Here is a 57139-nt window from a genome sequence, read left to right on the forward strand (position 1 = left end):
CGTGTTCAACAGCCACGCCGTCGTGTCCTTACACAGCGATCGTGTCGCGTTTCTCAATCAGCGGTCGAGCCGTTGCGGGATGCGAGGTGGCCAATCTCCTTCGACCATGCATCAAGCGGGTAACACCATGACAGCCATGCCCCGCATCCCCGGAGTGGTCGGAAACTTACCACTGCTCCCAATCCACATATAAGAAAGGTAAGGACACCATGTTCCGCCAGTTCGGCAGCCGACTCATCCTGCTCATGCTCGCGCTCATCCCTGCCCCACCTCCTCGCCGTGAGGGCCCCACCATCACCGAGGCGGCCGACCGGGACATCGACCCCGACCTCATAGCCGATGTCGACCCGCCCGATCGTGGGGATGTGCCCGGGTGGGTGCTCATCACCTTGATGACTGCTGGACTCGTGGTCGCCCTGTGGGCACTGGCCGGTGAGGCGTTCACCTCGATGTTCCAGGATGCGATGAACAAGGTCCGCGGGGCCGGGTGACCACGCGGTGGCCGAAGACGCTCTGACCGATGACGTCACCGATTCGGGTTCGGCAGTCGCCGAGTTCGCGCTGGTCGCCTCGCTGCTGGCGCTCATTCTTGCCGGTGCCCTGCAGATCGGGCTCGTCATCCATGTCCGCAACACGGTCATCGACTCCGCGATCGCCGGGGCCCGGCAGGCGAGCCTGGCCGATCAGAGCCCCCGCGACGGGAAACGGCTGACGAGCGATCTCATCCGTGTGTCCGTCGGCGAGCGCTATGCGCAGAAGGTCACCGTCTCGACCTCACGACGAGGTGCGGTCGAGATCGTCGAGGTCCGGGTGCGGACACCGCTGCCCGTCCTCGGCCTGTGGGGACCGGCCGAAGTCTGGGATCTGCGTGGACGCTCCATCGTCGAGGACATCGACCGTGACTGAGCGCGAGCTGGAGGCACCCGAGGAGGTCGACGCGGTCGGTGGAGCTGAGGCTGTTGGCGGGGCTGACACGGGCACCGCCGTCATCGAGTTCATCTTCGCTTCGGTCGTTCTGCTCATTCCCGTCATCTACCTCATGCTCACCCTCTCTCAGCTGCAGGCCGCCAGCTATGCGACCACCTCGACGGCGATGTCCGCCTCCCGCATCGCCGCCCGCGACGCGAACCCGTCCGAAGCTCGGGCCCAGGAGGTGGCGAAGATGCACTTCGCGGACTTCGGGCTGCGCGATGCACCGACCTCCATCACCTACTCGTGCACCGGTCCCTGTGGACAGGCGGGTTCTCTCGTCACCGCACGTGTGGAGACGAAGGTGATCCTGCCCGGCTTCCCGCTGCTCTTCGGCTCCGCACATGCCCCACACATCACTCTGCGTGCCAACCACACTGACGTCGTCGCCGTCGGAGACCAGTGAGATGGCTGCGGACGGCTCCCATGAATCGGATTCCGGGTCGATCACGCCCTTGGCCATCGGCTTCGTCGTCATCGCGCTGCTGCTCGCTTTCCTCATCGCCGCCCTGACCGACCTGCACATGGCCAGGCGGGAGCTGCAGGGCCTGGCCGATTCTGCGGCATTGGCGGCGTCGGACTCGTTCGAACCCGCTCCCGGCGACGAGCCCGGGCTCGTGTTCTCACCTCGCGCGGCCGAACGGGCGGCCGGGCGCTACCTCAGCGCCGCCCCGACGCCGAAGGACATGCACGATCTGCGGTTGAGCGCCGACGCGGATGGGACGCATTCGGTGCGGATCCGGATCGAGGCCCGGTACTCCCCGGCTCTGCTCTCACCGTTCGTACCCGGACTCATCGACCTCCATGCCACGGCCTACGCGCGGGGTGCTCTCCGCCTGGATTGACGAGTCAGCCGTACGCCTCGTCACGGATGTCGAGTGGGCCCAGGGAGCCGGCTGCCAGGTCGGAGAGCGGGCTGTCGGACCCGGAGTACCCGACCGACTCCGACACCGATTCCTGTGGGCGGCGAACTCACTGGCACACCGCCGGCCTGCGGACGGCCGGGGCATATGCACAGGTCCTCTTCGACCTCTTGCCTCACCCGTTCGCCCCGAACAAGCTGTGGCCATGAGAACCCTGGGCCTCGTCCACCGCATCGAAACGAACGGAGCAGTCACAAGCGTGAGCGTCGAGGCCGACGCGGACAGTTCGGCTCTCGAGGTCTTCCGCTCCACCTTCGGCCCGGAGCTGCTGCCTGAGGGCCTTGAGACGGGCAACCGGTGCCCCGGTGGGAGTCTTGAGCGCATCAGTTGGGGGCGGTGGCTGAACCTCAATCCGATCACCGTCATCGGCGCGAATGCCCTGCGCACGGTCGACCGCAGCGTTGATCATCGTGCCGGGTCGCAGCCGGCCGTGGTGTCGGTCCTCGCCGGACCGGACTCGGGGTACGCGCTCGCCGTCGATCCGAGACGTCTCAGCCTGTCCCGGCTGCCGCATGAGCAGTCGCTGACTGTCATCGACCCGTGCATTTCGCGCGAGCCGCAGCTGCTGACGCTCGATGCCGCCGATGGTCAGGGAATCAGCCTTCTGGGAGCGACTGTCCTCGCTCCGAGTCCGGAGACGGACTCACGCCGCGGAATGGATCCGAATTCCGACTCCCCTTCCGCGTCATCGACGGCCGCACATGCTCCGCAGATCCGGTCCCCGCCGCAGGCACTGGCCGACGACGTCCACATCGCCCCGAAGACGGTCGACGATCCGCGCCCAGCCAGACCCCCGCAGTGGTGGACTTTCCTCATCCCGATCGGCATCGGGGTGGTGCTGGCCGCAGCCACCGGCATGTGGTGGTTCCTGCTGTTCAGCATCTCCGCCCCGATCTCCGGATACGTCGCCTACCTTGTGGAGAAGAAGCGTTTCACCCGCGATTGTCGACAATGCCGCCGGGACCGTGCCGCGGCGACCGCTGACGCGCGCAATCGGCTGGATGAACTCGTGGCGGCACACCGTCGCAGTGCTTTCACCGCACCGGGTCTGTGCTTGGGTTTCGGTCCGATCCTCAGCAGCCTCACCGTCGATGAACAGCTGCAGGCAGGAATCGACCACGTCGACGGACGCATCGTCCTCGACGCGATGCCGATCCGCATCGATCCACTGACCACGACCGTCACGGCCAGCGGAGATCCCGTCGTGATGCGCACCATGGCGTTCGCCTGGCTGTCCGATCGCCGCTATGCCTGGCGTCCCGGCCCCGAACTCGCTGAGCTGCCGGAACTGGCCGGCACAACTGTCTCCGCCGACTCCGCACAGACATCCAAGCTCCTCCTCGGCCGCGCCGGCCCCGATATCGACGACACCATCACCGTCCGCCTCGACGAGGGCACCGGCCGCGGCGTCCTGACGCTGTCGGGCCCACGCCCCGCTTCGGCGATCTCGCTGTCGGTGGGCACTCTCGCTCAAGCCCACACCACCTCCTCGACGGCACCCCACGGTCCGGTTCCCGGCAGGCCGCTGACCGCCACGCTCATGCCGGCTGCCCGGTTCGTCACCCTGGACCGCCGCCGCGATACGGGCCAGGGCTGTCAGCCCTGGCCCAGCCACGGTCTCGGCGAACTGTGCGACGACGCACCGGAGGCCATCACCGCGCGGTGGCGAGCCGGCCGGCCGGGACCGGTCATCATCGGCCGCGGTGCCGACGGGGAGGTCGGCATCGACCTGTTCGCCGACGGCCCCCACGCCCTTGTCGCGGGCACCACGGGCAGCGGAAAGTCGCTGCTCCTCCAGACCTGGCTGCTGTCGATGGCTTTGGCGCTGCCGCCTCGGCGATTGCGTTTCGTGCTCGTCGATTTCAAAGGCGGTGCCACCTTCGCCCCGCTGCAGGATCTGCCGCACACCGACAGCGTGCTCGACGATTTCGATTCGGGCCTCGCCTTCCGCGCGCTCGTGTCGATCCGTGCCGAGATCACCCGCAGGGAACGAATGCTGGCCGATCACGGATGCGCCGATATCGAGGAGCTCACCGACCCGCCGCCGCGCCTCGTCGTCGTCATCGATGAGTTCCACGCGCTGATGGCCACGCACCCGCGCGCCGCTGACCTGCTCGAACACCTCACCGCGCTCGGACGATCCCTCGGCGTCCATCTCATCCTCGCCACCCAGCGGCCCTTGGGCGTCGTGACCGGGCAGATGAAGGCGAACATCAACATCCGTGTGTGCCTGCGGGTCCGCGATGAGACCGATTCCTTCGACGTCATCGGCACCGAGGCCGCCGCCCTGCTGCCCGCGGACAAGCCCGGTGCCGCCTGCATCGACGATGGGATGAGCGTCTCTTCGTTCCGCGTTGCCGTTCCCTTCGGAACCGATTCCCGCACCGAGGCGGCTCTCCGTCCCCGGGTCAGGCCCTGGGTGCGGGGACCGATGCCGTCCGCAGCCGGTGGGGTTCGAGGCGTCAGTGTCGCGGACATCATCGCCGCGGCCGGTGACAGCAGGTTTCGTGCGGAGATGCGCCAGGTGGTGGTCCCACCGCTGCCCGATCCGGAAGAGATGGCCGGCGGGACGGAGCTCGGGGTCGCCTCGTCCGGTGTGCAGGGCGCGGCTGCTGCCACGGGGATCATCGATATTCCGGCCGAGCAGCGCCAGCAGCTGTGGACCTTCGACCCGGATGTGGACGGGTCGACGATCCTCACCGGAGGAGACCCTGCGGTCGTGGATTCTGTGCTCATGTCGATGGCCCGGGCTGCCGGACCGAAACGGCGCATCATCGCTTTGGGCCGGATCGCCGGTGCACTCGAAGGGGCCGAGATCACCTGCGGAATGAACGCAGGGTGGAGAATCCAGGCGGTGCTCGACCATCTCGCCACGGGGGCAGAGACACCACCGGACTCGGATGCACGAACTGGTCCGCACGCGCGAGTCGGCCGACAACCTCCGAGTCTGCTGGTCTGCGGCAACTGGGCCGAACTCGTCGACTCGCTCGACCACTATTGGGCCGAGCGCATCGAACGATTGGTCGGTCACGGCGCCGCTTTCGGTCTTGATCTTCTGCTTGCCGGCTGCCGGACTATGACGGGCAGGAACTCACGGTTCGCCACTCAGATCATCTTCCCGCCGGAGGCCGGTCAGGACGGGACGAACTTCGGCCTCAGCCGGCAGCGGTTCGCAGGCACCTGGCCGGGTTTCCGAGCCGTCATCCGAGGACCCCGGGTGCAGGCTTGCGGAGGGGAGGGAGCCGATGTGCAGCTCGTTCCCGCTGACATAGCGAGGAGCCATCGGTCCCCTGCACTCGGCGAACCGACCGACAGCGGCGGTTTCGCACCGCGTTGGCGAGGTCTGGCAGACCCGGCGGGAACCGCACTGGCGCCGACACCGCACGGCCTCGTCGGTGCGGGGACGAATGATGCAGGTCCCGGCGCAGGGATGACCGGTGCTTTCACTGGGCCGGACCGCATTCCCATCGGCGTCGATGCCTTCGGTGAGCTCGTCACGTGGGACCCGCTGCGAGACGGGTCCGTGCTCACGGTTCGCGGCTCACCGCAGAGCGGCAAGACCGAGCTCGCGGCCCATTTGAGCCGTCTGGCCGCGGTGGCCGTCCACGATGATGCCCACCGGGAGTCCGAACCGGTCGAATGGGATCCGCTCGACGGACGATTCCATGTGCTTACCGTGCCGACACGGTTCACTCCCGCCTATGGTTCCCCTCTGGCCAAGGCACAGAATCTCGGACCTCTGCTCGTGCTCGGGGTGCATACGCGACAGGATCTCACCGGCCTCGGACTGCTGCGCCGGGCCCCGCTCGATGGGCTGCCGGGAACGGGCTGGTTCGTCACCGAGGTTCAGGCCCGTGCCATCCGTCTGTTCACTGTCGACGAAGGGCGGAGGATGTTTCGGCTCAAGGCGGGCCGGTGCACAGTCGGCGCCGATCAGCTCCCGTCGGCAGGAGACCCCGAAAGCGTCTCATAACGGTAGAGCTCGGTGGCCGTACCCGATGCGAGCAGACTGTCGGCGAGCGCCGAGATCACGGGCATTCCGCTCGTGACTTCGATGACGACATCGGCGTCGACGGACAGTCGGGCCAACAGCAGTTCGGCATCGGCGACGGCTGCGGCGAAGTCCTCACCGGCTGCGTCGGCCGCATCCTCGCGGGTTTCGAACATCGACCCGAGGATGAGCTCGGTCGGAGCCTCCTCCACGGACTGGTCGACGACGGCCGACTCGGCTCGGTCGGCACCCGAATGTCCCGCACCGGTTTCGCCCGCGGCCGGCAGAGTTCCGGCGGTCTCATCGGCCTCCCGCGCATAGGACACGGCGAAGGCGCTGAGCCCGTCCGCCTCGGCGGTCCCGGCTGCACCGTTCAGCAGGGCCGCACCGTGGGCACCGGCGGCTTCGGAGAGGAACGCATTGTTGACCTGTCCGATGGTCAGCGGACCGACGGCATCGTCACGGTTGACCGCGGTGTACCAGGCGAGGAACGCCTTCGTCAGCTTCACCGAACCGGTCGCGACGATCTCGAGATCCTCGGCACGCCCGCCCCCGGCCGGCGGCAGAGCACCGGCGGGAACCTTGATGACACGGGTCGTCGTCAGCGGGGTGAACCCGAGTGCCTGAGCGAAACGCTCCCCCGCGCTGCCGGCCTGCACACGAGCTCGCAGGTCGAGTCCCTCGATCGCGGTTCCCCGCGTTTCGGCGCACACGGCGTCGAAGAGTTCACGACCCTGCCCATGGCCCCGCTCCTCGGCAGCCACCTCGACGTGCACCCACGCGCGGTGGGGGTGAAGCGGGGACTCCGCGATCGCGGCGGCACCGACGGGGACGTCGGGGACCACCTCGGCGATGACGGAGCGGATCAGCGGAGAATCCGAGGACGGACGGAACAGTGACCGGGCCATATGACCGGCCGGAGTGGTCGCATCCGCGAACACCTCGTTCAGGCGCAGATCGTCGCCGTCGCTCAGCTCTCGAATCGGCATGTGCTCGCTCCTTGGGCGGTGGGGAACTTGATAATCTTGGCGTCATGACTGACTTAAGCGATCCTACCGCCGCCGCCCATGCCGCGGCCACGACCATCAACGCGAACGCGGGCATCGAATCCCACGACATCGCGCTCGTCCTCGGCTCCGGTTGGGGCGGGGCGGCCGACCTCCTCGGCGAAACCGTCGCCGAGATCTCGGCCGCCGAGGTCCCAGGATTCCACGCTCCTGCAGTCGAAGGGCACGGCGCGACCCTGCGCACCGTGCGCATCGAAGCCAGCGGCAAGCATGCGCTCGTGCTCGGCTCCCGCACGCACTACTACGAAGGCAAGGGTGTGCGCGCCGTCGCCCACGGTGTGCGCACCGCTGCCGCGGCCGGCTGCTCCAGCCTGGTGCTGACCAACGGCTGCGGCGGGCTCAACCGCAATTGGGCCGCCGGCACCCCGGTGCTCATCTCCGACCACATCAACCTCACCGGCACCTCCCCCATCGAGGGCGCGAACTTCGTCGACCTCACCGACCTCTACTCGCCGCGCATGCGCGGCATCGCCAAAGAGATCGACCCGACCCTCGATGAGGGCGTGTACGCGCAGTTCCGCGGACCTCACTATGAGACTCCCGCCGAGGTGCGCATGGCCGGGGTCCTCGGCGCCGACCTCGTGGGCATGTCGACGACGCTTGAGGCCATCGCCGCCCGGCAGGCCGGTCTCGAACTCATAGGCATCTCACTGGTGACGAACCTCGCCGCGGGCATCCAGGAGACCCCGCTGTCCCACGCCGAGGTCATCGAAGCCGGCGTCGCCGCTGCCCCGCGCATCTCGCAGCTGCTTGCCGACATCGTCGCGAAGCTCTGAGCCTGCGCTTTCGACGACGCAGCCTTCCCCACCCCCTCACCGCGAACTCGCAAAGGACCGAACATGACCCGCGTAGCCGATCGCTTCACGAATGGATTCGACGCCGAGGTGGTCCGCGCCTGGATCGCCGATGACCCCGATCCGCAGACAGCCACGACGTTGGAGCACATCCTCGCCGAGGCCGAAGCCGGGGACGTCGCCGCGACCGCCGACCTCGAGGACCGGTTCGCCGGCCCCCTCGCCTTCGGCACGGCCGGACTGCGCGGCGAGATCGCCGCGGGACCGAATCGGATGAATCGGGCGGTGGTCATCCGTGCCGCCGCCGGACTCGCTTCGTTCCTCTCAGACACCGTCGGGGAGGGTTTCCGCGTCGTCATCGGCTGCGATGCCCGGTACAAGTCTGCGGACTTCGCCGCCGATACCGCCGCTGTCATCACTGCTGCGGGCGGCACAGCCATCCAGCTTCCCGAACAGCTGCCGACTCCGCTGCTCGCCTTCGCTCTGTCCCACCTCGACGCCGATGCCGGTGTCATGGTCACCGCCAGTCACAATCCGCCGGCGGACAACGGCTATAAGGTCTATCTGGGCAGACGCCCGCTGCTCGCCATCGAACCCGATCAGGCTGCGGCCGAGGCAGGAGCCGGAGCACAGATCGTCAGTCCGGCCGATGCCCTCATCGCCGAGCAGATCGCGGCGGTCGATTCCGTCGCCTCGGTGCCGCGTGCCGAATCCGGCTGGGAACACCTCGGCGAGGAGATCGTCGAGACCTACCTGAGCCGCATCGATGCTTTGGGTGTGCGGGCGGAGTCCGACTTGTCGATCGTCCTCACCTCTCTGCACGGTGTCGGAGCCGGCGTCGCCGAGGCGGCACTGATGCGCACCGGCTTCACGAACCTCCATCCGGTGGCCTCCCAACAGGCACCGGATCCTGACTTCCCGACCGTGGCCTTCCCGAACCCCGAAGAGGCCGGTGCCCTCGACGAGTCCTACGAACTTGCTCGGGAGGTCGGTGCGGAACTCGTCATCGCCAACGATCCCGATGCCGACCGGTTCTCCGCGGCGATCCCGGATCCCTCTGCGGCGACCGGGTACCGGCAGCTGTCCGGCGACGAGGTGGGGCTCCTCCTCGGCGAGGATGCCGCCACCCGACTGGCAGCCGGGACGCACCATGCAGGGCAGGGAGCGGACTCGGCTGCGCCGGTGTTCGCGAATTCGATCGTGTCCTCTCGCGCGCTGGCCGCAGCGGCCGCCGGTCACGGTTTCGCGGCGGTGAACACGCTCACCGGCTTCAAGTGGATCTCTCGCGTCGCCGGTCTCGTCTTCGGTTATGAGGAAGCGCTGGGCTACTGCGTCGACCCGGCGGCGGTGCGCGACAAGGACGGAATCTCCGCGGCAGTGACCTTCGCGGCCCTGGCTTCGCGCCTCAAGGCGGACGGGTCGAGCATCGAGGCCGAGCTCGATCGGATCCGGGGGCGCGACGGCTTCTTCGCCACCGCCCCGCTGAGCTTCCGCCTCGACGACGTCTCCCTCATCGCCACGGCCATGGCCAAGCTGCGGGAGAACCCACCGACCACTCTGGCCGGCTCCCCCGTCGCCGAGGTCCATGATCTCTCGACCGGATACCAGGGACTGCCCCCGACCGACGGGATCCTGCTGCTCTCCGATTCGGGTTCCAGGGTCATCGTCCGCCCCTCCGGCACGGAACCGAAGCTCAAGTGCTACCTCGAGGTCGTGGCCGAGCCCACCGAACTCCAGGCAGCCACCGATGCCGATGCGCGTGCGGCCGCCAGCGCGGGAGTGCGACTGCCGGCCACCTCGGCGAGTGCCTCGCTCAAACCCGCACTGCGGGAACGTCTCACCTCGATCAGCACCGAACTCAAAACCTACTTCGGACTATGACCCAATTGCTACGTGACGGCGGCCCAGCAACCTCGATCCTTCTATGTCTTGTCAAGCGGATTGAGGAACGGTATCTAGCGCGTTGAGGATCCTGAAGATCCGGCGCGCTAGATACCGTTTGAGCTTGCGCCTGATTTCCTTCTTCGACTTCTTCGTCGGCTCCTCACCGTAGTGCTGGGCAACGTATTCTCGGGTTCGCTCGTCATGGACCATCCGGTTCATGATCACTGTGTGCAGGGCCCGGTTCAATTGCCGGTCCCCACCCCGGTTCAACCGGTGTCGGTGCGTGTTGCCCGACGACGCAGGAATCGGATTCACCCCGGCCAGGGCTGCGAATGCAGCCTCGTTACGGACCCGCCCCGAGTGGGACCATGCCGTGAAGCACACGGCGGCACTGAACGGGCCGATCCCGGGCTCGGCCAGCAAGGCAGCCGCCGGGCTGGCCTCGATGAGTTCGGTGAGTTTGTCGAGGTTGCTTGCCAACTCCTCATCGAGGTCAAGGACGCGTTTGGCCAATCGGATCGCCTCAGCTCGGACAGTGGACAGGCCGATGTCTTCTTTCCTGTCCCGCCATTTCGAGATCTCAACGAACTGATCGGCCGTTAACGGCTTGCGTGCATCGAGCCCCAGGTCGTTGGTGCGCACCAGCGCGGTCAAGGCGTTGATCGAACGGGTGCGTTCGGTGCTCATCGCGTCCCGGGCCGCCAACAGGACACGTAATGCCTGACGTATCCCTTCGCCCTGGCGCGGCCACCGCAACTGGTCGGCATCCAACGGCAATACGGATGCCGCGATTCGGCGGGAATCGAGCTCGTCGCTCTTACCCACCCCGTGGCGGGCTTTGGCATCCATACGAGCGGCCTCGACGACGGGATACCCGGTCGCGGCGATGTGCCCGGTCAGCACCGCCCCGTACGAAGCAGCACCTTCAACGACCCAGAGCGTGTCGAGGTCACCGTCGGTGCGCCGGCCAACCCAGTTCATTGCTCGTTTAATGCCCGCCGAAGTGGTTGGGAAGGTGCCGGTGTCGATGAGGGCACCGGTGCTGGTGATGATCGTGTAGACGTGGTTTCTGGCGTGTGTATCGACGCCGATGAAGAAACTGTACAAGTGCGCGACAATGGACATAGCGGTTCGAAGCTCCCTGTTTGACCGATAGGTTGTACGGCCGCTTGCGGCCGGTACCGGTCCGGGTAGGAATCACTTCGGAACAACACTGTGATGAGTCACGCCCCCGGTCTTTTGGGGGTGGACAGCCTTCTGATCAAGTTACCGATGTGGGCCGAGCTGGTGCCGGCCGCACCATCCATGTGATCGGACAAATCGAGGTCACGACACCACTGTGTGGGTCAGCGCGAGGTGGAGTCACGATCACAGGATGGAGAGGCCAACACCTACTCTGCCAGCCAGTCCCAGACCAGCCACTGTCAATACTCACAGCGCGAGGTTGCTGGGCCGCCGTCGGGTAGCAATTAGAGGGAGTTGAGGATTGCGGCGGAGCCGGAGAGGCCGAGGCGGGAGGCGCCGGCGGCGATCATCTCTTCGGCGGCTTCGACGGTGCGGATCCCGCCGGAGGCCTTGACGCCGAGGCGGTCACCGACGGTTTCGCGCATGAGCGCCACAGCGTGAGCGCTGGCACCACCTGCTGGGTGGAAGCCGGTGGAGGTCTTGACGAAGCCGGCCCCGGCGGCCTCGGCACGGCGGCAGACCTCGACGATCTGCTCATCGGTCAGCGCCGCCGATTCGATGATGACTTTGACCAGGGAGTCTCCGCTGGCCTCGACGACTCCGCGGATATCGGCCTCGACGGCATCGAAGTCACCGGCGATGGCCTGACCGATGTTGATGACCATGTCGACCTCGGCGGCACCGTCGGCAACGGCACGGGCGGCCTCGGCGACCTTGATCTCGGCCTTGACCTGCCCAGACGGGAACCCGACGACGGTCGCGACGACGAGCTCACCGGGGTCGGTGACCGGCAGCATCGACGGGGACACGCAGATGGCCAGCACGCCGAGCTCCTTCGCCTCGGCGACAAGCGCCTCGACATCGGCGGGGGTGGCTTCAGGCTTGAGCAGGGTGTGGTCGATGATCGCGGCAACGTCCGAACGGCTGGTCATGGGTTCCTCCAAGATGATTGGTGCAGGGTCTTCAGTGGCTTCGAATGCGCTGGTTCCAGAGTAGCGAGGCCGGGGCCCGCACAGAACCGACGCTGAAGTGGTCTTCGACTCAGGTGATCTTCTCGAACACGATCGATTCCGGCACCGAGGCGGCGTCCCCACCGATCTCGACCGCTTCGTCCAGCGATTCGATCGCCCGAGAGAAACGTTCCGGAGTCGCCGTGTGCAGGGTCATGAGCGGCTGACCGGCGGTGACACTGTCACCGGGTTTGGCGTGGAGTTCGATACCCGCGACGTCCTGAACCGGATCCTCCTTGCGGGCGCGCCCAGCACCGAGCCTCCACGAGGCGACTCCCACCGACAGTGCGTCGAGCTTCGTGAGCACCCCGGACTCAGTCGCGGGAACGACCTCGGTGTGCTCGGCGACCGGAAGCGGTGCCTCGGGGTCGCCGTGCTGTGCCCGGATCATCCGCTTCCAGACGTCCATCGCCCGCCCGTCAGACAGTGCCGCGCGCACGTCGACATCGGTCTTGCCGGCCAGGCGCAGCATCTCCTCGGCCAGTGCAACGGTGAGGTCGACGACGTCGGCCGGCCCACCGCCGGCGAGCACCTCGACGGATTCGCGCACCTCGAGAGCATTGCCGACGGTCAGACCCAGAGGTGTCGACATGTCGGTGAGCAGCGCCGAGGTGTTCACCCCTGCGGCCCTGCCGAGGTCGACCATCGTCTGCGCGAGTGTCCGAGCCTTGGTCAGATCCTTCATGAACGCCCCGGAGCCGACCTTGACGTCGAGGACGAGGCCGGAGGTGCCCTCGGCGATCTTCTTCGACATGATCGACGAGGCGATGAGCGGGATGCAGTCGACCGTCGAGGTGGTGTCGCGCAGGGCGTAGAGCTTCTTGTCCGCCGGTGCCAGGCCGGTGCCGGCGGCGCAGATGACCGCGCCGATGTCCTCGAGCTGGTCGACGATCGCCGCGTTGCTCAGCCCCGCCTGCCAGCCCGGAATGGACTCGAGCTTGTCCAAGGTCCCGCCGGTGTGGCCGAGTCCGCGTCCGGACAGCTGCGGGACGGCGACGTCGAAGACCGCCACCAGCGGAGCCAGGGGCAACGTGATCTTGTCACCGACTCCCCCGGTCGAATGCTTGTCCGAGGTGGGCCGCGTCAGGGACGAGAAGTCCATCCGCTCACCGGAGGCGATCATCGCCTGCGTCCAGTTCGCGATCTCGACCGGTTCCATATCGTTGATGAAGATCGCCATGGCCAGCGCGGCCATCTGCTCCTCGGCGACGACGCCGCGGGTGTAGGCGTCGATCACCCAGTCGATCTGCTCCTTGCTCAGAGCCTGGCCATCGCGCTTGGCGGCGATGACGTCGACGGTGTCGAATGCCTCTACAGTCACGGTCTCAGTCCTTCGTTGTCATCGCACCGGCAGGTGATTCCCGCATCGGCGGGCCACCTCGGTGAGGGTGTCAGTGTTTCGCGTTGTGGTCGGTCCGGCCCGCGCTCAAGTGGTCGGGCCCGAACGCTTCGGGCAGGACCACGGACAGCGGGGACCGTCCGCTGGGCATGTTGAGGATGAGTTCATTGCCGCCGTGTTCGAACAGCAGCTGCCGGCAGCGTCCGCAGGGGACGAGGGTGTTGCCGTCTCCGTCGACGCAGTCGAAGGCGACGAGGCGGCCCCCGCCGGACATGAGCAGGTCGGAGATGAGCGAGCATTCGGCGCAGAGGGTGACGCCGAAGGAGGCGTTCTCGATATTGCAGCCGCCGACGATGCGCCCGTCGTCGACGAGTCCGGCCGCGCCCACGGGGAAGGACGAGTACGGCACATAGGCCTTCGTCATCGCCCGGTTCGCTTCGGCTCGCAGCAGCTCCCAGGTGCCTTCGCTGAGGTCATCGGGGCAGACCGGGGTGGGTTCCTCGCTCCAGGCCTGTTCGGGAGCATCGGATTCGGGGACAGCCATGGGGATACTTCTTCCTGCAGAGTGCGACTGTTGGGTTCTCGAGGGGTGGTGCGATCGCGTCGCCGAGGATGGACTCACTTCACGTAGGGCACACCCTCCGCCGCGGGCGGGCGGACCCGACCGACGAAGCCGGCGACCGCGAAGACGGTGACGATGTAGGGCAGCATGAGCAGCAGTTCGTTGGCCACCGGGGTGCCGATCGACTGCAGCGTATTGCCGAGGCTTTTGGAGAAGCCGAACAGCAGCGCGGCGAACAGGGCACCCTTCGGGTTCCATTTGCCGAGGATCATCGCCGCCAGAGCGATATAGCCCTGCCCGGCCGACATCTCTTTGCCGAAGGCCAGTCCGGAGCCGACGGTGAAGAAGGCGCCGCCGAGTCCGGCGATGGCACCGGCGAGCAGCGTGTTGCGCACGCGGGTGAAGTTGACCTTGATGCCCACGGTGTCCGCGGCCTTCGGGTGCTCGCCGACGGCCCGCATCCGCAGACCCCACTTCGAGCGGAAGACGAAGATCTGCAGAGCGATGACGACGACGTACATGATGTAGACGAGGATGTTCTGATCGAACAGCACCCGTCCGAGCACCGGAATATCCGACAGCAGCGGGATCGGCAGGTTCGGCAGCTTCTGGCGGGCGTTCCACAGCTCGGGGTCCTGAGTGAGGACGGTCGAGTAGAGGAAGCTCGTGACACCGACGACGAGCACGTTGAGGACCACGCCGATGATGATCTGGTTGACCCAGTACTTCACCGCGAAGAAAGTGAGGATCACGGCGACGAGGGCACCGGCGATCGGGGCCGCGAGCAGACCCGCGTACGGGTTCTTCACCACCGAGGCGACGACCGCGGCGAGGAAGGCACCGGCCAGCAGCTGTCCTTCGATGGCGATGTTGATGATGCCCGAACGCTCGCCGACGAGACCGCACATGGCGCCGAAGATCAGCGGCACCGACAGGGCCAGGGCACCGGCGAGCAGCGTCGTCAGCGGGATCACTCCGCCGGATCCGCCGCCTGCCCAGGCGAGGAAGGACACGACGAAGAGGATGCCGAAGAGCATCGGGAACCAGGATCCGATGTCGAGACGCTTGACGCTCAAGTAGATCGACACGGCGGCCATGATGACGAGCAGGATGCCCAGTGCCAGTCCCGCCACGGTCGAGGACACGACGAAGTCAGGGATCGCGAAGAAGTCTCCGCCGCTGGCGAAGCGGAAGGTCGTCTCCCCGTCACGGCCGATGAGGCCGAAGAAGACGAACGAGACCAGAGCCAGGATCGAGTAGACGATCGGGAACTTCCAGGCGATCGGCGCGAGCGCCTTGACCTGGGATGAAGGTGTGGTTTCCACGGTCTGAGCAGTCATCTCAGTCCTCCTTCCGCTTGAGCACCGGTGTGGGCAGCCGGAAGATCGACCTCACCAGGGGCGGGGCCGCGATGAGCAGCACGATGACGGACTGGACGACGAGGACGATGTCGATCGGCGTTCCCGTCTGCGACTGCATGAGGTAACCGCCGGCCTTGAACGCACCGAAGAGCAGACCAGCGAGGAACGTGCCCAAGGGCTTCGAGCGTCCCAGCAGAGCCACGGTGATCGCGTCGAAGCCGATCGAACCGCTGATGCCGCCGGTGAGTTTGTATTCGGTGCCGAGCACCTGTGCCGCGCCGCCGAGTCCGGCGAGGGCACCGGCGACGATCATGACGATGATCGTCACCTTCGACACGGAGATGCCGGCGGTGCGGGCCGCATGCGGGTTCGCACCGACGGCTTTGAATTCGAAACCGATGGTCGACCGGTCGAGCAGCCACCACACGAAGATCGTGGCGAGGATCGCGATGATGAAGCCGAAGTGGAGGCGGAACGGTGCCGGCAGGAGCAGGAACATCTGCGAGGAGTCGTCGATGACGCGTGACTGCGGGTTCGCCGATGTCGTGTGCGTGAACCAGTTCTGCTTGAGCAGGTAGCCCAGCGCATAACCGGCGATCGAGTTGAGCATGATCGTCACGATCACTTCGTTGGCTCCGGTCCGTGCCTTGAGCACACCGGCGATGCCGGCCCAGATCGCGCCGCCGATGATGCCGCCGAGGACGGCGACGAGCATGTGCACGACCGGAGGCAGCGGAAGCGCGTAGCCGAGGAACCCGGCGATGGTCGCGCCGAGGATGACCTGGCCCTGACCGCCGATGTTGAACAGCCCGCAGCGGAAGGCCAGAGCGATGCCGAGACCGGTGAGGATGAGCGGGGTGCCCGAGACCATCGACTCGGTCAGCGGACGGATAGCCCGTTCGGCCGTCCGGGCGTCCCAGTCGAAGACCGCGCCGCGGAACAGGGCCGAATACGCGTTGCCGATGGTCGAGAAGAGAGTGGAGAAGAACTCGCCGGGGGCGGCGAAGAAGTTCTCGGCCGCCGCGACGACCTCCGCGTTGGACACGGCGATGAGGACACCGCCGAGCAGGAGGGCGAGCACGATCGCCAGCAGCGAGACCAGCCAGGACCCCGACAGGATCTCCTGGAGGAGAGTCTGCTGCTTGCCGTCCTCGGCCTCGCTCTCCGGCGGCGGTGCCGCAGAGGGGGCCGCCGGTGAGATATCAGTCGTCATTTGGTCTCCTCCGCCGAGGTGGTGGCTGAGTCGTCGTCCGCGGTTCCCGCTGCGGTGGCAGCGGTCCCCGCCTCATCGGTGGCGGCCTGCGCATGGTCAGAGCCATCGCTCGTCCCGGTGGTCGCGGCCAGCGCTTCGTCGGCAGGGACACCGGCCATCATCAGGCCCAGGGCCTCGCGGGAGGTGTCTGCGCCGACGACGCCGACAATGCGCCCGGAGTACATCACGGCGATGCGGTCGGCCAGCCCGTAGACCTCGTCGAGCTCGGTCGAGACGATGATGCAGGGGGTGCCGGAGTCGCGTTCGGCGATGACGCGCTTGTGCACGAACTCGATCGAACCGACATCGAGGCCGCGGGTGGGTTGGCTGGCGATGAAGAGCCGCAGTTCGCGGCCGAGCTCACGGGAGAGCACGACCTTCTGCTGGTTGCCTCCCGAGAGGGTCGAGATCGGGTCGACGACGCTGCCGAGGCGGATGTCGAATTCCTCGACCTTCTTCTTCGCCTCCGCGGTGATGGTCTTCGATCTGAGGTTGAGCCCCTTCGCATAGGGTTCACGGTCGTAGACGTCGAGGATCATGTTGTCGCGGATCGCGAATTCCGCGATGATGCCGTCGGTCGACCGATCCTCGGGCACGAATCCGATGCCGGCGCCGAGGCGGTCCTTGACGGATGCTCCGCCGAGGCTCTTCCCGTCGAGGGTGATCGTGCCCAGGCGCGGTTCGGTCAGACCGATGATCGTCTCAGCCAGTTCCGTCTGGCCGTTGCCCTGCACGCCCGCGACGGCGAGGATCTCGCCGCGGCGGACGTCGAATGACACATCGTCGACGACGACGTTCTCGGCCTTGTCGACGACGGTCAGGTTCCTGACCTGGAAGGTCGCATCACCGGGGTCGGCATCGTCCTTCTCGGTCGTCAGGGAGACGGCACGGCCGACCATCTGGCTGGCCAGCTCGGTCTCGGTCGAGTCCGGGGAGGCCTCGCCGACGATCTTGCCGCGACGGATGACCGTGATCGAGTCCGCGATCGCACGGACTTCGCGCAGCTTGTGGGTGATGAACACGATCGAGGTGCCCTGCTCCTTGAGCTGGCGCATGATCGAGATGAGCTCATCGGTCTCCTGCGGCGTGAGCACGGCTGTGGGCTCGTCGAGGATGAGGATCTCCGCGTCGCGGGACAGGGCCTTGATGATCTCGACCCGCTGCTGGGCGCCGACGGGCAGATCCTCGATGAGCGCATCGGGGTCGATGTTGAAATTGAAGCGGGAGGAGATCTCGGTGACCTTCTTCCTCGCCTCGGCGATGTCGAGGAGTCCCAGACTCTTCGTCGGCTCGTAGCCCAGCGCCACGGATTCGGCGACCGTGAAGACCGGCACGAGCATGAAGTGCTGGTGGACCATGCCGATGCCGGCGGCCACGGCGTCGCCGGGACCGGAGAACTTCACCGGTTCGTCGTCGATGAGGATGTCTCCCCCATCGGCGTCGTAGAGTCCGTAGAGGACGTTCATCATGGTGGATTTGCCGGCGCCGTTCTCACCCAGCAGGGCGTGGATCTCGCCCGGCTCGATGGTGAGATCGATGTGGTCATTGGCTACGAACGATCCGAACACCTTGGTCATCCCGCGAAGCTCGAGTTTCACTGCTCCCGGTTCTCCTCACAAATTTGAAAACTGCAGGGCCGAAGATCTCCGGCCCTGCAGTTTAACCGATGAGCTTACTTCGGCGTGCTCTCAGACTCGACCGTCAGGGAGCCGTCGATGATCTGCTTCTTGAGATCTTCGACCTTCTTCTTCACATCTTCAGGAACCTCGTCCTCGAAGTCGTGGAAGGGAGCGAGACCGACGCCTTCGTTCTCGAGGGTGCCGATGTAGGGCTCATTGGTGAAGTTATCCTCGGTGCCTTCCTTGATGGTGTCCTCGACCGCATTCGCGATCTCCTTGACCACCGAGGTGAGGATGATGTCGCCGTATTCGGTCGACTCGTAGCCGTCTGAGTCGACCCACACGAGCTTGACGTCGCCGGCATCCTTCGCGGCGGCGGCCGCTCCGAGGCCGACGGGGCCGGCGACGGGCATGATGACGTCGGCGCCCTGGGAGATGAGCTGCTTCGTCAGTTCCTGACCCTGGCCCTGGTTCTCGAAGTCACCGGAGAACGATCCGTCCTGCTTCTCCTTGTTCCAGCCGAGGAGCTTGACGTCCTTCTTGTTGTCTTCGTTGAACTTCTTCACACCATCGGCGAAGCCGTCCATGAAGATCGTCACCGACGGGATCTGGATGCCGCCGAAGGTGCCGACCTTGCCGGACTCGGAAGAGGCGGCAGCGACATAGCCGGCGAGGTACGCGGCCTCGGCGGTGTTGAAGACGACGGGCTTGGCGTTGTCGATGGTCACGGGCTTGCCGTCGGCGTCGGAGAACGTGGAGTCGATGAGCGCGAAGTTGAGGTCGGAGTTCGCCTCGGCGGCTTCCTGGATCGTGTCCTCGAGGAGGAATCCGACGCCGAAGGTGAGGTTGCAGCCGGCCTGGACCATGTTGTCGACGTTCGGCTTGAAGTCCGAGTCGCCCTGAGACTCTGCGTCCTTCTCCTCGATGCCGAGGTTCTTCACCGCGTTCTCCATGCCCTGCTTGCCGGACTGGTTGAACGACTGGTCGTCCCAGCCGCCCGAGTCAGAGACCATGCAGGCGAGGTAGTCGTCGGCGGAATCTCCGCCACCGCCGGAACCGCAGGCCGAGAGCACAAGGGCGGATGCGGCGATCATCGACACCGCTGAAGCGAGCTTCTTCACGTTTTCTCTTTTCTAGTCACAGACAGCGGACACGGTCGAGGCCCCTGGCTGCCCCTGCCGAAAATGTGAAACCACTGGACGATCTGTCATATTTTGGTGAGTTTCGGCCAGTCTAATGCACCGAAGACGTTTCGAACGGCTTGCTAGCACGTCGAACACGGACACCGATATGAAAACGCAATAATCGGTCACGGAACGCCGCTGCCGGTCCGGAATGCGAGCAGGATCGGCCTCGTGTTTGAGACGGGTACGGCGAGCGGCCCGAACAGCGAGGGCCGCATGGTGGGGCGGTCGGCGGCCCGCGGTGAATTAGGCTGGAGGACGATATGGCACATCTTCTCGGGGCCGAAGCCCTGCACCTCGAATACCCCACCCGCGTCGTCTTCGACTCCGTCACCCTCGGCGTCGAGTCCGGAGACATGATCGGCATCGTCGGCCGCAACGGCGACGGCAAGTCGAGCCTGCTCGGCATGCTCGCCGGCACCATCGAACCCGATGCCGGGCGGGTGACCTATCGCGGCGGGCTGCGCCTGGGCATGCTCGGGCAACGCGACGATCTCGATGATGAGGCGACCGTCGGCTTCTCCGTCGTCGGCGACGCCGCTGACCACGAATGGGCGGCGGACCCGAAGGCCCGGGACATCATCTCGGGCCTCATCTCCGACCTCGACTGGAATTCGACGATCGCCAGCCTCTCCGGCGGGCAGCGTCGCCGGGTGGCGCTGGCCGCCCTGCTCATCGGCGATTGGGACCTGCTCATCCTCGACGAACCCAACAATTCGATGGGTTGTTCGTTCCGGACACCTCGATTCTACCGTCGCGGCAGGGCGGCGTCACGCCCTAGTGCTCGTCGTCGGGCCTGTGGGAGGCGGTCTGGCGTGCCGTGTCGTACTGCGCTAGCCGGGAAGGGTGGTCGCTAATGGCTACACCTCTGCTGGGGGCCGAAGGGCTGCATTTGGAGTACCCGACGCGGGTGGTCTTCGACTCGCTCTCTGTTGGGATTGAGGAAGGCGACCGGATCGGGATCGTCGGCCGCAATGGTGACGGCAAGTCGAGTCTGCTGGGGATGCTCTCGGGGCAGATCGAGCCGCAGGCGGGTCGGGTCACCCGACGGGGCGGCGTGCGATTCGGGGTCCTGGGTCAGAGCGATGATCTGGCCCCGGAGGCTACAGTCGGGTACTCGATCGTCGGTGACGCGCCGGAGCATGAGTGGGCCAGCGATGCGCGCATCCGCGATGTGATCGGCGGGCTCGTGGCGGACATCTCCTGGGATGCTGTGATCGGCCGGCTCAGCGGCGGGCAGCGACGACGCGTGGCTCTCGCGGCCCTGCTGGTGGGTGACTATGAGCTCATCGCTCTCGACGAGCCTACGAACCATCTTGATGTGGAGGGCATCGCCTGGCTGGCCGAGCACATGAAGCGGCGCTGGCCCAAGAACTCCGGTGGGCTGCTGGTCATTACGCACGATCGCTGGTTCCTCGATGAGGTCTGCACCGAGACCTGGGAGGTGCACGACGGCATGGTCGAGCCGTTCGAGGGCGGCTACGCGGCGTACGTGCTCCAGCGGGTGGAGCGGGATCGAATGGCGGCTGCGGCCGAGAGCAAGCGGCAGAACCTGATGCGCAAGGAGTTGGCCTGGCTGCGCCGTGGTGCTCCAGCGCGGACGTCGAAGCCGAAGTTCCGGATCGACGCGGCCAACGAGCTGATCGCTGACGTGCCGCCGGTGCGCAATCCCATCGAGCTGCAGCGGGTCGCGGTCGCTCGGCTGGGCAAGCAGGTGGTGGACCTGGAGGACGTGAGCGTGAGTTTCGGGGGTCGGACGGTTCTCGATGAGGTGACCTGGCGTATCGCTCCGGGTGAGCGCACCGGCATCCTGGGCGCGAACGGTGCGGGCAAGTCCACGCTGCTCGGGCTGATCTGCGGCACTCTGGAGCCGACCGAGGGTCGGGTCAAGCGGGGTAAGACGGTGCAGGTCGGCATCCTCGATCAGCAGTTCTCCCAGCTCGCCGACATCGGCGGGGACCGGGTGCGCGAGGTGCTGGCCCGCACCAAGACGACGTTCCAGATCGACGGCAAGGACCTCACCCCGGCGCAGCTGCTGGAACGCCTGGGGTTCGCCCGCGAGCATCTGTCGGCGCGGGTCGATGACCTCTCCGGTGGGCAGAAGCGGCGACTGCAGCTGCTGATGCTGCTGCTCAGCGAGCCGAATCTGCTGCTCCTCGATGAGCCGACGAACGATGTTGACGCGGATATGCTCGCCGCGCTGGAGGACCTGCTGGACTCCTGGCCGGGCACGCTGATCGTGGTCTCCCACGACCGCTACCTGCTGGAGCGGGTCACCGACCAGCAGTACGCGATCCTCGATGGCGGGCTGCGGCATGTGCCCGGCGGGGTGGACGAGTATCTGCGGCTGCGAGCCGCACAGGAGCAGCAGGCCGTGACACCGTCGCCGATGAGCGCTCAGAGCAGCGAGGAGAAGACGGCGTCGTCGTCTTCGTCTTCGGAGTTGTCGGGTGCGGAGCGCCGGGCGGTGCAGAAGGAGATCGGTGCGATCGAGCGCCGGCTGGAGAAGCTGTCGGGAAGCATCGACCGTATCCACCAGCGTCTCGCCGACCACGATCAAAGCGACTACGAGGGCTTGCAAGGCCATACCGATGAGCTGCGCGAGGCGGAGGGCGAGGTCGCCGAGCTCGAAGAGCGGTGGCTGGAGCTGTCCGAATCGATCAGCTGACGGGCCAGGGCTCCCGCCCCGCAGACAGAGGTTCGCGCCTGCCGCTTCGTGAGCGACAGGCGCGAATGCTGATCCCGATGACCGGGGTGATCAGGCCTGCGGCGGTCTGTGCTCGTTTCCTGTTTCGGCGGGGGTGGGTTCTCGGTAGGTCTCGGGAACCTCTTCGGCGCGACGACTGGCTCGTGATTCTCCGATCTCCTGCAACGTGAGACGGATCAGCATCTCCGACAGCTTGTGCAGATCGGGTGGTTCGCGATGCACCGCCCTGATAGAGAAATGTCGTTCGTCGTACCGACGCTGCGAGGTCTTCTTCACGTACTTGCCCATCGTGCACTCCTACGCCGAGACCGTCGGTTCGGCGATAACGTGCTCCCGAGAGTTACGCTCCGTGCGCCGCTCGGTGTGCTCGTGGATGCGCACGCGGGCGAGCAGAACCAGGCTGACGGGGCCGATCCAGAGCAACTTGAGCGCCGACCAGATCGCGACCAGCACGATGAGGTTGAGCCAGCCCGGCTCGCCGTCACGGATGATGACGGTCAGTAGGCTCGCGGTGTAGAGGTAGGGGATCGCGAGCAGCATCGCCGGGATGCCCCACTTGAGGCCGCGACGGGTGCGGACCTTGTCGAGCACGATGTTGGTCGGCATCCGGCGGCGCATGAAGACGCGGATATGGATGCTGGCGAACCAGATGAGTCGGAACATGATGCCTCCAAGCACGTAACTGTGGTGAGGCAGTACGTGTGGAGTGTCCCGAAGGACGGCCCCAAAAAGGGGGCCTACATGGTGAGGGGCGAATCTGCCTCTGTGCTTCTCACTCTACGCCGCGCGTACGACGCGCGGTAGCCCCCGCGGGCCGTGCTCGGTCGCTGGCGGTGCACCTTGCCGGTGACCGTCTGGGAAGGGACACAGATCATGGCGAAGCTGGCAGAGCAGGCGAAGGGTGAGCGGCAGGCACGGATGATGCTGTCGATGATCGCCGAGCCTGACGACGCGGCCACCGGCCGCATCCTGCACCGACTCGGCGGGGTCGAGACGCTCCAGCTGCTCGAAGACGACCAGGCCGCGGTGCCGGAGATGAACCGCGCCGATGCGATCGCCTGGCGCAACCGCGTCGCCCCGCGCATTGAGGGCGACATCCCCGCACGAGTTGCGGAGGCGGAACGAGCCGGTATGTCCACGCTCATCCCGACCGATACGGACTGGCCGCACGCGCTCAACGACCTCGGCTCCCGCGCCCCGTACCTGCTGTGGACACGCGGGGCGACCTCCTTCCTCGCAGGCGCTCTCACGGATCGGGTCACGATGACCGGCTCCCGGGCGGCCAGCGAGTACGGCGTCCAGGTCGCCGGGCATCTCGCCGGAGACCTGGCCCAACAGGAGCGCACCATCGTCGCCGGCGGCGGCTACGGCAGAGACGCCGCAGCACACCGGTCGGCACTCGCCGGCGGTGGAGGCACGATCGCGGTACTGGCCGGCGGCATTGACCGTCCCTACCCGCGCGGGAACTCGGACCTGCTGGCCCGGATCGGCGATCTGGGGATGCTGGCCAGCGAGGCTCCTCCGGGGGCGACGCCGACCCGGTGGCGGTTCATGGCCCGCGCCCGTCTGCTGGGTGCGCTCTCGGGCGCGACGGTGATCCCAGAGGCAGGCTTCCGGTCGGGATCGCTGCTGGTGGCAACAGAAGCCCACCGGCATAGCCGCGCCGTCGGAGCGGTCCCCGGCCCGGTCACGTCGGCGGCGAGTGTGGGGCCGCATGAGCTCATCAAGCGCGGACGCGGTGAGATCATCACCGATACCGAGGTGCCCTTTACTCGGTTGATGGGTTGAGTGCAGCGGAAACTAGATCGTTGCCACTACTTCTCCGAGAAGCGAACGTTCAAAACTAGTAAGCGGTATTCTCTCTGTGCCACGCAACACCTGAATTGCTTCAAGCATCTCATCGAGACTTCGGGAGTTCCCAAGTCCGCGTACCAACTGTCGCGATATCTCAAGAGGCAGGCCGTACTCTTCCAACGTAGTGAGATGCGGAGCGGAGAACATGCTCTCAACTCGGGCCGAGAAACCGTCGAATGACCCAGATTCCAATCCGCGCTCCTCAAGAATCTCGCTCACGACTACATCGAGCGCCCTCAACGCAGTGGGAAAATTGTGGTCTAGCCAGTACCGCACGAAATCGAACGCCGCCTCAATCTTCTCGTCAACGCTGGGAGATTGGTCATGCTCGTTCTCAACAAACCCCGCGATAATGTCCTTCATTCGGCCTTCAACGAGAGATGCTTGATTGACTTGATAAGCGAGTTGCTGCGCGCTGTATGCGCCGTGCCCACGATGATACGAAGGAGGAATGTAGTTCCACATCAGTTCGCAGACTGCCCGAAGCTCCGCCCATTTTGGGTAGGAAGTAGACCACTGCAGCGGCTGAAGCCGTGACGTGGGCAGCATGCGAATATGCTTCGCAAGCTCGGTTGCAGCTTCCGGTTCTACCCCCTTTATCGAGCGCAGAACCTTCAGGCTAAGGCCCGACTCTTCTAATACAGGTGACACCCGCTCCCTGGTCTCGTCGCTCCAATCTCCTTCGTCGATCTGCACGAGTAGTGAACTCGGGGCAATATCGCTTTGGCTGACACCAGGAATGTCAATTTCGGGAAACTCTCTCGTCGGGGCATCATGAAAGAGTACGATCTCACCCACGAAATGCTTAAACATTCTGCCAACACGGCCACGTATGTTAGCGAATGTGAAGTAGTTGTATGCCCTATTAGCAACTTTGCGATCAAGAATTATGATGCGTTTTGCTCGGGTATTGACTCCTTCGATCAGAGAGTTCGTGCAGACAAGCGTGTCAAGATCACCGTCTTCGAATCCCTGTACCATCTTTTGTGCGCGCCAACGAGGAAGGCGTCCATGATGCACACCCACACCACGTCGCAGCGCTCTTGAGACAATCCAATCCGGATGGTAGTTCTCTTCGATCCACTCGGCTACTTCCGGTAAGCCCCGACTAACGGTCGCGCCACTTGACCGCTGTTCGATCAGCGCTTCCAAAGCCTTTCGCGTCTTTGCTGGGCTTTGGCAATATACCAACGTGGGGTCACAGGACGAACCAATCAATTCGGCTACTATCGCGAGGCGTTCTTCGTCGTTTGAAGCCTTGATTTTTCTGGTGTCAGCAGCAACGGTGGAGAAATCAGTTCTGATGAAAGAAGCACGAAGGTTAGAAGGGAGGACTGATGCGAGGCCATCCACGACTGGACCCGCAAAGTAAAACTGGGCGCCAGTCTTAGCGAGTCGCAAGAATGCCTGATTCAACATTGATGCGCGTTGTTCTAGAGTGCCTTCGCTCTCCTCCGCGAGCTTGTAGAACTCGTCAATGAAGAACAAATCAACCGCAGGGAGTTGAGGAACCGCGAGCAACCGCTCCTGTGTCATGACCAGGATGTTGCGTTCACTCAACTCCTGGTTCGGGTGGGTGACAATCTTGTACTCACGAAATTGGGAGAGGCGTCGGCGGGTCTCATCCAGAAGTGCGATGGTAGGAACCACGAGTACCAGGTTCTTGTACCTGCCAGTTTGAACTAGTGCATCTATAACCACGCTCTTTCCAAAGCTGGTTGGCGCCGAGAGAATTACATTCTCTCCTTCAACCAGGCGGTGAAATACTTGAGACTGAATGCGGTGGAAGACGGTCTCAGAGGCTGGGTTGGGTCGGTTCATTTCCATGATGACCGCATCCCGAAGAGAGTCATGGTCTGCACCTTGAACGGCATAGGGGTACAGTCCGTGCATCATTGCTAGACTTCGAAGGATTTCGCCCTCGGGTCCCGTCCTACTGATTTTCTCAAGCGCTCGAATTACAAGATCCGTGCTTTCAGATCCGATGCCATTAATTGAAGTGAAAGCAGTAATATCGGATAGGATCTCAAACTCGTCGTCAACCTCACCGCGTAGCAGAGATGTCAGTTCTGCGTGAGAGCCTGCCATGCTTTCAACCTCCCATCGAAAGCGGACGTGAGTTCGGCCTTGGTGTCCATTGGGAAGAAAAACACGTGTGCCCTGATCTGACGAGGAAGTGTCCAGTTCTCGTACCTGTCTCGCAGACTCTTCCAGTTGTTCATGACCTCGGTTCGTAGATCAGCGAGGTACTCCTCAGTGCTCTCCTTGTGCCTGCCCGCAGCTTCGCTGTCATAGGAAATGAAGATAGGAACTACGACACTCTTGAATGTTCTGTCCAACGAGGTCTTTCGAGACAACAGCGCGGTGATCATGTCCCGGTGAGGATAGTCGTCAGGAATCTTGTCGGTTATGGCGGCAAATTCGTACCGCAGGTAGTCGCGACTGAGATGTAGCTTCAGCTCATCATATATTGCGCTGGCTGCACCGTAGCTGTCCTTATAGAGCTTCGATTCGCCAAGCCAGAGTTCTAGTTCCCCGGAGGCTCCTGTATCGACAATGTGGGCACAGTCGAAACCTTTGACAGTGTCGTTGGCAGCGTCTTTGAAGTAGATCCGGGATATAAGTCGCGAACTTCCATAGAACTTGCGCAGAATCATGTGAAGGAGGAGTTCACCAATTTCTCCTCTTCTCTCAAAGTCGATGGTGGCGTAAACACGACTGAGAGCCTTCCCGAGCAGTGCTGTGCCAGTAGCGTGGTTGTACCCTTCCAGTTCTTGCGTAGGAAGAATCCAATCGGCTGCCCAATTGATCAGGTCGACGCTGAGGTCATCGGAGCGCCATGTTCCATCTTCGAAACCGGCGCAAAACGTTGCAGATGGTAAGAGACTGTCGGTGTGATCTACGACGAGTTCAAGGATCGTCTCAGGAACTGGGAGCTTCGTAGCCATTGCCGACAGTTACCTCCGTGGATAGCTGAAGACGCTCAACGGAGGTGCCCATGAGGTCGAAGTTGCTGTCATAGCTACGCGTGCCGCAGCCATGCGGTTGAGTCACATCCTATCCTCTTCGGCTGTAGCCAAGAGGTCCTCTGGCGTGAGTGTCACCAGATGTCACAGGGATCGTTCTTGCCTCCTGACGCTGACAGAACGTTGGGCGACAGAGTCTCCGGTCTGAGGAGTATCCGCAGCTACCCGACGTATGGCTGCCGCTGCGCGGGCGCGGTCAATCTTCTGCGCCGCGCTCTGGGGTGCCGGGCCGAGTGGGGTGTCGTCGCTGATTTGGTAGCGGTCGCGGTAGGCCGCGATGGTCCGGGCGTCACGTCGCCAGCGTGCCTGTTCGCGGTCACCGGACGGCGGGTCACCGAGCGGCTGGGTCCACGGTTCGCCGGTCTGGCGGGCGGTGTCGAGGATCGCGTCGGCGCGGGTCTCGATCAGCTCTCGTCGCTCGGTCAAGGCCTGGAGCATGTCTGCCGCGATCGGGCCCTGCACGTGCGGGATGAGGCCGGCGATCAGCCGCGGGGTCTTCCTCGTGCGCCCCGACCCGGCCGGCTGGGCGGTGGCGCGTGCGAGACGGTAGTGCATGACCTTGGCGATGTCCTCGGCGTCATCGAAGCCGCGAGCAGCCACCAGGCGCGGGAAGAGTGTATCGACGTCGTGGTGGTTGGCCTCGGCGCGGCGCAGCTCGGCAGTCAGCGCTCCGAACGCGACCGAGCCCAGCGTGGCGTCGGCCTGCTCTTCGGTCAGGCCTGAGTCGCGGATGAGGGCGGCCCAGCGGTCGTGTTGGGCGGCTGCGGCGATGGTTTCGTACTCGGCGGCGAGCTGAGCGATCGAGCCCCACTGGTCCTGCTCGGCGGTGATCGTCTCGTGCGCGGAGAGCTCGGCTCCCGAGTGCTGCAGCACTCCGTAGAGGACCGAGCGGCCGGTGGCTTCCTCGTTGTCCGAGGGGTGCGGTGCGGCGTGGTCGTCGGGGCGGTCGAGGACGACGTAGGCGTGGTTGGACTCGCGGCCGCGGGTCATCGCGACGTAGACGTTCTCACGGGTCGAGGACGGCTCGACCAGCACATGTGCGGCATCGACCGTGATGCCCTGCGCCCTATGCGCAGTGACGGCGTATCCCAGATCCACGTGCTCGGCCACGTAGTCGGCCGGCAGCACGATCGACCCGAACCTTCGGCCGGGCTTGCGGATCGTGATCGACCCATCATCGCGCACGTCAGTGACCTGCCACCGTTCGCCGTTGCGCACCCACCCCCGGCCTGTGCCGGTGCGCAGGCGCCGGTCGTTGCGGCGGGTGATGATCGTGTCCCCGACCCCTGCGGACGTGCGCTCGGCCAGCGCGACCTCTCTGGTGGGGCGGATCGTGCCGTCCAGGATCAGGTCGGCACGGGCCCTCGCGTTCAGCGCGGTCACGTCATCGCGGGTCTCGGCGATCAGCACCGACGCCCGTCCGGCGTCGCGGTCGGCACGCCAGGCGGTGTAGGCGGCGTCGATCATGTCCTCGGCGTCACCATCGCTGATGCGGCCGTGACCTGCGTAGGTGTCGATCACGCGGGTGCGGCCGTGGCGCAGATCGAGGGAGGCGGTCTTCTCCCATTCGTGGACGAAGCGGTGCACGTCCACGAGCTCGGGAGCGTCGTCGCGGTCGGCCACGAGCATCCCGAAACTCCCGCCCGCATCGACCGACTGGAGCTGCCCGTAGTCGCCGACCAGCAGCACCTTCGCACCCGCGCCGGCCGCCAGGGCGGTGATGCGATCCAGCGACAGGGTGCCGGCAAGGGAAGCCTCGTCGATGATGACGAGCTGACCTTCCTCGAACGTGGTGCCCTGGGTCAGATGGTTCTGCCACCATTTCGCCGTGTTCTCGGTCGCGATCCCGAGATCCTCACCGAGAACTTGCGCGGCCACCGCCGACGGCGCAAGCCCGACCACCGAGCCCTTCCCGTGCTGCTTCTCCCATGCCTGGCGCAGCGCTGCCATGGCGGTGGTCTTCCCGGCACCGGCCGGGCCGACCAACACGTCGAGAACCCGGCCGGAGACTGCGATCTGGGTGAGCGCTGCCGCTTGGTCGTCGCCGAGCAGGTGCCCTTCCCGGTCGGGCTTCGCGGTGATCTTCTCGACCGTCTCGACCTCGACCATCGGGCCGGTCAGGGTGCGGGAGCGTTCCAGGAGACGGTCTTCGGCCTTCAGCAGCACCGTGGAGGAGAACACGGTCGAGTGGCGGCGCCGGAACACGCTGGTGCCGTCTGGGCGGCGGAAAGCGGCCGGGCTGGTAGCGAGCTCGGGCGGCGTCAGCCGCAGTGAGGCCTGCTCGGCGGCATCGGCGATCATCCCCACGGTGGCCTCCCGGTCGCTCGCGGTCGCGAACCGCCATTCTATCGACTGTCGGCTTGCCTCGGCGTGGAGGTTCCATCGCCGCCAGGTCGAGCGCTTCTCGCCCACAACCTCGACCACCGAGGCGCCGAGCTTGGCGATCACCTCTAACGGCACATCATCAGTCCGCAACGGCCGCACCTGCTGCGCCGTGGCGAGGAGACCACCGGCCCAGCCGGTCGCGTCCTCACCCAGTAGACGGCCGGCCCGCTCGCGCCAGCCGCTCGTCAGGTCGGCCAGGGAGTGGACCTGCTTCTCGGGGCGGGTGGCGAGGGTGGCCTGGGCGCGCAGGCGCACGATCGTCCGCGCCGAGGGCCGGCGACCGTGCTCGGCGGTGTAGGCGGCGATGAGCCGGTCGGCCTCGGCATCGATATCGCGGGCGCGGGAGGAGAACTCCTCGATCAGCTCCTCGCTGACCCCGGTGATCTCCCACGCCGGGTTACGGTCCCGGCCCCGATCCCGCGCCTCCCACTCCACGCCGAGCGTGCCGGTGAGGCGGTCGGCCAGAACCGCGTTGTAATGCTCCGAGAGCGCGACCACCGCCGCATGCATGGGCCGCCCGTCCAGCGACCGCCAGCGTCCGTCCAACGCGGTCTGGACCTTGTTGGAGATCACGACGTGGGTGTGCAGCTGCGGGTCCCCGGAGCGGCTGTCGTAGTGATCGAAGGCCGTGGCGATCAGGCCGGTCACGTCGACCTGGGCGACCGCGCCATCGGCGGCGGTGTAGCCGGTGCGGGTCGCGGCGACCTCGCGCTCCATGAAGTCCACGACCTCGGCGACCGCGTCGTGATGCGCCTGAGCGATCAGGGCCTGCGTGCCGGCGTCGGCCACGCCCCACAGCACCGAAACGGACTTCGGCACCGAAAACGTGTAGTCGAAGCCCGCAACCGAACGGCGGTTGCCCCGCTCGATCTCCTCGGCCTCGATCTGGCTGATCTGCTCGGCACGCTCACCCATCCCCAGGCCAGGGTCGAGGTCCGCGACGCGCTGCTCGATCCGTTCCGCGACCGAGACGTACCGTGGGAAGGCCCGCCCGAGCGGGTCGCCGCTGACGGGGTCGCGGCCCATGCCGATCAGCAACTGCAACTGCGACTCTGAGACCTCATCGCCGTGAACGATCTGCCCGTCGCCGAGGCCGTGCAGAGCCGACCCCATCCAAGTGCCCGGTGGTGTTCCCTCCTCCGTGTAGTACCTGGTCAGCGGGGTCGAGAGGGAGCGATCGCCGTCGGCGGCAGCGATCGTGCGAAGCAGGTACTTGTACCCGTCACCCGCACTCATCACCCGCATCGAGACCGTCATGCAGATCAGGTGAACCGCGCAGTCACCATGCAGAACGGTGACAATGTCCGAGCGGCGTTCTTCTCTCATGCTGGTGGGGTGAGGATCAGCTGGATGGGGTGCTGGGTGTCGTGGGGTCTGGTGTCTGCTTTCGGCGGTGTCGGAGTCTGCGGTGGAGGCCGTTTGCTATCGCGACGGCGGCGACGACGATTCCAGCCCCCGTGAGTTGGAGCGCTGTGGGGTACTCAGCGAGGGTCACAGCGGCGAGGCCGAGCGCGAGCACCGGTTGGGTCAGCAGGAGTGTTGCGGTGGTGGTGGGGGCGAGGCGGATGCTGCCGTGGTGGATCAGCAGCCAGGCGATGACCTGCCCGAGGAGGGCGAGAGCGACCAGCAGCGTCCAGGATGAGGCGCTGATGCTGGTCAGGTGCAGCCCGCCGGAGAACGGGGCGATGAGCGTCGTGGTCATCGCGGCGGAGGCGGTCGCCCAGGCCAGCGGCTGGATCAGGCGGCCCGGTTCCTGCCGGGTGGCTCGGCGGGTGAGGAACAGGTAGGTTCCGTACCCGACTCCGGCGAGCAGGCCCAGGACTGTTCCTGTGACAGCGTTTCCGCCCAGTGTGGCGGTGTCCCACAGGCCGCCGACGAGACTGATCCCCAGCAGCATCAGTGGCAGGGCCACGAGGAACTGCGTCGTGATCGGTTCTCGGTCGACGGCCAGCGCCAGCAGCGGGAGCACGATCACCTGGACGTTGATCAGGACGGTGCTGATCCCGGCACCGACCTGATAGATCGCGGCGGTCCAGGCGGCGTAGTCGACCCCGAGCGCGATCCCGGCCGCGGTCGCCCAACCGATGCCCCGCCACGACAGACCGCCACGCCGGTTACGTTCGGCACGCGCCAGGGGAACGAGAACGAGCACGGCGATCGCGCAGCGCAGCATGGCGGTCGTCGCGGCGTCCACACCGGCGAGCTTGACCAGGATCGCCGAGACCGACAGGCACAGCGCTCCGGCGAGCACGCCCGCCGACCCGACCGCGGAGATTGGGCTTCCAGCCTGGTGGGTGTTGATCACACCCCGACGTTATACATCGCACACCGGTAAGCACTACTTCTGATATCTACCAAGTAGTGGTAAGCATGACGTATGAGTGTGGAATGGAACCGACTGCGGGTACTGGATGCGGTCGCGCGGGCCGGATCGGTGACGCGGGCAGCCGCGCTGCTGCACATGACTGGCCCAGCCGTGTCGCAGCAGCTGCGGCGGATCGAGGCCGAAGCCGGCATCCGCGTGGTCATCCCCGATGGTCGCGGGGTGCGCCTGACGAGCGAGGGGCGCGTGCTGGCCGACTACGCCGGCCGCGTCGCCGAACTCATGACGCAGGCGGAGAAGGATCTGCACCACGGCGACGAACTGGTCGGTCGCATCTGCATCGGCGCGCTCGCCTCGATCATCCGCACCGCTCTCACCGCACGCCTCCCCGCGTTTCAGCGTTGCCACCCGCGCGTGGAGCTGCGCATCGAAGACGGCGAAACGACCGGGCACCTGGATCGCCTCATCGATGGTCGCCTCGACCTGGTGTTCGCCGAATCCTGGAGCCCGTCACCGCTCCGGCTGCCCTTCGGCGTCGCCTCCCGCCTGGTGGCCAGCGAACCCGTGTGGATCGCGCTGCCCGGAACCCACCCGCTGCGGGAGAACGCAGTGCTCGACCTCACGGACCTGGCCGATGAGGTCTGGGCCACCTGCGCGCGCGATTCTGACGGGCACCTGGCCCTCACCCAGCTGGCACGCGCGACCGGGATCGAACTCGATATCCGGCACTACGTCGCCGATCACTCCACCCAGCTCGCACTCGTGAACGCGGGCCTTGCCATCGCCTGCGTACCTGCCTCCGCACGCCAACCCGACGATGCCGGGATCGTCTACCGCCGGCTGAGCACCGAGATGCACCGCGACATCCTGCTCCTGACCAGCGACAAGACCCCGCCACGCCCAGTTGACACCCTCGTCGCACACCTCACGGCCACGTCGCACGAGTAGGCTTAAGCCGCAGAAACTAGCCGATCAAGACGCGACTACTTTTGCGCCCCCACGGCGTGCGTTACTCTGCGTAGCACCTCGTCAACGTAACGGTATTGACAGCCGTCGGTCACGGCGTTCGCACGTCTGAGCGGAGTAGTTCCGCGCCGCGTTCGCCCCTCGACGATGATTTTTGGCTATGGTGGATGTGTAGACACGGGGTGCCCGACGCGGGCTGAGATCACACCCGGGAACCTGATCGAGTTCGGACTCGCGGAGGGATGTCGATGAACGACGTTATGCAGGCACACTTGCGGGTGCTGGCGCGCACTCCCGTTTCCAGGCTCGACACGAGCGAGAGATGGAGACGGGACTTTGATTCCGAACGTATTGACCATCGCGGGCACTGACCCCACCGGGGGCGCGGGGATCCAAGCCGATCTGAAGGCTTTCTCCGCGCAGGGCGCTTACGGGATGAGCGTGATCACGGCCGTCGTTGCTCAGAATACACAGGGTGTGCAGGGCTTCGTCGCTCTGGAGCCGGGATTCGTTGCGGAACAGATCGCCGCGGTGTTCGAGGACGTGCGCGTAGACGCAGTGAAGATCGGGATGGTCGCCAACGCCGCTATCGCCGAGGCGATCGCCGAGAGTCTGGACCGCTACACGAAGTGCCCGGTGGTGCTCGACCCAGTGATGGTCGCCAAGAGCGGAGATCATCTCCTCGAGCAGGACGCCGTCGACACGATCCGCGAGCGACTGGTGCCGCGATCCACCGTGATCACCCCGAACCTCCCCGAGGCCTCGGTCCTGCTCGGACGCGACACCGAGATCGGCGACCTCGCAGGGATGCGGGCGGCGCTGGATGAGCTGCGTGGCCTCGGAGCCGGCTGGGTGCTGCTGAAGGGCGGTCACCTCGGCAGCGGCGAGAGCATCGACATCCTCACCGGTGCCGAGACCATCGAGCTGACCGCACCGCGCATCGACACCGTGAACAATCACGGCACCGGCTGCACCCTGTCGGCCGCGCTCGCCGCCCTCCTCCCGGGCCAGGCCGTGCCCGTGGCGGTGCAACACGCAAAGGAGTACCTCACCGAGGCGCTTCTCCGCGCCGGAGACCTGGAGGTCGGCTCCGGTCACGGCCCCGTCCACCACTTCCACGCCCTCTGGGGCGACGCACTTGACCGAGGAGGAGAACGATGACCGAGAGATTCACCGACGCGCTGCGCGATCAGAACCGAGACACCTGGGAGCGGGCGGTCTCGCACCGCTTCGTGCGCGAACTGTTCGACGGCAGCATCGACGACGCCGTGATGGCTGGCTACCTCGTGCAGGACTATCGCTTCCTCGACGGCTTCCTGGTACTGCTCGGCTCTGCGGTCGCGAGCGCCGACGCGCTCGAGCCGCGGCTGAGGCTGGCCCGCTTCATCGGCGAAGTCGCGGGCGACGAGAGCACCTACTTCCTGCGCGCCTTCGACGCGCTCGGCGTGACCGAAGAGCAGCGTGAGCTGATCCCCGACACGGAGGCGACCACCGCGTTCACGGCGCTGTTCCGCGAGGCGGCCGAGACCCGCGAGTACGCGGTGATTCTTGCGGTGCTGCTCGTCACTGAATGGCTGTACCTCGACTGGGCCACGAACGCGCCTGAAGCGCTGCCGGAGAGCTTCGTGCATGCCGACTGGATCACGCTCCACGACTACCCCGGGTTCCACGACCTCGTCGCCTTCCTCCGCGCCGAGCTCGACCGGGTCGGCCCCGCGCAGCAGGCGCTTGCCGAGGACTTCTTCGCGCGGGCCGTCGCGATCGAGCTGGAGTTCTTCGACGCCAGCTATACCCACCCGTTGGAAGGAGTAGCCCGATGACCCTCTTCGCAGACCTGAAGACCGCGATCGGCCCCGAGTGGCGGACCTACACCGAGCACGAGTTCGTACAGAAGCTCAGCGAGGGCACCCTGCCGCTGCCCGTGTTCCAGGACTACCTGGTGCAGGATTACCTGTTTCTCGTGCAGTTCGCCCGCGCGAACGCGTTGGCCGCGTACAAGAGTCGCAGCCTCGCCGACATCACAGACGCGAGCGGAGCGCTGCGCGCGATCCTGCACGAGACCGAGCTGCACTGTCGCCTCACCGCGAGGTGGGGCATCCCGGAAGACGAGCTCGATGCGGCGCCTGAGAAGCAGGCGACGGTCGCCTACACCCGCTACGTGCTGGACACCGGCATGTCGGGCGACCTGCTGGACCTGCACGTCGCACTCTCCCCTTGCACGATCGGTTACGGCGAGATCGGCGTCGCTCTCGATCCGGCGCGCCGGGCCCGCGAGGGTCACCCGTACGCGGAGTGGATCGCCGAGTACGCCGGTCCCGAGTTCCAGGGAGCCGCAACGGCTGCGATCCAACGCCTTGACGCGTTGACCGGCGGCGAGGTCACCGAACAGCGGTTCGAGGCGCTTGTGCAGGTGTTCCGCGCCGCCACCCGGCTGGAGGCCGATTTCTGGCAGCAGGCACTCGACTCCGCCGCCTGATCAGCTGCTCAGGGCTTCGAGCAGTGTGCGTTCGAGCCGCGCGAACTCGGGGTGAGCGATGGTCTCGATGCCACGCGGCCTGGGAAGTGCGACATCGATCACCATGCGCACGGAGGCTGGGCGTGGGGTGAGTACGACGACGCGGTCGGAGAGCAGGATCGCCTCGCGAACGTCGTGTGTGATGAGCAGGGCGGTCCAGTCGTGCTCGATCCAGACCTGCTGCAGCCAGGCCTGCAGCTCCTGCTTGGTGAGCGCATCGAGCGCACCGAAGGGTTCGTCGAGCAGCAGGGTCTGCTGTTGCTGCACCACGGTGCGCAGCAGCGCCGCGCGCTGCCGCATCCCGCCGGACAGTTCGAACGGCAGAGCATCCTCGAACCCCGAGAGGCCGAAGCGAGGGAACCACTCGCGTACCTGTTGCTGAGCAGCACGGCGCTTGATCCCTTGCACTTCGAGGCCGAGTGCGGCGTTCTCGGCGATGCTGCGCCAGGGAAAGAGGAGATCCTTCTGGGGCATGTAGGCGGCGTGGTTGCAGGATCCAGCCGCTTCTCGTCCGTCGACTCGGATGCTACCCGAAGTGGCCTGGTCGAGGCCGGCGATGATGTTGAACAGGGTGCTCTTGCCGCACCCGGACGGCCCGATGATCGAGACGAGCTCGCCTGGTGACACGTGGAGCGAGACGGCGTCGAGCACACGACGGGTCTGACCGCGTCGCAGTTGGAACTCGCGGGTGATCTCGTCGAGTTCGAGGCGGGGCGCGGTTTCAGCGCTCATTCGCCGCCCTCCTTTCCTTCAGGTGCCAGGGGATGACGAGCCGTTCGATGAGGTAGGTGGAGAGGTAGAGGGTGATGCTGACGAGTGCCGTGACGGCGACTGCGGCGAGCACGAGGTCGGTGCGGAACGCGTTCTTCTGCACGCTCATGTAGATTCCAAGCCCTTCTTTCGCGCCGACGTATTCGGCGAAGATCGCCCCGATCACCGCGTAGGTGATCCCGATTCTGAGCGAGGTGAAGAACAATGGGAGTGCCGAGGGGAGCCTGACGAGCAAGAACTCGCGGATCCTCCCCGCCCCCATGCTGCGCAGCAGTGCGGAGGCTTCCCGGTCTGTGTGTGCGAAGCCTTCGACGAGGCCGATCGTGATCGGGAAGAAGGTGACGAGGGCGACCACGAGGATCTTCGGTAGCAGCCCGAATCCGAACCAGATGATCATGAGCGGCGCGATCGCGATGACAGGGATGGTCTGCGAGGCGACCAGCAGAGGGATGAGGCCTCGGCGCATGAGCGGTGAGAAGTCGATGGCGATCGCGATTATCCATGCGCACACCAGGGAGACGCCGAAGCCGACCGCTGTCACGCTGAGCGTGGCCGCGGCGTGATCGACGATCGCGGCGCGGTGCTCCCATCCCGACTCCGCGACACGGGACGGGGCGGGGAGCACCTGCGGGCGCGCCCCGGTCAGGTGCACGGCCGCCTCCCACACTGCGACGAGCACGGTGAGGAAGACGAGCGGCACCCACAGGTTCGCCCAGGAGCGCGCCCGCACGATCAGTCCTGCAGGTACTCGTTCGTGAAGAACTCCGACCAGTCCGGCTGCTCGTCGAGCGGCTTCCCGTCGCGGTCGGTGAGCAGCCCTGTATCGAAGAGGAACTCGCCCAGCTCGCTCCAGTGCTCCTCGGTCTGCAGGCCGAAGTCGCCGTTCTCATCGAGCATGTAGCCTTCGGAGAGCATCTGCTGCCCTGCGACCAGCAGGTCCAGCTCGGTGAGCAGACCGGAGTTCTCCTCCTGCAGGATCTCCGCCGTCGCCTCCGGATCGGCGATCGAGTCCTCATATCCTCGGGCCAGCGCCTGCACGAAGTCGCGCGCCACATCGGGGTTCTCCTCGAGCCAAGTACCGTTGCCGACGACGATCACCTGATAGGCGTCGGGGAACCCGTAGTCGGTGTAGGCGAAGTTCTTCAGCTCGATCCCGCGCTGCTCAGCCTCGACGCCCTCCACCGCGACGAACGGAACGGTGAAGTCCACGTCCCCCGAATAGAGCGCCTCGTATGCGCTCGTGCCGAGCACGACAGTCTCGAAGTCGCCTTGACCGCCTGCGGCCTGCACGACACCCTGCATGGTGATCGTTTCGGCGGGGTTGTCGAAGCCGCCGAAGACGAGACCGTCGAGGTCTGCGGGGCTAGTGATGTCGTCGCGGTCGCCGAGCACAGCGACCTCGGTCGCCCACGTCTGCTGCACGGCGAGCACCGATGTGAGGTCGGCGCCGGAGGCGATCGACATGGAGGCGGTGTCCTGGAAGCTGATACCGAACTCCGCCTGACCAGCGTCGACGAGCACCTCGGGGTTGCTGTTGTTGAACGGCAGGATCTCGACATCGATGCCGGCGTCTTCGAAGTACCCCTCGTGCAGGGCCACGTACAGGCCAGTATGGTTCACGTTCGGGGTCCAGTCGAGCGCGAAACGCACGGTCGTGCGCTGATCATCGGCCGGGGCATCGTTGTCGGTGCCGGCGCAGCCGGTGAGGACGACGGTGGTGAGCGCGATTGCGCTGGCTGCGGTCAATGCGCGTCGGAATCTGGGTGAGATGGTCACGGTTCTCCATGTTCTGTTCGGGGAATGAGGTTTGGGAATCAGGGGCGGTTCGTGCTCAGCCCCAGGCCCGCACGAATCGGCGCGCGGTCGCCTTGGGGTCTTCGGCGGCGCAGATCGCGGAGACGATGGCAGCCCCTGCGGCGCCGTCGTCGCGCAGCCGGGCGATATCGTCTATACCGATGCCGCCGATCGCGACCGAGGGCACCGACGCCGCGGCCGCCAGGCGTCGAAAGCCGTCGAACCCCAGCGCCGGAGGATGGTCCGGCTTGGTGGCCGTGGGGCGGATCACGCCGATGCCGAGGTAGTCCACAGTGCCTTCGGGTAAATGCGTCACCGCTGCGAGGTGCTCGTCACTGTTCGCTGTCAGGCCGATCACGGCATCGGGGCCGAACTCGTCGCGCGCCGATCGCACGGCGGGGTCACCCTGCCCAAGATGCACCCCGTCGACCGGGATGCCGCGTTCTCTCGCTGCTATCGCGACATCGAGCCGGTCGTTGACCAGCAGCAGCGCGCGGCCCTGGATCGCTTCCGCCAGACGTTCGAGCTCACGCAGATGTGCATCGAAGCCGGCATGCTTGTCGCGCAGCTGTACGGTGCGCACCCCGCCATCGACGGCTGCCCGCACGGTCTCCGCCACGCCCCGTTCACCGCAGAGCGCACGATCGGTCACCAGGTAGATGCCGAGGTTCACGCCCCACCGCCCGGCGCCGTCTCGGCGCGCACCTGCTCCGACGCGCTCACCTCCGCTGCGCTGATCGCGTACAGCGCGTCGAGCAGACGGGCAGCGAACGACCCGGGCCCCGCCGTCTCTGCAGCGGCCCGCTCAGCGGCGATCCCGTACACGACATGCGCAGCAGCCACCGCCTCGACCGGTGAGAACTCACCACGGATGGCAGCGAATGCCGCGATCAGCGCACCCAGCGCGCACCCACCGCCGGTGATCTTCGTCAGCAGCAGATCGCCGTTTGAAACCCGGAGGATGCGCTCACCGTCGGTGACCAGATCCACCGGCCCAGACACCGCCACGACTGTGCGCAGGTCTCTCGCCAACCGCATCGCGATCGGTGCGGCCGCCTCGGTCTCATCCGCACTTTCGACGCCCTTGCCACCCGTTCCGGCCCCCGCGAGCGCGAGGATCTCGGAGGCGTTGCCCCGGATCGCGAACGGGTGCTGGGCGGCGAGCTTCTCGGCGAGAGCTGTCCGGATGGGCAGCGACCCGATCGCGACCGGATCGAGCACCCACGGCGTGCCCGCATCGTTCGCCACGGCGACCGCTTCCTCGGACGCCGCACGCTGCTCCGGGATCGGCGTTCCCAGATTCACCAACAGGCCCCCGGCGACACGGGCGAACGGTCCGGCCTCGCCGACGATGTCGACCATCGCCGGTGCCGCGCCGATGGCCAGCAAGGTGTTCGCGGTGAAGTTCGTGACCACCGAGTTAGTGATGCACTGCACCAACGGGGTCTGCGCCCTCAGCTCACCGAGCAGAACCGCGGATGATGAGACAGACATGAACTCTCGCTTTCTTCCACTGCGAAAGAAAGTCGATCACCATGACGGCACGCCGAAAGCGGACACCTGGATCGGTATCTCGAACGCGCTGAAGTCATCCGGACATTCCCTTCGCCAGTACGAACTAGAGCAGGTTCGACGGGTGTGATCTCAGCCGCTGGGTGCGGCACCCCGTGTCACTGCCCACTACCCTAACGCATTCGGCCACAACTGGGAGCACTCCCGTGGAACGCTAGGGCCGCCGATGGTCAGGAGCACGGCAGATCCTGGCGGGGGCTGTCGACGGTGATTCGCCGACACTGAACCAGATCGGTGCAGCCCACGGTGTCAGGGACCATATAGAAAGATCAAATACCAACACGGGCAGCCGACCACGGCCCCATCCTGGTACAAAACCATGCGGTCGGCAGGAGCACGGAGACGCTGAGGACTACCAGCCTCTGAGGGGCTCCGGGTGAGATCGGCCGGCGGCATCGGCGCCCTCCACTCCTGCTGCACGGAACCCGCACCTCCGTCAGTACACGAAAAAAGCGGCGGGAGTGAACGCAAGACCTCGGATAAACGTTCCCTCGCAAAGAGCCAGCGACCGATGAGCAGCACAAATCCTCGGTAGACTGGTGTGACGTGACACGGGGTGCTGCACGGGATCTGCGGCTGAGATCACACCCGTCGAACCTGCTCTAGTTCGAACTAGCGAAGGAATGTCCAAGTGAGTGCTTCCACCTCTCCGTCCCGTCCGATCGTCGCGACGATCGCAGCAGTCATCCGTGGCGGCGACGTGCTGCTGGTGCGTCGCGCGAACCCGCCAGATGTCGGGCGGTGGGGCTTCCCTGGGGGGAAAATCGAAACCGGCGAAACAATTCAGCAAGCCGCCCTACGCGAGTTGCATGAGGAAACCGGCGTGCACGGTGAGGCACGCGAGGTGTTCACCGCTGTCGATGCCTTCCATCACGACGACTCCGGCACCCTCCTCCAGCACTTCGTCCTCGTCGCGGTGCGGTGCGACTGGCGAACCGGGGTACCCGTGGCAGCTGATGACGCGCTGGAAGCACGCTGGTTTTCAATCGAAGACCTCGAACACGGAGACCTTGCACTCAGTCTTGATGTGCGCGAAGTTGCCGAGACTGCCTTCCGGCTCGCGCAAAGCTCTTGAACTATCTCAATACGTTTGAATGATACCGAACGACGGAAAGAGGACAACTACTTTTGGAACCGCACGGGGTTCCTGGTAGATGCAGTGCGACACAATGCGGGTTCTGTCAGTTGATCGTTTCGTGACGATCCCAGAAGTCTCGCAGTCGCATAGCGAGAGATTCAGGGCGTTCTTCCGGTACGAAATGCCCGCAGTTCTCGATGATGCCACCTTCAAGGAGAGACGTGCTATCTCGGGTTTCTTCGACGTAGTCTCTCCACTTACTCAGCACTGGAGCTTGGGCCGCGAGCCCGTGATCTCCCCAAAGGGCCAACGTGGGAACGGTGACCCGGTACCCCACCTGATGGTCGTGTTCATCGTGATCGAGGTCTTCCCAGGTCGCTCGGTAGTCCTCGAATCCCGCATGCATTGCGGGCTCTTCGCAGTTGAGGGGGTAGTCGCGGGGTGTGGGGTGGGCGCGTCGGTGCGGGGATAGACGTCGAGGTCTCCCGATGATGGAAGTTCTGACGCTCGCCATCTGGAAGACCTCGACATGCCCAACGCTACCTTTGACGGCTCTTCGCAGCTGAGGGGGTGGATGCGGAACGCGGGGTGGGCGCGTCGGTGCCGGGATAGACGTCGAGGTCTCCCGAAGATGGAAGTTCTGACACTCACCATCTGGAAGACCTCGACATGCTCAACGCTACCTTCGATGACCCCGACCTGACGACCTTCGCCCGCCTCGAGGAGCTTGGCCTGGTCGTGGTCGGCCAGAGGCTCACTGCCGCGCGGGCGGTGCTGGAGTGCCGGCTCGCCGAGGAGGATCCGTGGTGCAGGGCCTGCGGAGCGCGGTCGACCTCGCGGGGCTCCATCACCAGGTCTCTGGCGCATGAGCCGTTCGGTCACAGGCCCACGACGTTGCTGGTGCGGATTCGCCGCTACCGGTGTGACCATTGCGGATGCCACTGGCGCGAAGACACCACCGCGGCGGCCGCAGAGCGGGCGAAGCTCTCCCGAGGCGGGATCCGGTGGGCGCTGGAAGCCCTGGTCATCGACCACCTCTCGATCGCGCGGGTCGCCGCCGGGCTGGGCGTGGCCTGGCATACCGCTAACGACGCCGTTCTCGCCGAGGGGAAGCGGCTGCTGATCGATGACCCGGCCCGCTTCGACGGAGTCCGCGTGATCGGCGTCGACGAACACGTCTGGCGCCACACCCGCCGCGGCGACAAGTACGTCACCGTGATCATCGACCTCACCCCCACCAGGGACAAGACCGGGCCGGCGAAGTTGCTGGACATGGTCGAGGGCCGTTCCAAGGCGGCGTTCAAGGCCTGGCTGGAGGCCCGCCCCGAGGCGTGGAAGAACTGCATCGAGGTCGTCGCGATGGATGGGTTCACAGGGTTCAAGACGGCCACCAGCGAGGTCCTCCCCGGAGCGGTCGCAGTCATGGATCCCTTCCACGTCGTCCGCCTGGCCGGAGACGCTCTGGACGACTGCCGACGCCGGATCCAGCAGAAGCTCCACAAGCGTCGCGGCCGCAAAGACGACCCTCTCTACAAGTCCCGCCGCACCCTCCACACCGGGACCAAGCTGCTGACCGAGCGGCAATGCGAACGCCTCAGCGCCCTGTTCACCCACCACCCGCACGCTGCGGTCGAGGCGACCTGGGAGATCTACCAGGCCATGATCGCCGCCTATCGAGAACCCGACCGGACCAGAGCCAGAACGATGATGGAGCAGGTCATCGCAGCCCTCAGAGCAACGGTCCCAGACACCCTCGTCGAGCTGGGAAAGCTCGGCCGGACGCTGACCAAACGCGCCGACGACATCCTGGCGTTCTTCGATCGCCCCGGCACCAGCAACGGGCCCACCGAGGCGATCAACGGCCGACTCGAGCACCTACGCGGTTCGGCCCTCGGCTTCCGCAACCTCACCAACTACATCGCCCGCAGCCTCCTCGAATCAGGAGGCTTCAGAAACCAGCTACACCCTCGGATGCGATGAGCCGCATTGCGCCCGGTTGCTTGAAGGACTCGATGTAGTGACCGATCATCGGTTCGAGACGGTCGCGCCGCAGTGTCCATCGATGGAATAAATAGCGAAGATACTCTTCTTCCCGACCAGATGTCATTGCCTCGGGGAGGTCGTGCTGCATATGGAAGAGCCAGTGGAAAAATCCGGCCGCCGTCGCGGTATCGGATTGGAACATCGCATGCGTGGGCACGACATCCAAGACCGCGAGCGTCCTGATCCGGTCAGCCTGGTCGAGCGCGAACCTGTGCGCTACTCGTGCCCCACGGTCGTGGCCGACCACATGGGAACGTTCGACGTCGAGTGCGTCGAGAAGTTCCACGATGTCGGCAGCCATGCGACGTTTGGAGTACCCGCCCTGGGGCTTGTCGCTGAGCCCGTAGCTGCGCAGATCGGGGGCGATGACCCGATAGGCGTCTGGCAGGAGCGGGGTGAGCTGATCCCAGCAGGCTGAGGTTTGCGGCCAGCCATGCAGGAGCACGACCGTCGGAGCATTCGGGTCAGTGTTCCCTGACAGCGTGTAGTGCAGGCGAATCGAAGGCAAGCTCAGAACATCAATCACAATTCGATACTAACCGCATAAAAGGGTTAGCTCATAGAATGAGGTCTGTGACTGCATCACAGCGTTTCGAGCCTTGGCTGTTCTACGGCGGATCAGTGGCGCTCGATTTCGTCAACACACTGCGAGACCGGGCTACGACGCCCCGCGAGACACTGACCTCCCCGGAAACACTGAGGGTGTGGGCAGGGCAAGCCCGGCTCGTTCCACCTGAATCTGGGTTCGGCGTCGAGACCTCCATCACGGACCAGGATCTGAGCGACTGCCTTGATCTGCGTGAGAGTATTGATGCCTTGCTTGTCCCTCAAACAGCGCTGCATTCGCGGCACATTTTGCTGGTCAACCGATGGGCTGCTGCGGCTCCGCGTCAGGAGATTGACGAATCAGACCCTGAGTTGGTCATAACCAAAATGGCATCGATAGAGAACGTGTTTGGAGTGCTCGCGGCAGATGCAATCTCGATTATTGCCCAAGGAGAACAGTCACGGATCAAGGTGTGTTCGCACCAGAGGTGCGGAATACGTTTTATCGATCGGTCACGCTCGCAGCAGCGCCTCTGGTGTTCCATGCAACGATGCGGCAACCGCGCTAAGGTCGCCCGCCATGCCGCCGGGCGAGACAACAAGTCTTAGCTCAGGCTGTCGGTAAGGTTGTGAACAGAAAGCACCGATCAGGACCGTGTTACTTTTGCAGGCCCACGGGGTTCCTTCCTCGGTGTAATACCGCGTCAACGGTGTCGAGAGAGAGCGGTCGTCATCGATCGCGTCGGTGAGCGCGCCAAGCTTCGCTGGCGGAGTAGCGGACGGTGGTTGGGGCTGGCGGTCAGGTGTACGTGATCGACGGTGGTCTGCCGCCCCTGATGAAGTTTCCGAGGTAGGCGACCACGCGGTCTGCTTCGGAGCCGAATGGGTTGTCGGTGACCATGTACGTCCAGGTCGATGACGGGCGGCGCAGGCCGAGATCCCCCAGGGTGGTGGCGTCGTCGGGTGCGTTGTCGAGAACCCGCCGGACTGCTGCGAGAGTGTCGCTGCCGAGGCTACGGAACGAGCCGCCGGCGATTCGATTGAACTCGTCCAGCGGGTTCTGCCTACCCAGAACTCGCAGGTGGATGCCCTCGCGGACGGCGGCGAGGTGGTTCAGGTGATCGGTCCAGGCGCGGTCGAGCTGGTAGAGCACGACTTCCATGGCGAGGCGGCGACGTTGCGCCGCCCATGCGCCCGCCCGGTCGGGAGTATCCGTGAAAACCTGCCGGAGGTAGTCATCGAGCGCGTCGGGTTCGGTGAGGAGGCGTTCGCGGGTATCCAGGATCGCCTGTCGATGCTGGTCGGTCATGGTGTGGTAGCTGCGGGTGGTGCGGTGCAGCTGCAGCAATTTGCCCTCGGCGACGCGCTGCGAGTGCTCGTAGAGACGCGCGAACTTCCGATCACCGATCAGCCCGTCAGGGGCGATGGAGCGGGGCTGGTCGCTGATGCGGAGCTGTTCGGTCACCACGTCGTCTTCAAGGCTGGTGTAGAACACGGACCTGCCGGGGTCGCCTTGCCTGCCCGACCTGCCCCGCAGTTGCCGGTCGAGGCGCGCGGAGTCGTATCGTCCGAGCCCGATGACGAGCAGGCCGCCGGTCTCGGCAGCTCCTGGACCGAGTTGGATGTCGACGCCTCGGCCGGCCATCTGTGTGGACACGGTGACCGCACCGTGCTCGCCGGCGCGGGCGATGATTTCAGCCTCGGCAGCGTCGTTCTTCGCGTTGAGCACCCGCGCTTCGACACCCAGCTCGGCGAGCAATCGGGCGAAGCGCTCAGAATCGGCCACGCTGCCGGTACCGATGAGCACCGGCTGTCCCGCATCATGGGCTGCACGCACGGCGTCGGCTGCGGCGGTGTCGCGTTGCTCGACGGTGGCGAACAGCCGGTCTGCGGCGTCCTCGCGGATGCAGGGGCGGTGGGTGGGGATGACCCCGGTCTTGATGTCGAGGTCTTCGGCGAGGCGCTCGGCCGCTTCGAGGGCGGTGCCGCTCATCCCGGTGAGGGTCCGATAGCCGCGGGCGACTGTCTCCACGAGCACCTGGTCGAGGATCTCAGCTTGCCCGGTCACCTCCAGTCCCTCTTTGCGCTCGATGGCGGCGTGGAGACCGTCCGGCCAACGCTGACGATCCGCGACCCGGCCACGGGCATCGTTGACCAGCTGCACCCGTCCATCGGTGACGAGGTAATGCACGTCGCGTTCGACCAGCGCGTGCGCGTGCAGTGCGACATGCGCCGCCGTCAACAGTTCGACATGCTCCTGCGCATATAGGTCATCGATGCCGAGCGCCGATTCGACACGAGCGATACCTGCCTCGGTGAACGCGACGCTGCGCCGGTCGCCCTCGACCTGATAGTGCTCCTCCTCGGTCAGTTCCGCGATGACCTGCGCCAAAGATGCTTCTTCTGGTTGCGGGTCGGCGTCGCCGGCGATCACCAGCGGCACCATCGCGTCATCGAGCAGCACGGCGTCGATCTCATCGACCACCGCGGCGTCCAATCCCGGCACCAGCCGCCGTGCCTCGGGGAGGCGCTGGCGGTCGCGCAGCAGATCGAACCCGATCTGGTGCACCGTCGCGTACACGACGTCAGCCCGGTACGCTTCGGAGCGATCCGGCTGACCCATTCCGTCGACGACCGCAGCGCAGGTTAGGCCGAACGCGGAGAACAACGGTTCTCCGGCATCGGCGTCTCGGCCCGCCAGGTAGTCGTTTGCCGAAAGCACGTGCACGCGCCGGCCGGCCGCGGCGAGACCGGCGGACACGAGGAACCCGACCAGCGTCTTGCCCTCGCCCGTGGCCATATCGACTACCCGGCCGCGTAGCATGCTCACGGCGGCGAGCAGCTGCACCTCGAACGGCTCCAACCCCAGCCGACGCCGCGCCACCTCACTCGCCACGCCGAGAAAGCGCGCCAGCTCGTCATCATCGTCCAAACTGATCGACACGGACCCAGCCGAACGTCTCAGAAGATCGTCGTCAGTGAAGCAACGCAGCGACGCGCGCTGGGAGACGATGCCCTCGACCAGCGACGCATACGTGCGCAGGTTCGCCGTGCCAGGATCCTGGCGGAAACGACTCACCCACCTCAGAGGGCGCTGCCACCACGCCCCCTGTTCACGCAACGGCTCGGGTCCGACCATCACCTCACGCTACCTGACCACCCTGACCGGGATCAGGGAACAGCTACTGGCACGGACTCGGCTCGACCTCGCTCAAGCCGCCTCCTGGAAGCGGTAAGTCCGCATCCGAGTAGGCTGAGCAGCGCAGAATCAGGCCAATCAGGACGCTCGTACTTTTGCAGGACTACGGGGTGTCTTTCTCTGTGTATAGACGGTTCAGTATCGATCGCATTATGTTAATCGGGGTCGTTCGCCTTTGCTGTCGCCATGATGAAAGCAGAAATGAGTAGTGATTATGTTCTCAATTGCGAGGAGACGTTGCCGATCCAGCGTCGTTGTTCCGGGGTTTCCACCGCTTGCGGATGGTAGTTCTTTCTTACCCAGGCCACGGCGGCATTGGCGGGTACCCCACCGATGATGGCGAGCGCGGCTAAGGCCGTTCCCGTTCGGCCTATGCCGCCGTCGCAGGCGATCTCGACCCGTTCGATTGCGGCTCGTTCGTACGCCTCATGGAGTGCTGCGACGGCGTCAGCCGTGGAGGTCGGGAGGGAGAAGTCCTGCCATAGAACCCAGCGGTGTGGCCAGAGATCGATACGCGGGGCGCGTCCCAGGAGATAGAACCCGAACTGAGGATCGAGTCCGTTGGGAAGCGGCGCGAGTAGGCCACGCCCTCGAACCCGGCGGCCATCGGGAAACTCAACCACGCCGTTACCAGTTTCCCATGTCTCGATCGCGTTCATGTCGCGGTGCCTATGCTTCATTTCGTCGGTCGATACAGAGGGTTGCGACGAGGTCTTCGTGGAGTTGGAACCAGACGCGGTGGCAGGAGTCGATGTCGGTCTTGTCGATCCAGTCAAGTTCCCCGCTCATGGCCCTGCGTAACGCCAACTCGTACCGCGCGACGTAGCCGTCGAACCTTGCGAGAACGGCAGATAGATTCTCGATCAAAGGAGCAAGTTCCGTTCCGAGGGCCGTCAGTTCTTCGAGAACCCGCCCATCCCATGCGCGATCGAAATGATCATTGGGCGCGAACTGATGCGTTTCGGTCGGTTTGATCTGCCAGTCGGTGACCGCTCGCAACAAGCGAGCGTTGAGCGGGAGGAAGACCCGGTAGGTGGACGCAACTACGCCATCGGGGTCGGCGCTCACGCGCTCTGCCGCGAGTTGGCGCTCGTTCTCCGCCTTGCCAAAGTCGGTGAGCGACCACCCATCGAGGTCGGCGAACGCGACGTGCTGCACCCACCCCGCATGTTCCGCGACGCTCAACTGGCGCAGCGCGTCGGCGTGGCTCGTTCCTGCACGCTCGGCAACCGCTTCGCTGTCGGCGAACCCCACGAGCCGCACGGCGTGCAGCACGAGTAGTGATGCCGCGGAATGATGGGTCATATTCGCTTGTCCTGCCGGGCGCTAAGGCGGTTGACGTACTGCTGGCACGCCTGTGGCGAGCGGAAGCCCATCGCCTCGGCGATCTGCGCCCAGGTCAGCCCCTCGTTGCGAGCTGCGAAGAGCAGACCGATCTCCACGCTCTCAACCTCGGCGCGAGCGGCCGGGAGCAACGAGAGCGCTCCCAGGAGTTCATCCGGGGTCAGTTCGGATGAACGCCACAGGGCGTACTGCGTCAGCTCGACCGCTGACGGCGGAGCCGGTTCAGGTCGCCACGGCCGCGGCTCCAACTGGTCTGCACCTTTGTCGAGAAGCATGCCTTGGGCGTTGCGCTCACGCTCGGCCTGCGCATGGTCGGCGGGGCCGGGTCGTTCGAGGTCGTGCTTGCGTTCCATGCCACCCATCCTGCTACGATCAACACACTGTTGTCAATACTTCATTGATTGGTGGTGTGATGCTCACAACGCTCTCCGAGGCGAGCCGGACGGACACGGGCGGGAAAGCGGCGACGCTCGGAGTGCTGCTGCGCGCGGGGCTGCCGGTACCCGATGGGTTCGTCGTGCCGAGCGGCATCCAGCGGACCGGCATCGAGGTCGGGCGCTCGTTGCGCGATGCGGTTGCCCGTGAACTGGCGCGGATGGGCGACCCTGTGGTGGCCGTGAGGTCATCGGCGACGGACGAGGACAGCGCAGAGGCGTCGGCCGCGGGCCAGTACGAGACCGTCCTCGGCGTGCGCGGCGCAGACGATGTGTGCCAGGCGGTCGCGACCTGCTGGGCTTCGGCCCGCGCCACGCGAGTGGGCGACTACTGGACTCGCTCAGGTGACACGTCGCCGCAGGCTTCGGGCATGTCAGTGCTCGTGCAGCCGGTCATCGAGGCCGATGTCTCAGGAGTCATGTTCACCCCTCAGCACGCCGATGAGCCGACGCGGATCGAAGCGTCTTGGGGGCTGGGTCTGCCAGTCGTGGGCGGTACCGTCGCCCCCGACGCCTACGAGGTCACCCCGGACGGGATCGTCGGCTTCTCGGCGGGAAGCAAGCAGACCCGTGTCGACCTGGATCACGAGCACGGCGGTGTCGCGACCAGTGCCGTCGCCCCCGACCGGCAATCCGCGCGCACCCTGGACGACGCCACGGTCACAGCCTTGGCCGACCTGGGCTGGATCGCGACTGCGCTTGGCGGGCCGCAAGACGTTGAATGGGCGGTTGCTGACGGCACTGTCTGGATTCTTCAAGCACGTCCGATCACCGCCGCGCTTCCGGCCCGCAAGGTTCATGATTCGTCCGATCAGGCCGGGGTGCTGAGCGGCACTCCGGGTGCTCACGGAACCGTCACCGCGGCGGCTCGTGTCGTGCGCGGGCCTTCGGACTTCCCGACTGTCCGCGCGGGTGACATCGTGATCTGCCCGTACACCGGTCCCGCTTGGACGCCGCTGTTCACTGTCGCCGCCGGGGTCGTCACCGAGACCGGCGGCGCGCTCTCGCACGCCGCGATCGTCGCCCGCGAGTACGGCATCCCTGCCGTGCTCGGCATCGACGGCGCCACTGCCCATATCGAGAACGGTGACCGAATCACGCTTGACGGGACAGCCGGAACTGTGACCGTTCTTTGACCCCAAACCCTACCCCCGACTGAAAGGAGAGCGGGAGCATCGTCATGATGCTCCCGACCCACTCATGGCAACCAGGTATCTCTACATTGCCCGGCACGGTGACGCCGACGCGTTCGGCAACCTCACTGACACCGGGCACGAACAGGCCCGCCTGCTGGGTCAGCGATTGGCGCATCTTCCCATCGACGCCGTGTACCACTCGCCTTTGCCACGAGCCGCCGATAGCGCCCAACAACTCAACATCTTCCTCACTGGCACTGCGCCCGTCAGCGGAGCACCCGAGCTGATCGACCACGTACCCTACGTGCCCACACCGGAAGAGACTCCACCGTCGTGGGTGCCGTTCTTCGACGGCTACGACACCAACGAGGCCGAGGCCGGGCACAAGATCGCCCGGAGCCTCACCGCGAGATTCGCCACACCGCCCGAGGGCGACGACGATGCGCACGAAGTGCTCATCACCCATGCCTACCCGATCGCGTGGCTCATCCGTCATGCCCTGGACGCACCGGCGGTGCGGTGGCTCGGCCTCAGCAGCGCCAACGCCGCTCTGACCGTGATCGAGAACCGGCCCGAGCTGCCGCCGAGCATCACCATGTTCAACGACATGAGCCACCTTCGCCCCGAACTGCAATGGACGGGTTTCCCCAAGACGCTGCGCCCCTGAACGCCGCGAGAAAGACAAGGAGATTCGAGTGAGTGACTATGTAATCGAGGCCGAGGGGCTGGTGAAGCGGTATGGCAAGCACACTGCGCTGGACGGCGTGGATCTGCGTGCCCGCCCTGGAACCGTTCTCGGCGTCCTCGGCCCGAACGGGGCCGGGAAAACAACGGCGATCCGCATCTTGGCGACCCTGACCGGCCTCGATGCCGGAACCGCCAGAGTCGGCGGCATGGACGTAACCCGCGACGCGGCCAAGGTGCGACGGATCATCGGTTTGACCGGCCAGTACGCGACGCTGGACGAAGAACTCACAGGAGTAGGCAACCTGATCCTGATCGGGAGTCTGCTCGACCTGCGCAAACCCGAGGCCGCCCGCCGAGCAGACGCGCTGTTGGATCGTTTCGGCCTGACGGAGGCCGCGGGAAAGCCCGTGGCTACCTACTCCGGTGGGATGCGCCGACGCCTCGATCTGGCGGCAAGCCTGGTCGGTCATCCTCGCGTCGTGTTCCTCGATGAACCCTCGGTCGGCCTCGACCCCGGCAAACGCGAAGAACTGTGGCGGATCATCCGCGAACTCACCACGGATGGCGTCAGCGTCCTCCTGACGACGCAGTACCTCGAAGAAGCCGACGCGCTGGCCGACGAGATAAGCGTGATCGACCACGGGCGCGTGATCGCCCACGGCACCCCGCCTGAACTCAAGCAGATCGTCGGTGGGCAGGCCATCGCCATTCGCCCCAAGAATCCCGTAGACGTGGAGAAAGCCGCTGCCATCCTCGCCGCCGTGTCCGGCCACCCGGTCGAGCACGCCGCTCAACAAGAGTTGGTCGCGCCAGTGGACAGTGACCGGGCGATGTTCGACATCGCCCGCCGCTTCGAAGCGGAGAGCATCGAGGTTGCCGAGTTCGCGTTACGGCTCCCCAGCCTTGACGAAGTGTTCTTCACCCTGACCGGCGCACCCGCCACCAGCGGCAAGACCGACGAGGCCGAAAGGAGCCACGCATGAGCACCGTCTCCATCACAGCCACCAGTTCTGAGAGACGCCCAGCGGGGCTACTACGGCACAGCCTGATCCTGGCCCGCCGGAGCCTGGCCAAGTCCGCCAGGAACCCCGGCGCACTGGTCAACGGAGTCGTCACACCAGCGATCTTCCTGCTGCTGTTCGTCTACCTGTTCGGCGGCTCAGTAGCAGGCTCCACCGACGACTACCTGCTCTATCTCTTCCCCGGAATCGTGGTCATGGGCGCAGGACTCTCAGGGATGCTGTCCAGCGGCCTGAGCATCAACATCGACATGAAGAAAGGCGTCTTCGACCGATTCCGCAGCCTGCCCATTGGACGATCAGCACCACTGCTCGGGTCGATCATGGCAGACATGGTGCGCTACGTCATCGCCATCGCTTTGCTGTTCGGTATCGGCTACCTCATGGGCTTCCGCGTCCAGACGGATACCGGATCAGCCTTGGCTGCAGTCGCGCTCGTGCTCGCGTTCGGATTCTGCCTGAGTTGGGTGACGGTGTTCCTCGGGGTGCTGGTCAAAGACGAGGGCGCAGTCATGGCGTTCGCGTTCATCGTCTTCATCCCACTCATGCTCGGTTCCAGTCTCGCGGCCCCCATTGACACGCTCCCTGAATGGCTCCAAGCCTGGGCGAACGTCAACCCCGTTACTCACGCGATGGACGCTGCCCGAGCACTGCTGGCCGGTGTGCCGACTGGAAACTCGATCATCCAGACCATCCTCTGGTCGGCTGGAATCTTGATCGCTTTCTGCCCGCTGGCGATCGCTGCTTACAACCGCAAACGTTGATAGTCGCACCGTTACCTCACCCGGCTGCGCTGCGGGCCATAGCCGACAAGCACTCACCCTTACCAGTCGCCCGACCCACCGCCGCGCCAGACTCGTCACCGATCTCAAACTTCTGGATGTACGGGGTTCTGCGGAGTCACAAAGCCAGCAGCTCTTGACTGGCGACTTCCTTGATTATGGACAAGAGGAAGAAGTCCACAGCGATCGTTGGACCCGTGCCGCCTTTGGTGACCACCGATGCTGAGCGAGAACTGTCCGACACCATCTCGTGCTTTCTGGCTCAGCTACGCGATCTGCCATCGGAGAGACGCCGTTGACAGAGGTCTGCATGACTTACAGGCAGTCGGATGAAAGCCGGAGGTAACGGCTTCCAGCCTCTGCTGGCGCGCACTCACACGATCCATCGCCCTATCGGGCCGCTGGCGTATGACTGCGTGAAGGTCATCATTGTCAGAGATGGATCAGCGATCTTGTTCAGTGAGTTCGGGCAGAAGCCGGTGCGCCCCGGCGACGTGATCCTGCTCGGACCGAACGTCCTCTGCGGTTCCGAGCCCGAAGGTCACATCACGGTCACCACGATCTACGCGGACACGGACTATGTGATCGATCAGGCGTTCTGGCAGTACGCCGGCATCGTCTACGACCGGCTGGATGCGCCGGTGTTCGTCAAGGAGACCTTCACCGAGCCGGCGCAGATCATCCGCCTCGGCGAGCAGCACGCGGGGCTGCTCATGCCGTGGCTGGATGAGCTTGTCGGGCTCAGCCTCGATGACGCGCACGCCCGGTTCCATCGGATGCAGGCACTCTGGTTCAACGTGATGGATCGCATCGCCCCGCACATCCGAGTGACCGACCATCGGGTCTCGCCCTCGCAGCGGGCGCGGAGCGCGGAGCCTGCCGGTGCATCCGCGAGTGCGGCGCTTCGCCCCGACACGGGCGGAGGCCGACATGGTGCGTGCCGCGCTCAGCGGCGCGATCGCCAACCCCTGGACGCTGGATGATCTCTCCGAGATGGTGCATCTATCCACCAAGCAGGTCGCACGGGTGTTCACCGACGCCTACGGGAAGACACCGCTGGCGTATCTGACGATGCTGCGGGTCGAGGAGATGGCGCGGCTGCTGCGGGAGACCGATCTGACGATCGAGCAGGCGGGCCGCAAAGTCGGATGGCAGTCACGCAACCGCGCCTCCGAAGCCTTCCGACAGGCGACAGGCCTGACCCCGAGCCGCTACCGGATCATGCTGGCTACGCAGTACCGCCGCCATCACGACCAGCCCCGCGGCATCGCCGGTTCGACTACAGCGTGCGTCCCAGGCCTGTCCCACTCGGGCGTCGAGACTGTCCAGAATCGAAGGTCGAGCTGAACGGGTTCGGGAGCCGTCTGCGCTTCCCGCCCTGGTTGCGCAACTGCTCGATTTGACGCTGCTGCGCCGTAACGCGCTCGTTCAAGCTCTCCTGGCTGCCGTGCAGTTGCACGAGCTGCTGGCTGAGTGTGGCGTTCACTTCTTCCAGTCGTTGCGCAAGCGCCGCTTCAGCCGGCGCGGTTGCGACGGGTTGCATCTCCGCATTGACCGCAACGGCCTCGTCCAGCGCATCCGCGGCAGAAGCCTGGGTCAGGCGGCGGTGCGCGATGCGGCAGAACATCGCCGTGCGCGCGACCTCAGGGGAAAGGCCATCGGGGTAAGCCTCTGACAGGGCGTCTTCGATGAGCTGGATGCTCGGAAGGGTCAGCAGAACCGGAGCGGTGCTCTCGAACGCGGCGGCGAGAGATGCGCAGTCCTCGCCGACAGTGATGTGACCGTCGATCATCTTCTCCACCTGCGGCGTGATGCCCGCTGGGTCGGGTTCGCCCGGCTCGGGGAGGACGTGCGAGTCCCAGAGGTCGGCGCCGATGTCCTCGCGGTAGTTCCCGTAACGGCGCAGCTCCTGAGCCACCGCGCTCCGCTCGTCCTCGGCCAACACGAGCATCATCTGCTCCGCCATGACGGTCTCCTCTACGCCCGCACGACGCGTGCCGGCACGACCCTTCGACACCCAGGTGATCGGCTCCCTCCCGACCAGACTGCACCGTGTCAACCTAGGTTTCCCGCGATCTGCAAGAGGTGTGATCCCTCGTGGAGGGGTGCTGGTCGAGCACGTCTGGAAGGTCGGTGCGGGCCGGCCTTCGGGGTGCGCGGGGCGGTGTCGCTGGGCTGCTGAGGCGCGGCGCGCTGGCGCTGGGCCGGCGGATTCGGGGATGCGTGCACCTGGCAGGTGTTCTCCCGGCGTGGGGCTCCGCGCGGGGCCTGGTGCCGGGTCTCCACCGACCTGCCGGAGCCCTCATGCCTCACGCTGCCACCCCTGCCCGCCGACGCTGGAAGATCGGTTCGCTGTTCAGCGGGTACGGCGGTCTCGACCTCGCCGCCGAGCACTGCTTCGACGCGGAGACGGTCTGGTTCTCCGAGCTCAACGACCCCGTCGCTGGCGTCTTCGCCCACCACTGGCCGGATGCCCCGAACCTGGGAGACATCACCGACGTGGACTGGAGCGAGGTCGCACCGGTCGATGTGCTCTCGGGAGGGTTCCCGTGCCAGGACATCTCGACGGTCGGGAAGATGGCCGGTCTCGCGCCCGGCACCCGCTCGGGGCTGTGGTCGTTCATGGCTGAGGCGATCGAGGCGCTGCAACCCGGTTCGTGGTGATCGAGAACGTGCGCGGGCTGCTGTCTGCCCGCGCGGCCCGTCCCGAGATGCAAGGAGCAACCCCCGATGAACGCAACCCCGCAGACGCAACCGTGCAGGACGCAACCGCAACCCTTCGCAATCTGGAATCCGACCGATGGGGTGTGGGAGACCAGTCAGCTCGACCTCTTCGGGCGCTCGGCGCCGTTCTCGGGGATTTGGCCGACCTCGGGCTTCATGCACGATGGCTCGGCCTACCGGCTTCCCGCGTCGGCGCTGCGCACAATCGCTTCCGGGTCTTCATCCTCGCCTACCGTGACGGCGCTGTTTCGGACGCCGCTGGCCTCGGACTCCTCGCGGGGCGGGGAGAGCCTGGACCAGGTGCGAGCGCGGCGGGGCACGATCGCCCTGTCGCATCAGATCATCGACTTCGCCCTGCACCGGCCGGATGGCTCGCCGGCCAGGCGGAACGAGTCGGAGACCCTGTTCGCGTTGATCGAGAGCATCTTCGCCGATGGGGGCGATACGCCTACGCCATCGCCCGGTGGGAGCACATCACCGGACGATGCGTCCCCGCGCCAGCGCTCGTGACCAAGGAGCAGATGCCGCGTCCAGCGCCGGAGTTCGTGGAATGGTTCATGGGCTTGCCGTCGGCCTGGGTCACGGGCCCCGAGCACGAACTGACACCGAATCAGCAGATCACCGCGCTGGGCAACGGGGTGCTGCCGCTCCAAGCGCTGACCGCGATCCAGGCGCTGACACCCGAGGGCGAATGACGCCGGACGCCGAGGGCTGCCCAGGTTCAGGACGTCGCCACCAGCCTTCAAGACCCCATCTCCGGGCTCCGTCACTGCGGCGCCCGGAGGGCTGGTAGGCCGGATTGTCCAAGGGTCAGGTGCAGCCGTTGTTCCTGATGGCCAACCTACCGATCTTGTTGTTCGCTGACCGTCTCGACTCGCCGGGTACGCCTGACTCACCTCGCAGGTGCAGGGCCAGCCACCGCTCCTGGTGGCTGGCCTACCGGGAGGAGGCTGCACGATGGCGACGAGGCAGGAGGAGGCCCGCCAGGCGCGGGAGGCGAAGCTCGACGCCCTGCATGAACAGCTCACCGGCGCGGTCGAGCAGCTGGTCACGGGTGAGGACTGGGCCGATGCGCTGACGTTCGCCGCGAGGTTCCGGTCGCGCTCGTTCAACAACGTGATGCTCATCTGGGAGGCTCACGGGGCCAACTACGAAGCCGGAAACGTGCCCTCGCCGTTCCCCACGTATGTCGCCGGATACAAGCAGTGGCAGCAACTCGGCCGGCAGGTCGAGAAGGGCCAGGGCGGGTATCAGATCCTCGCTCCGGTCACCGGCAGGTTCGCCTCTGCGAACCCCTCGGACCCCGCCTCGTGGTATCGGCTGAATCGTGGCGAGAAGCCCAAGCCGGGCGAGGTGGTGCGCTCGCGGATGGTCGGGGTGCGTCCGGCCTACGTCTGGGACCCGTTATCCCGAGTTTCTCGCCTCACGCCCCGCGTGGTTCCAGTCTCGCGCGGCCCGGCGCGTCGGCGCAACGGGTGGTCAGCTCGCGGCGGCTTCGAGTGCGTCGGCGGCATCGTCGGTGAGTTCCTGCGCGCGTTGCATCGCGGAGCGGATGCGTTCGACTTCGAGCTCTCGGGCGGCGATCTGCCCGGCGGGTTCGCCGACCTCTCTGGCCTTGTCGAGGGCTCGGGTGTGGCTGTGGAGCATGCGCCGGAACACGGGCAGGGCACTCTTCTTCGGTTGGGCGTGGCTGCAGCCGAGGCAGACCAGTCCGCGGGGGCAGTGCTCGCCGGTGGGCAGTGCGCAGACGTGGGTGCCCATATCGCGCAGCGAGCAAGCCGCGGTGAACTCGGCCCACTCGGTCTCGGTGGGCGTCTGGTTCGCGGCCTGGCCGTAGACGTCGGTGTAGAGGCCCCGCATCGCGGCCCGGTAGTCGGTGACGAACTGGTCGGGGTAGAGCTTCGCGTAGATCATCACCGTGTTGATCGTGGCATGTCCGAGCAACGCCTGGATCACGTGGACCGGGGTGTGGGCGTTGAGGTGTTCGGAGGCGAATACGCGCCGGCAGCCGTGCGGGGTCAGGATCAGCGGCGACCCGTCCGCGTGACGGGCGCCGGCCTGCTCGGAGAGCCAGCGCAGCCGGCCGCGGATCGTGTTGGTGTTGACCGCGCTGGGATGCCGCAGGGCTTGCAGCAGGTAGGGCGCCCTGGGCAGGGGCCGTTTCTCGTGCTCGTCGCGACGGTCGACCAGGGGCACCTCGTCGGTGCCGTAGAAGCCGCGGACGTGGCGGATGATCTCGGCGATCACGCGGCCGAGCTGGTCGCCGATGGGGATGACGCGGGCGCGGCCGAACTTGCTGGGCTTGATGTGCAGCATGTAGTAGAGGCGTCCGTCGGGCAGGGAGCGGCGCAGCACGTCGAACGTGGTCAACTCGCAGGCTTCCTCGATCCGCAGTCCGCTGGTCAGCAGCAGTTCCAGCAGGCCCCAATCCCAGAACGCGGCCCGCTCCGCGACGATCAGCGCCCGGTCGTCGGGCCGCTCGCGCAGGGCGTGCTCGGCATCGTGCCAGCGGCGCAGCGCGAACGCGCGGATATTCGGGATCTCGCGCTGCAAGTCCAGGACCGTGGAGGTCATGCGGGCCCGCTGGCGTTTGCGGGCCTTCACGAACCCGGAGTCGAGCAGGTCGTGCCGGGTGAGCACGACCGAGGACGGGGCGTGCTCTGCCAGCGGCGAGTCGGTCTCGGTCGCCCAGGTCGACAGATCCGCGAAGAACACGCGGACCTCGATCAGCCACGAGTGCGCCGTGGTGCGATCCGCGTCGCCCTTGCGAGCCTGGCCGCGCCGCTTCGTCCTCGCCAGTTCGACGGCGACGGGAACGAACCCGCGAGCCTGCGAGGGCGTGATCTGCGAACACGACTCCACCTCGGGATAGTGCTCGCGCAGATAGCGGAAGAAGTGGCCCAGAGCGCCGGCCTTGTGCCGCAGTGTCGCATACGAATCGGAGAGCCGGCGAGCGTAGGTCTCCAAGTAGAGTCCGACGACCTCGACAAACGGTTCGGGCACTCCCGCGACGACGGCGAGCTCCCGTTCGCTGTGCCGTCCGGCGGTGCGCCTGCGGGCGCTTCCCGAGCGCGGGGTGCGGGCGAACACGCCG

General features: G+C 65.7%; 52 protein-coding genes, 2 pseudogenes and 3 riboswitches (1 of these 57 cut by a window edge). Of the genes and pseudogenes, 27 read left to right on the forward strand and 27 right to left on the reverse strand.

From position 1 onward, the window contains the following. The first annotated feature begins 293 nt into the window (after positions 1 to 293). From ACPUD7_RS09240 to ACPUD7_RS09260, 5 genes are all read left to right on the forward strand, one after another. Positions 294 to 491 (forward strand): hypothetical protein, encoded by a 198-nt coding sequence (locus ACPUD7_RS09240; protein ID WP_425119782.1) that lies wholly within the window; start codon positions 294 to 296, stop codon positions 489 to 491. Positions 492 to 498: 7 nt separating this feature from the next. Then, a complete protein-coding gene (locus ACPUD7_RS09245; RefSeq protein ID WP_135541495.1) occupies positions 499 to 906 on the forward strand; it encodes a TadE/TadG family type IV pilus assembly protein in 408 nt (135 codons plus the stop codon). Continuing rightward, entirely contained in the window at positions 899 to 1375 is a 477-nt protein-coding gene (locus tag ACPUD7_RS09250) for a hypothetical protein (RefSeq protein ID WP_425119732.1), read from the forward strand. The genes ACPUD7_RS09245 and ACPUD7_RS09250 overlap by 8 nt, the downstream gene beginning before the upstream one ends. A gap of 1 nt (position 1376) precedes the next feature. Beyond that, positions 1377 to 1814 (forward strand): pilus assembly protein TadG-related protein, encoded by a 438-nt coding sequence (locus ACPUD7_RS09255; RefSeq protein WP_167854465.1) that lies wholly within the window; start codon positions 1377 to 1379, stop codon positions 1812 to 1814. Between the two features lie 223 nt (positions 1815 to 2037). Next, positions 2038 to 5865 carry an FtsK/SpoIIIE domain-containing protein gene (locus ACPUD7_RS09260; RefSeq protein WP_425119733.1) on the forward strand — a complete coding sequence of 1276 codons (3828 nt, stop codon included), beginning with the start codon at positions 2038 to 2040 and terminating at the stop codon, positions 5863 to 5865. Here the strand turns inward: ACPUD7_RS09260 and ACPUD7_RS09265 are convergent. Then, complete coding sequence (locus tag ACPUD7_RS09265; RefSeq protein ID WP_425119734.1) at positions 5826 to 6872, reverse strand: GNAT family N-acetyltransferase; 1047 nt, start codon at positions 6870 to 6872, stop codon at positions 5826 to 5828. The genes ACPUD7_RS09260 and ACPUD7_RS09265 overlap by 40 nt on opposite strands. A gap of 44 nt (positions 6873 to 6916) precedes the next feature. Here ACPUD7_RS09265 and ACPUD7_RS09270 point away from each other — a divergent pair, with 44 nt between their 5' ends. Both ACPUD7_RS09270 and ACPUD7_RS09275 read left to right on the forward strand, forming a co-directional pair. Next, on the forward strand, positions 6917 to 7726 hold the full coding sequence (locus tag ACPUD7_RS09270) for a purine-nucleoside phosphorylase (protein ID WP_425119735.1): 810 nt from the start codon (positions 6917 to 6919) through the stop codon (positions 7724 to 7726). A gap of 63 nt (positions 7727 to 7789) precedes the next feature. After that, complete coding sequence (locus ACPUD7_RS09275) at positions 7790 to 9625, forward strand: phospho-sugar mutase (protein ID WP_425119736.1); 1836 nt, start codon at positions 7790 to 7792, stop codon at positions 9623 to 9625. A gap of 51 nt (positions 9626 to 9676) precedes the next feature. Here ACPUD7_RS09275 and ACPUD7_RS09280 read toward each other — a convergent pair whose 3' ends face one another. The 8 genes from ACPUD7_RS09280 to ACPUD7_RS09315 form a co-directional block, all read right to left on the reverse strand. Beyond that, positions 9677 to 10753 (reverse strand): IS110 family transposase, encoded by a 1077-nt coding sequence (locus ACPUD7_RS09280; protein WP_135541153.1) that lies wholly within the window; start codon positions 10751 to 10753, stop codon positions 9677 to 9679. A 344-nt stretch (positions 10754 to 11097) separates the two neighbouring features. Beyond that, entirely contained in the window at positions 11098 to 11745 is a 648-nt protein-coding gene (gene deoC, locus ACPUD7_RS09285; protein ID WP_425119737.1) for a deoxyribose-phosphate aldolase, read from the reverse strand. Between the two features lie 109 nt (positions 11746 to 11854). Next, positions 11855 to 13144, reverse strand: a complete 1290-nt coding sequence (locus tag ACPUD7_RS09290) for a thymidine phosphorylase (protein ID WP_425119738.1) — start codon at positions 13142 to 13144, stop codon at positions 11855 to 11857. Between the two features lie 70 nt (positions 13145 to 13214). Further along, positions 13215 to 13706, reverse strand: coding sequence for a cytidine deaminase (locus tag ACPUD7_RS09295; RefSeq protein ID WP_425119739.1), 492 nt, complete (start codon positions 13704 to 13706; stop codon positions 13215 to 13217). A gap of 74 nt (positions 13707 to 13780) precedes the next feature. Beyond that, on the reverse strand, positions 13781 to 15064 hold the full coding sequence (locus tag ACPUD7_RS09300) for an ABC transporter permease (protein WP_135541511.1): 1284 nt from the start codon (positions 15062 to 15064) through the stop codon (positions 13781 to 13783). A gap of 1 nt (position 15065) precedes the next feature. Then, on the reverse strand, positions 15066 to 16298 hold the full coding sequence (locus tag ACPUD7_RS09305; RefSeq protein ID WP_135541513.1) for an ABC transporter permease: 1233 nt from the start codon (positions 16296 to 16298) through the stop codon (positions 15066 to 15068). Then, complete coding sequence (locus ACPUD7_RS09310) at positions 16295 to 17935, reverse strand: ABC transporter ATP-binding protein (protein ID WP_135541515.1); 1641 nt, start codon at positions 17933 to 17935, stop codon at positions 16295 to 16297. The genes ACPUD7_RS09305 and ACPUD7_RS09310 overlap by 4 nt, the downstream gene beginning before the upstream one ends. Before the next feature lie 74 nt (positions 17936 to 18009). Further along, the gene (locus ACPUD7_RS09315; protein ID WP_240689994.1) at positions 18010 to 19077 is read right to left on the reverse strand and encodes a BMP family lipoprotein; all 1068 of its coding nucleotides are present in this window, start codon (positions 19075 to 19077) and stop codon (positions 18010 to 18012) included. 326 nt (positions 19078 to 19403) lie between these two features. Between ACPUD7_RS09315 and ACPUD7_RS09320 the strand changes: the two are divergent. Then, a pseudogene (locus ACPUD7_RS09320) lies at positions 19404 to 19862 on the forward strand (ATP-binding cassette domain-containing protein); the annotation flags it as partial. A gap of 134 nt (positions 19863 to 19996) precedes the next feature. Then, on the forward strand, positions 19997 to 21808 hold the full coding sequence (locus ACPUD7_RS09325) for an ABC-F family ATP-binding cassette domain-containing protein (protein ID WP_135541517.1): 1812 nt from the start codon (positions 19997 to 19999) through the stop codon (positions 21806 to 21808). Positions 21809 to 21898: 90 nt separating this feature from the next. Here the strand turns inward: ACPUD7_RS09325 and ACPUD7_RS09330 are convergent, their stop codons facing one another. Together ACPUD7_RS09330 and ACPUD7_RS09335 are read right to left on the reverse strand one after the other, a co-directional pair. Then, a complete protein-coding gene (locus ACPUD7_RS09330; RefSeq protein WP_135541519.1) occupies positions 21899 to 22135 on the reverse strand; it encodes a hypothetical protein in 237 nt (78 codons plus the stop codon). A 9-nt stretch (positions 22136 to 22144) separates the two neighbouring features. After that, positions 22145 to 22510 (reverse strand): sulfate permease, encoded by a 366-nt coding sequence (locus ACPUD7_RS09335; RefSeq protein ID WP_135541521.1) that lies wholly within the window; start codon positions 22508 to 22510, stop codon positions 22145 to 22147. A gap of 210 nt (positions 22511 to 22720) precedes the next feature. Here ACPUD7_RS09335 and ACPUD7_RS09340 point away from each other — a divergent pair, with 210 nt between their 5' ends. After that, positions 22721 to 23635, forward strand: coding sequence for a DNA-processing protein DprA (locus tag ACPUD7_RS09340; RefSeq protein ID WP_240689996.1), 915 nt, complete (start codon positions 22721 to 22723; stop codon positions 23633 to 23635). A gap of 12 nt (positions 23636 to 23647) precedes the next feature. On the opposite strand, the gene ACPUD7_RS09345 is transcribed toward ACPUD7_RS09340, so the two are convergent. From ACPUD7_RS09345 to ACPUD7_RS09360, 4 genes are all read right to left on the reverse strand, one after another. Continuing rightward, positions 23648 to 25789 (reverse strand): DEAD/DEAH box helicase, encoded by a 2142-nt coding sequence (locus ACPUD7_RS09345; RefSeq protein ID WP_425119740.1) that lies wholly within the window; start codon positions 25787 to 25789, stop codon positions 23648 to 23650. Continuing rightward, positions 25765 to 26649 carry a HamA C-terminal domain-containing protein gene (locus ACPUD7_RS09350; RefSeq protein ID WP_135541526.1) on the reverse strand — a complete coding sequence of 295 codons (885 nt, stop codon included), beginning with the start codon at positions 26647 to 26649 and terminating at the stop codon, positions 25765 to 25767. The genes ACPUD7_RS09345 and ACPUD7_RS09350 overlap by 25 nt, the downstream gene beginning before the upstream one ends. Positions 26650 to 26811: 162 nt before the next feature. Next, positions 26812 to 30369 carry a MobF family relaxase gene (gene mobF, locus ACPUD7_RS09355; RefSeq protein ID WP_167854467.1) on the reverse strand — a complete coding sequence of 1186 codons (3558 nt, stop codon included), beginning with the start codon at positions 30367 to 30369 and terminating at the stop codon, positions 26812 to 26814. 85 nt (positions 30370 to 30454) lie between these two features. Further along, a complete protein-coding gene (locus tag ACPUD7_RS09360; protein ID WP_425119741.1) occupies positions 30455 to 31417 on the reverse strand; it encodes a DMT family transporter in 963 nt (320 codons plus the stop codon). Between the two features lie 78 nt (positions 31418 to 31495). On the opposite strand from ACPUD7_RS09360, the gene ACPUD7_RS09365 reads away from it, so the two are divergent. The 4 genes from ACPUD7_RS09365 to tenA all read left to right on the forward strand — a co-directional run bounded on the left by ACPUD7_RS09365 (position 31496) and on the right by tenA (position 34877). Next, a complete protein-coding gene (locus ACPUD7_RS09365) occupies positions 31496 to 32383 on the forward strand; it encodes a LysR family transcriptional regulator (RefSeq protein ID WP_425119742.1) in 888 nt (295 codons plus the stop codon). Between the two features lie 186 nt (positions 32384 to 32569). Beyond that, positions 32570 to 32661, forward strand: a riboswitch (TPP riboswitch). A gap of 76 nt (positions 32662 to 32737) precedes the next feature. Further along, positions 32738 to 33562 carry a bifunctional hydroxymethylpyrimidine kinase/phosphomethylpyrimidine kinase gene (gene thiD / locus ACPUD7_RS09370; protein WP_425119743.1) on the forward strand — a complete coding sequence of 275 codons (825 nt, stop codon included), beginning with the start codon at positions 32738 to 32740 and terminating at the stop codon, positions 33560 to 33562. After that, the gene (locus ACPUD7_RS09375; protein ID WP_135541530.1) at positions 33559 to 34221 is read left to right on the forward strand and encodes a TenA family protein; all 663 of its coding nucleotides are present in this window, start codon (positions 33559 to 33561) and stop codon (positions 34219 to 34221) included. Before thiD ends, ACPUD7_RS09375 begins: the two co-directional genes overlap by 4 nt. Further along, positions 34218 to 34877, forward strand: a complete 660-nt coding sequence (gene tenA, locus ACPUD7_RS09380) for a thiaminase II (protein ID WP_135541532.1) — start codon at positions 34218 to 34220, stop codon at positions 34875 to 34877. The genes ACPUD7_RS09375 and tenA overlap by 4 nt, the downstream gene beginning before the upstream one ends. On the opposite strand, the gene ACPUD7_RS09385 is transcribed toward tenA, so the two are convergent. From ACPUD7_RS09385 to thiM, 5 genes are read right to left on the reverse strand one after another with little or no spacing between them, the layout of a single operon-like run. Further along, positions 34878 to 35648 carry an ABC transporter ATP-binding protein gene (locus ACPUD7_RS09385; RefSeq protein ID WP_135541534.1) on the reverse strand — a complete coding sequence of 257 codons (771 nt, stop codon included), beginning with the start codon at positions 35646 to 35648 and terminating at the stop codon, positions 34878 to 34880. It abuts the gene before it with no gap. Then, complete coding sequence (locus tag ACPUD7_RS09390; protein ID WP_240689998.1) at positions 35638 to 36417, reverse strand: ABC transporter permease; 780 nt, start codon at positions 36415 to 36417, stop codon at positions 35638 to 35640. Before ACPUD7_RS09390 ends, ACPUD7_RS09385 begins: the two co-directional genes overlap by 11 nt. Positions 36418 to 36419: 2 nt before the next feature. After that, entirely contained in the window at positions 36420 to 37463 is a 1044-nt protein-coding gene (locus ACPUD7_RS09395; protein ID WP_135541538.1) for an ABC transporter substrate-binding protein, read from the reverse strand. Between the two features lie 55 nt (positions 37464 to 37518). After that, positions 37519 to 38154, reverse strand: coding sequence for a thiamine phosphate synthase (gene thiE / locus ACPUD7_RS09400; RefSeq protein ID WP_205683375.1), 636 nt, complete (start codon positions 38152 to 38154; stop codon positions 37519 to 37521). After that, entirely contained in the window at positions 38151 to 38975 is an 825-nt protein-coding gene (gene thiM, locus ACPUD7_RS09405) for a hydroxyethylthiazole kinase (RefSeq protein ID WP_425119744.1), read from the reverse strand. The genes thiE and thiM overlap by 4 nt, the downstream gene beginning before the upstream one ends. 88 nt (positions 38976 to 39063) lie before the next feature. Continuing rightward, positions 39064 to 39159, reverse strand: a riboswitch (TPP riboswitch). Between the two features lie 436 nt (positions 39160 to 39595). Beyond that, positions 39596 to 39694: riboswitch (TPP riboswitch) on the forward strand. On the opposite strand from thiM, the gene ACPUD7_RS09410 reads away from it, so the two are divergent. Together ACPUD7_RS09410 and ACPUD7_RS09415 are read left to right on the forward strand one after the other, a co-directional pair. After that, positions 39685 to 40128 carry an NUDIX hydrolase gene (locus tag ACPUD7_RS09410; RefSeq protein ID WP_135541542.1) on the forward strand — a complete coding sequence of 148 codons (444 nt, stop codon included), beginning with the start codon at positions 39685 to 39687 and terminating at the stop codon, positions 40126 to 40128. Its footprint overlaps the riboswitch before it by 10 nt. A gap of 672 nt (positions 40129 to 40800) precedes the next feature. Continuing rightward, positions 40801 to 42111, forward strand: a complete 1311-nt coding sequence (locus ACPUD7_RS09415; protein ID WP_425119745.1) for an ISL3 family transposase — start codon at positions 40801 to 40803, stop codon at positions 42109 to 42111. Here ACPUD7_RS09415 and ACPUD7_RS09420 read toward each other — a convergent pair. Further along, entirely contained in the window at positions 42080 to 42700 is a 621-nt protein-coding gene (locus ACPUD7_RS09420) for an alpha/beta fold hydrolase (protein WP_425119746.1), read from the reverse strand. The genes ACPUD7_RS09415 and ACPUD7_RS09420 overlap by 32 nt on opposite strands. A 47-nt stretch (positions 42701 to 42747) precedes the next feature. Between ACPUD7_RS09420 and ACPUD7_RS09425 the strand changes: the two genes are divergently transcribed. Further along, complete coding sequence (locus ACPUD7_RS09425) at positions 42748 to 43329, forward strand: CGNR zinc finger domain-containing protein (RefSeq protein WP_167854425.1); 582 nt, start codon at positions 42748 to 42750, stop codon at positions 43327 to 43329. A 190-nt stretch (positions 43330 to 43519) separates the two neighbouring features. On the opposite strand, the gene secA2 is transcribed toward ACPUD7_RS09425, so the two are convergent. The 4 genes from secA2 to ACPUD7_RS09445 all read right to left on the reverse strand — a co-directional run bounded on the left by secA2 (position 43520) and on the right by ACPUD7_RS09445 (position 47616). Then, positions 43520 to 45859, reverse strand: coding sequence for an accessory Sec system translocase SecA2 (gene secA2, locus ACPUD7_RS09430; RefSeq protein WP_425119747.1), 2340 nt, complete (start codon positions 45857 to 45859; stop codon positions 43520 to 43522). Between the two features lie 272 nt (positions 45860 to 46131). Further along, positions 46132 to 46578 (reverse strand): protein-tyrosine phosphatase family protein, encoded by a 447-nt coding sequence (locus tag ACPUD7_RS09435; protein WP_135540115.1) that lies wholly within the window; start codon positions 46576 to 46578, stop codon positions 46132 to 46134. A 10-nt stretch (positions 46579 to 46588) separates the two neighbouring features. Next, the gene (locus tag ACPUD7_RS09440; RefSeq protein WP_135540117.1) at positions 46589 to 47224 is read right to left on the reverse strand and encodes a transcriptional regulator; all 636 of its coding nucleotides are present in this window, start codon (positions 47222 to 47224) and stop codon (positions 46589 to 46591) included. After that, on the reverse strand, positions 47221 to 47616 hold the full coding sequence (locus ACPUD7_RS09445) for a DNA-binding protein (RefSeq protein ID WP_135540119.1): 396 nt from the start codon (positions 47614 to 47616) through the stop codon (positions 47221 to 47223). The genes ACPUD7_RS09440 and ACPUD7_RS09445 overlap by 4 nt, the downstream gene beginning before the upstream one ends. Before the next feature lie 59 nt (positions 47617 to 47675). On the opposite strand from ACPUD7_RS09445, the gene ACPUD7_RS09450 reads away from it, so the two are divergent. The 6 genes from ACPUD7_RS09450 to ACPUD7_RS09475 all read left to right on the forward strand — a co-directional run bounded on the left by ACPUD7_RS09450 (position 47676) and on the right by ACPUD7_RS09475 (position 52668). Further along, a complete protein-coding gene (locus ACPUD7_RS09450; protein ID WP_135540121.1) occupies positions 47676 to 48833 on the forward strand; it encodes a PEP/pyruvate-binding domain-containing protein in 1158 nt (385 codons plus the stop codon). A gap of 64 nt (positions 48834 to 48897) precedes the next feature. After that, positions 48898 to 49500 (forward strand): histidine phosphatase family protein, encoded by a 603-nt coding sequence (locus ACPUD7_RS09455; RefSeq protein ID WP_135540123.1) that lies wholly within the window; start codon positions 48898 to 48900, stop codon positions 49498 to 49500. Between the two features lie 28 nt (positions 49501 to 49528). Further along, on the forward strand, positions 49529 to 50503 hold the full coding sequence (locus ACPUD7_RS09460; RefSeq protein WP_135540125.1) for an ATP-binding cassette domain-containing protein: 975 nt from the start codon (positions 49529 to 49531) through the stop codon (positions 50501 to 50503). Beyond that, complete coding sequence (locus tag ACPUD7_RS09465; RefSeq protein ID WP_135540127.1) at positions 50500 to 51303, forward strand: ABC transporter permease; 804 nt, start codon at positions 50500 to 50502, stop codon at positions 51301 to 51303. Before ACPUD7_RS09460 ends, ACPUD7_RS09465 begins: the two co-directional genes overlap by 4 nt. A 470-nt stretch (positions 51304 to 51773) precedes the next feature. Further along, positions 51774 to 52304, forward strand: coding sequence for a hypothetical protein (locus tag ACPUD7_RS09470; protein ID WP_425119748.1), 531 nt, complete (start codon positions 51774 to 51776; stop codon positions 52302 to 52304). A 10-nt stretch (positions 52305 to 52314) separates the two neighbouring features. Beyond that, complete coding sequence (locus tag ACPUD7_RS09475; RefSeq protein ID WP_425119749.1) at positions 52315 to 52668, forward strand: helix-turn-helix domain-containing protein; 354 nt, start codon at positions 52315 to 52317, stop codon at positions 52666 to 52668. On the opposite strand, the gene ACPUD7_RS09480 is transcribed toward ACPUD7_RS09475, so the two are convergent. Continuing rightward, entirely contained in the window at positions 52601 to 53287 is a 687-nt protein-coding gene (locus tag ACPUD7_RS09480; protein WP_135540131.1) for a hypothetical protein, read from the reverse strand. The two genes, ACPUD7_RS09475 and ACPUD7_RS09480, sit on opposite strands and share 68 nt — an antisense overlap. 338 nt (positions 53288 to 53625) lie before the next feature. Between ACPUD7_RS09480 and ACPUD7_RS09485 the strand changes: the two genes are divergently transcribed. The 4 genes and pseudogenes from ACPUD7_RS09485 to ACPUD7_RS09500 form a co-directional block, all read left to right on the forward strand. Continuing rightward, positions 53626 to 53985 (forward strand): DNA cytosine methyltransferase, encoded by a 360-nt coding sequence (locus ACPUD7_RS09485; RefSeq protein WP_240689843.1) that lies wholly within the window; start codon positions 53626 to 53628, stop codon positions 53983 to 53985. A 66-nt stretch (positions 53986 to 54051) separates the two neighbouring features. Then, positions 54052 to 54555, forward strand: a complete 504-nt coding sequence (locus tag ACPUD7_RS09490; protein WP_425119750.1) for a hypothetical protein — start codon at positions 54052 to 54054, stop codon at positions 54553 to 54555. A gap of 11 nt (positions 54556 to 54566) precedes the next feature. Further along, the gene (locus ACPUD7_RS09495) at positions 54567 to 54740 is read left to right on the forward strand and encodes a hypothetical protein (RefSeq protein WP_167854426.1); all 174 of its coding nucleotides are present in this window, start codon (positions 54567 to 54569) and stop codon (positions 54738 to 54740) included. A 262-nt stretch (positions 54741 to 55002) separates the two neighbouring features. Continuing rightward, positions 55003 to 55446, forward strand: a pseudogene (locus tag ACPUD7_RS09500) (ArdC family protein); the annotation flags it as partial. Between the two features lie 78 nt (positions 55447 to 55524). Here the strand turns inward: ACPUD7_RS09500 and ACPUD7_RS09505 are convergent. Continuing rightward, on the reverse strand, positions 55525 to 57139 hold the 3' portion of the coding sequence (locus ACPUD7_RS09505) for a tyrosine-type recombinase/integrase (RefSeq protein WP_425119751.1). The gene runs 590 nt beyond the window's last position; 1615 of the gene's 2205 nt are visible here — the last part of the coding sequence; its start codon lies beyond the right edge, outside the window — the gene reads right to left on this strand; its stop codon occupies positions 55525 to 55527.

Origin of the sequence: Brevibacterium sp. FAM 24630, assembly GCF_049804075.1 — a bacterium.
Taxonomy (GTDB): Bacteria; Actinomycetota; Actinomycetes; order Actinomycetales; family Brevibacteriaceae; genus Brevibacterium.

Excerpts from the sequence above, each read along its gene's own strand:
- secA2 (WP_425119747.1), bottom strand. The coding sequence starts at position 45,859 with ATGGTCGGACCCGAGCCGTTGCGTGAACAGGGGGCGTGGTGGCAGCGC.
- ACPUD7_RS09270 (WP_425119735.1), top strand. The coding sequence starts at position 6,917 with ATGACTGACTTAAGCGATCCTACCGCCGCCGCCCATGCCGCGGCCACG.
- ACPUD7_RS09415 (WP_425119745.1), top strand. The coding sequence starts at position 40,801 with ATGCTCAACGCTACCTTCGATGACCCCGACCTGACGACCTTCGCCCGC.
- ACPUD7_RS09260 (WP_425119733.1), top strand. The coding sequence starts at position 2,038 with ATGAGAACCCTGGGCCTCGTCCACCGCATCGAAACGAACGGAGCAGTC.
- ACPUD7_RS09450 (WP_135540121.1), top strand. The coding sequence starts at position 47,676 with ATGCTCACAACGCTCTCCGAGGCGAGCCGGACGGACACGGGCGGGAAA.
- ACPUD7_RS09385 (WP_135541534.1), bottom strand. The coding sequence starts at position 35,648 with ATGAGCGCTGAAACCGCGCCCCGCCTCGAACTCGACGAGATCACCCGC.
- ACPUD7_RS09440 (WP_135540117.1), bottom strand. The coding sequence starts at position 47,224 with ATGACCCATCATTCCGCGGCATCACTACTCGTGCTGCACGCCGTGCGG.
- ACPUD7_RS09435 (WP_135540115.1), bottom strand. The coding sequence starts at position 46,578 with ATGAACGCGATCGAGACATGGGAAACTGGTAACGGCGTGGTTGAGTTT.
- ACPUD7_RS09445 (WP_135540119.1), bottom strand. The coding sequence starts at position 47,616 with ATGGAACGCAAGCACGACCTCGAACGACCCGGCCCCGCCGACCATGCG.
- ACPUD7_RS09485 (WP_240689843.1), top strand. The coding sequence starts at position 53,626 with ATGCCTCACGCTGCCACCCCTGCCCGCCGACGCTGGAAGATCGGTTCG.
- ACPUD7_RS09325 (WP_135541517.1), top strand. The coding sequence starts at position 19,997 with ATGGCTACACCTCTGCTGGGGGCCGAAGGGCTGCATTTGGAGTACCCG.
- thiM (WP_425119744.1), bottom strand. The coding sequence starts at position 38,975 with ATGTCTGTCTCATCATCCGCGGTTCTGCTCGGTGAGCTGAGGGCGCAG.
- ACPUD7_RS09335 (WP_135541521.1), bottom strand. The coding sequence starts at position 22,510 with ATGTTCCGACTCATCTGGTTCGCCAGCATCCATATCCGCGTCTTCATG.
- mobF (WP_167854467.1), bottom strand. The coding sequence starts at position 30,369 with ATGACGGTCTCGATGCGGGTGATGAGTGCGGGTGACGGGTACAAGTAC.
- ACPUD7_RS09475 (WP_425119749.1), top strand. The coding sequence starts at position 52,315 with ATGGTGCATCTATCCACCAAGCAGGTCGCACGGGTGTTCACCGACGCC.
- ACPUD7_RS09330 (WP_135541519.1), bottom strand. The coding sequence starts at position 22,135 with ATGGGCAAGTACGTGAAGAAGACCTCGCAGCGTCGGTACGACGAACGA.
- ACPUD7_RS09280 (WP_135541153.1), bottom strand. The coding sequence starts at position 10,753 with ATGTCCATTGTCGCGCACTTGTACAGTTTCTTCATCGGCGTCGATACA.
- ACPUD7_RS09465 (WP_135540127.1), top strand. The coding sequence starts at position 50,500 with ATGAGCACCGTCTCCATCACAGCCACCAGTTCTGAGAGACGCCCAGCG.
- ACPUD7_RS09375 (WP_135541530.1), top strand. The coding sequence starts at position 33,559 with ATGACCGAGAGATTCACCGACGCGCTGCGCGATCAGAACCGAGACACC.
- ACPUD7_RS09345 (WP_425119740.1), bottom strand. The coding sequence starts at position 25,789 with ATGGCAGGCTCTCACGCAGAACTGACATCTCTGCTACGCGGTGAGGTT.
- ACPUD7_RS09455 (WP_135540123.1), top strand. The coding sequence starts at position 48,898 with ATGGCAACCAGGTATCTCTACATTGCCCGGCACGGTGACGCCGACGCG.
- ACPUD7_RS09480 (WP_135540131.1), bottom strand. The coding sequence starts at position 53,287 with ATGGCGGAGCAGATGATGCTCGTGTTGGCCGAGGACGAGCGGAGCGCG.
- ACPUD7_RS09350 (WP_135541526.1), bottom strand. The coding sequence starts at position 26,649 with ATGGCTACGAAGCTCCCAGTTCCTGAGACGATCCTTGAACTCGTCGTA.
- ACPUD7_RS09300 (WP_135541511.1), bottom strand. The coding sequence starts at position 15,064 with ATGACTGCTCAGACCGTGGAAACCACACCTTCATCCCAGGTCAAGGCG.
- ACPUD7_RS09340 (WP_240689996.1), top strand. The coding sequence starts at position 22,721 with ATGGCGAAGCTGGCAGAGCAGGCGAAGGGTGAGCGGCAGGCACGGATG.
- ACPUD7_RS09495 (WP_167854426.1), top strand. The coding sequence starts at position 54,567 with ATGCCGCGTCCAGCGCCGGAGTTCGTGGAATGGTTCATGGGCTTGCCG.
- ACPUD7_RS09255 (WP_167854465.1), top strand. The coding sequence starts at position 1,377 with ATGGCTGCGGACGGCTCCCATGAATCGGATTCCGGGTCGATCACGCCC.
- ACPUD7_RS09490 (WP_425119750.1), top strand. The coding sequence starts at position 54,052 with ATGAACGCAACCCCGCAGACGCAACCGTGCAGGACGCAACCGCAACCC.
- ACPUD7_RS09275 (WP_425119736.1), top strand. The coding sequence starts at position 7,790 with ATGACCCGCGTAGCCGATCGCTTCACGAATGGATTCGACGCCGAGGTG.
- ACPUD7_RS09295 (WP_425119739.1), bottom strand. The coding sequence starts at position 13,706 with ATGGCTGTCCCCGAATCCGATGCTCCCGAACAGGCCTGGAGCGAGGAA.
- deoC (WP_425119737.1), bottom strand. The coding sequence starts at position 11,745 with ATGACCAGCCGTTCGGACGTTGCCGCGATCATCGACCACACCCTGCTC.
- ACPUD7_RS09305 (WP_135541513.1), bottom strand. The coding sequence starts at position 16,298 with ATGACGACTGATATCTCACCGGCGGCCCCCTCTGCGGCACCGCCGCCG.
- tenA (WP_135541532.1), top strand. The coding sequence starts at position 34,218 with ATGACCCTCTTCGCAGACCTGAAGACCGCGATCGGCCCCGAGTGGCGG.
- ACPUD7_RS09265 (WP_425119734.1), bottom strand. The coding sequence starts at position 6,872 with ATGCCGATTCGAGAGCTGAGCGACGGCGACGATCTGCGCCTGAACGAG.